Origin of the sequence: Variovorax defluvii (genome assembly GCF_039541515.1) — a bacterium.
GTDB lineage: Bacteria > Pseudomonadota > Gammaproteobacteria > Burkholderiales > Burkholderiaceae_C > Variovorax > Variovorax defluvii.
In genome coordinates this window covers 55,148-110,023 of record NZ_BAABGJ010000020.1, presented here as the reverse complement: position 1 = coordinate 110,023, position 54,876 = coordinate 55,148, and the positions used below count along the sequence as shown (strand labels likewise).

The 54,876-nt window shown below is 66.7% G+C and carries 60 protein-coding genes (2 of these 60 only partly in view); 24 read left to right on the top strand and 36 right to left on the bottom strand.

All coding sequences use genetic code 11. The features are described from left to right. From ABEA07_RS11650 to ABEA07_RS11620, 7 genes are all read right to left on the bottom strand, one after another. On the bottom strand, window positions 1-918 hold the 5' portion of the coding sequence (locus tag ABEA07_RS11650) for a serine hydrolase (protein ID WP_345538140.1). Its footprint begins 261 nt before the window's first position; the window shows 918 of its 1,179 coding nt (coding positions 1-918); it begins with the start codon at window positions 916-918; the stop codon falls past the left edge of the window. A 114-nt stretch (window positions 919-1,032) separates the two neighbouring features. Next, on the bottom strand, window positions 1,033-2,571 hold the full coding sequence (locus tag ABEA07_RS11645) for a 2-isopropylmalate synthase (RefSeq protein WP_345537968.1): 1,539 nt from the start codon (window positions 2,569-2,571) through the stop codon (window positions 1,033-1,035). 16 nt (window positions 2,572-2,587) lie between these two features. Further along, the gene (leuA, locus tag ABEA07_RS11640; RefSeq protein WP_345537966.1) at window positions 2,588-4,297 is read right to left on the bottom strand and encodes a 2-isopropylmalate synthase; all 1,710 of its coding nucleotides are present in this window, start codon (window positions 4,295-4,297) and stop codon (window positions 2,588-2,590) included. Window positions 4,298-4,479: 182 nt separating this feature from the next. Continuing rightward, window positions 4,480-5,304 carry a CDP-diacylglycerol--serine O-phosphatidyltransferase gene (gene pssA / locus ABEA07_RS11635; protein WP_345537965.1) on the bottom strand — a complete coding sequence of 275 codons (825 nt, stop codon included), beginning with the start codon at window positions 5,302-5,304 and terminating at the stop codon, window positions 4,480-4,482. 169 nt (window positions 5,305-5,473) lie between these two features. Further along, window positions 5,474-6,490: a ketol-acid reductoisomerase gene (gene ilvC, locus ABEA07_RS11630; RefSeq protein WP_345537963.1), complete on the bottom strand. Its 1,017-nt coding sequence runs from the start codon at window positions 6,488-6,490 to the stop codon at window positions 5,474-5,476. Window positions 6,491-6,597: 107 nt separating this feature from the next. Continuing rightward, window positions 6,598-7,089 carry an acetolactate synthase small subunit gene (gene ilvN, locus ABEA07_RS11625; RefSeq protein ID WP_345537962.1) on the bottom strand — a complete coding sequence of 164 codons (492 nt, stop codon included), beginning with the start codon at window positions 7,087-7,089 and terminating at the stop codon, window positions 6,598-6,600. Window positions 7,090-7,228: 139 nt separating this feature from the next. Continuing rightward, window positions 7,229-9,004, bottom strand: coding sequence for an acetolactate synthase 3 catalytic subunit (locus ABEA07_RS11620; protein ID WP_345537961.1), 1,776 nt, complete (start codon window positions 9,002-9,004; stop codon window positions 7,229-7,231). A gap of 285 nt (window positions 9,005-9,289) precedes the next feature. On the opposite strand from ABEA07_RS11620, the gene ABEA07_RS11615 reads away from it, so the two are divergent. The 6 genes from ABEA07_RS11615 (at window position 9,290) to ABEA07_RS11590 (ending at window position 12,691) form a co-directional block, all read left to right on the top strand. Continuing rightward, complete coding sequence (locus ABEA07_RS11615) at window positions 9,290-9,856, top strand: RNA polymerase sigma factor (RefSeq protein WP_345538139.1); 567 nt, start codon at window positions 9,290-9,292, stop codon at window positions 9,854-9,856. After that, window positions 9,853-10,275 carry a DUF3619 family protein gene (locus ABEA07_RS11610; protein ID WP_345537960.1) on the top strand — a complete coding sequence of 141 codons (423 nt, stop codon included), beginning with the start codon at window positions 9,853-9,855 and terminating at the stop codon, window positions 10,273-10,275. Before ABEA07_RS11615 ends, ABEA07_RS11610 begins: the two co-directional genes overlap by 4 nt. Before the next feature lie 98 nt (window positions 10,276-10,373). Further along, window positions 10,374-11,084, top strand: coding sequence for a DUF3106 domain-containing protein (locus ABEA07_RS11605; protein WP_345537959.1), 711 nt, complete (start codon window positions 10,374-10,376; stop codon window positions 11,082-11,084). Between the two features lie 120 nt (window positions 11,085-11,204). Next, on the top strand, window positions 11,205-11,666 hold the full coding sequence (locus ABEA07_RS11600) for an RDD family protein (RefSeq protein ID WP_425584125.1): 462 nt from the start codon (window positions 11,205-11,207) through the stop codon (window positions 11,664-11,666). Further along, window positions 11,663-12,058 (top strand): diacylglycerol kinase, encoded by a 396-nt coding sequence (locus ABEA07_RS11595; RefSeq protein WP_345537956.1) that lies wholly within the window; start codon window positions 11,663-11,665, stop codon window positions 12,056-12,058. The genes ABEA07_RS11600 and ABEA07_RS11595 overlap by 4 nt, the downstream gene beginning before the upstream one ends. A 42-nt stretch (window positions 12,059-12,100) precedes the next feature. Beyond that, a complete protein-coding gene (locus tag ABEA07_RS11590; protein WP_345537955.1) occupies window positions 12,101-12,691 on the top strand; it encodes an LOG family protein in 591 nt (196 codons plus the stop codon). A gap of 7 nt (window positions 12,692-12,698) precedes the next feature. Here the strand turns inward: ABEA07_RS11590 and ABEA07_RS11585 are convergent, their stop codons facing one another. Then, window positions 12,699-13,037 carry a P-II family nitrogen regulator gene (locus tag ABEA07_RS11585; protein ID WP_345537954.1) on the bottom strand — a complete coding sequence of 113 codons (339 nt, stop codon included), beginning with the start codon at window positions 13,035-13,037 and terminating at the stop codon, window positions 12,699-12,701. Window positions 13,038-13,324: 287 nt separating this feature from the next. Between ABEA07_RS11585 and ABEA07_RS11580 the strand changes: the two genes are divergently transcribed. Next, complete coding sequence (locus ABEA07_RS11580; protein WP_345537953.1) at window positions 13,325-14,194, top strand: DMT family transporter; 870 nt, start codon at window positions 13,325-13,327, stop codon at window positions 14,192-14,194. 4 nt (window positions 14,195-14,198) lie between these two features. Then, window positions 14,199-15,353 carry a GNAT family N-acetyltransferase gene (locus ABEA07_RS11575; RefSeq protein WP_425584124.1) on the top strand — a complete coding sequence of 385 codons (1,155 nt, stop codon included), beginning with the start codon at window positions 14,199-14,201 and terminating at the stop codon, window positions 15,351-15,353. 73 nt (window positions 15,354-15,426) lie between these two features. Here ABEA07_RS11575 and ABEA07_RS11570 read toward each other — a convergent pair whose 3' ends face one another. Next, window positions 15,427-15,942 carry an outer membrane protein assembly factor BamE gene (locus tag ABEA07_RS11570; RefSeq protein WP_345537950.1) on the bottom strand — a complete coding sequence of 172 codons (516 nt, stop codon included), beginning with the start codon at window positions 15,940-15,942 and terminating at the stop codon, window positions 15,427-15,429. Between the two features lie 41 nt (window positions 15,943-15,983). Next, window positions 15,984-16,652 carry a hypothetical protein gene (locus tag ABEA07_RS11565; protein WP_345538138.1) on the bottom strand — a complete coding sequence of 223 codons (669 nt, stop codon included), beginning with the start codon at window positions 16,650-16,652 and terminating at the stop codon, window positions 15,984-15,986. 136 nt (window positions 16,653-16,788) lie between these two features. Between ABEA07_RS11565 and ABEA07_RS11560 the strand changes: the two genes are divergently transcribed. The 6 genes from ABEA07_RS11560 (at window position 16,789) to panC (ending at window position 21,912) form a co-directional block, all read left to right on the top strand. After that, a complete protein-coding gene (locus ABEA07_RS11560) occupies window positions 16,789-16,995 on the top strand; it encodes a DUF3460 family protein (RefSeq protein WP_345537949.1) in 207 nt (68 codons plus the stop codon). 108 nt (window positions 16,996-17,103) lie between these two features. Next, window positions 17,104-17,901, top strand: a complete 798-nt coding sequence (locus tag ABEA07_RS11555) for a segregation and condensation protein A (protein WP_345538137.1) — start codon at window positions 17,104-17,106, stop codon at window positions 17,899-17,901. Window positions 17,902-17,932: 31 nt separating this feature from the next. Further along, the gene (gene nadB / locus ABEA07_RS11550) at window positions 17,933-19,516 is read left to right on the top strand and encodes an L-aspartate oxidase (RefSeq protein WP_345537948.1); all 1,584 of its coding nucleotides are present in this window, start codon (window positions 17,933-17,935) and stop codon (window positions 19,514-19,516) included. A 134-nt stretch (window positions 19,517-19,650) separates the two neighbouring features. Continuing rightward, window positions 19,651-20,052: an aspartate 1-decarboxylase gene (gene panD / locus ABEA07_RS11545; protein ID WP_345537946.1), complete on the top strand. Its 402-nt coding sequence runs from the start codon at window positions 19,651-19,653 to the stop codon at window positions 20,050-20,052. Window positions 20,053-20,171: 119 nt separating this feature from the next. Then, the gene (gene panB, locus ABEA07_RS11540) at window positions 20,172-21,056 is read left to right on the top strand and encodes a 3-methyl-2-oxobutanoate hydroxymethyltransferase (protein ID WP_345537945.1); all 885 of its coding nucleotides are present in this window, start codon (window positions 20,172-20,174) and stop codon (window positions 21,054-21,056) included. Window positions 21,057-21,063: 7 nt separating this feature from the next. Beyond that, window positions 21,064-21,912 carry a pantoate--beta-alanine ligase gene (gene panC, locus ABEA07_RS11535; protein ID WP_345537944.1) on the top strand — a complete coding sequence of 283 codons (849 nt, stop codon included), beginning with the start codon at window positions 21,064-21,066 and terminating at the stop codon, window positions 21,910-21,912. Window positions 21,913-21,941: 29 nt separating this feature from the next. Here panC and pabB read toward each other — a convergent pair whose 3' ends face one another. The 7 genes from pabB to ABEA07_RS11500 form a co-directional block, all read right to left on the bottom strand. Beyond that, a complete protein-coding gene (gene pabB / locus ABEA07_RS11530; RefSeq protein WP_345537942.1) occupies window positions 21,942-23,717 on the bottom strand; it encodes an aminodeoxychorismate synthase component I in 1,776 nt (591 codons plus the stop codon). Beyond that, window positions 23,717-24,838 (bottom strand): quinolinate synthase NadA, encoded by a 1,122-nt coding sequence (gene nadA / locus ABEA07_RS11525; protein ID WP_345537941.1) that lies wholly within the window; start codon window positions 24,836-24,838, stop codon window positions 23,717-23,719. Before nadA ends, pabB begins: the two co-directional genes overlap by 1 nt. 240 nt (window positions 24,839-25,078) lie before the next feature. Beyond that, window positions 25,079-25,957, bottom strand: coding sequence for a carboxylating nicotinate-nucleotide diphosphorylase (nadC, locus tag ABEA07_RS11520; RefSeq protein ID WP_345537940.1), 879 nt, complete (start codon window positions 25,955-25,957; stop codon window positions 25,079-25,081). 48 nt (window positions 25,958-26,005) lie between these two features. Continuing rightward, on the bottom strand, window positions 26,006-27,001 hold the full coding sequence (locus ABEA07_RS11515) for an NAD(P)H-dependent glycerol-3-phosphate dehydrogenase (RefSeq protein ID WP_345537939.1): 996 nt from the start codon (window positions 26,999-27,001) through the stop codon (window positions 26,006-26,008). 33 nt (window positions 27,002-27,034) lie between these two features. Next, window positions 27,035-27,499, bottom strand: coding sequence for a protein-export chaperone SecB (gene secB, locus ABEA07_RS11510; protein ID WP_345537938.1), 465 nt, complete (start codon window positions 27,497-27,499; stop codon window positions 27,035-27,037). A gap of 99 nt (window positions 27,500-27,598) precedes the next feature. After that, window positions 27,599-27,868, bottom strand: a complete 270-nt coding sequence (grxC, locus tag ABEA07_RS11505; protein ID WP_345537936.1) for a glutaredoxin 3 — start codon at window positions 27,866-27,868, stop codon at window positions 27,599-27,601. An 11-nt stretch (window positions 27,869-27,879) separates the two neighbouring features. Next, a complete protein-coding gene (locus ABEA07_RS11500; RefSeq protein WP_345537934.1) occupies window positions 27,880-28,287 on the bottom strand; it encodes a rhodanese-like domain-containing protein in 408 nt (135 codons plus the stop codon). Between the two features lie 74 nt (window positions 28,288-28,361). On the opposite strand from ABEA07_RS11500, the gene gpmA reads away from it, so the two are divergent. From gpmA to ABEA07_RS11485, 3 genes are all read left to right on the top strand, one after another. Continuing rightward, window positions 28,362-29,105 carry a 2,3-diphosphoglycerate-dependent phosphoglycerate mutase gene (gene gpmA, locus ABEA07_RS11495; protein ID WP_345537933.1) on the top strand — a complete coding sequence of 248 codons (744 nt, stop codon included), beginning with the start codon at window positions 28,362-28,364 and terminating at the stop codon, window positions 29,103-29,105. 102 nt (window positions 29,106-29,207) lie between these two features. Then, a complete protein-coding gene (locus ABEA07_RS11490) occupies window positions 29,208-30,650 on the top strand; it encodes a S41 family peptidase (protein ID WP_345537932.1) in 1,443 nt (480 codons plus the stop codon). A 46-nt stretch (window positions 30,651-30,696) separates the two neighbouring features. After that, window positions 30,697-31,458 (top strand): HesA/MoeB/ThiF family protein, encoded by a 762-nt coding sequence (locus ABEA07_RS11485; protein WP_345537930.1) that lies wholly within the window; start codon window positions 30,697-30,699, stop codon window positions 31,456-31,458. Between the two features lie 17 nt (window positions 31,459-31,475). Here the strand turns inward: ABEA07_RS11485 and ABEA07_RS11480 are convergent, their stop codons facing one another. Both ABEA07_RS11480 and ABEA07_RS11475 read right to left on the bottom strand, forming a co-directional pair. After that, window positions 31,476-33,485 (bottom strand): AsmA family protein, encoded by a 2,010-nt coding sequence (locus tag ABEA07_RS11480; RefSeq protein ID WP_345538136.1) that lies wholly within the window; start codon window positions 33,483-33,485, stop codon window positions 31,476-31,478. 5 nt (window positions 33,486-33,490) lie between these two features. Beyond that, on the bottom strand, window positions 33,491-33,697 hold the full coding sequence (locus ABEA07_RS11475; protein WP_345537929.1) for a hypothetical protein: 207 nt from the start codon (window positions 33,695-33,697) through the stop codon (window positions 33,491-33,493). Between the two features lie 298 nt (window positions 33,698-33,995). Here ABEA07_RS11475 and ABEA07_RS11470 point away from each other — a divergent pair, with 298 nt between their 5' ends. Then, window positions 33,996-34,400 carry a response regulator gene (locus ABEA07_RS11470; protein WP_345537928.1) on the top strand — a complete coding sequence of 135 codons (405 nt, stop codon included), beginning with the start codon at window positions 33,996-33,998 and terminating at the stop codon, window positions 34,398-34,400. Between the two features lie 79 nt (window positions 34,401-34,479). Here ABEA07_RS11470 and ABEA07_RS11465 read toward each other — a convergent pair whose 3' ends face one another. Then, on the bottom strand, window positions 34,480-35,112 hold the full coding sequence (locus ABEA07_RS11465; RefSeq protein ID WP_077001077.1) for a response regulator: 633 nt from the start codon (window positions 35,110-35,112) through the stop codon (window positions 34,480-34,482). Between the two features lie 107 nt (window positions 35,113-35,219). On the opposite strand from ABEA07_RS11465, the gene ABEA07_RS11460 reads away from it, so the two are divergent. From ABEA07_RS11460 to ABEA07_RS11435, 6 genes are all read left to right on the top strand, one after another. Continuing rightward, a complete protein-coding gene (locus ABEA07_RS11460; RefSeq protein ID WP_345537924.1) occupies window positions 35,220-36,590 on the top strand; it encodes a CHASE3 domain-containing protein in 1,371 nt (456 codons plus the stop codon). 212 nt (window positions 36,591-36,802) lie between these two features. Then, window positions 36,803-36,964: a DUF1328 domain-containing protein gene (locus ABEA07_RS11455; protein ID WP_345537923.1), complete on the top strand. Its 162-nt coding sequence runs from the start codon at window positions 36,803-36,805 to the stop codon at window positions 36,962-36,964. Window positions 36,965-37,019: 55 nt separating this feature from the next. After that, entirely contained in the window at window positions 37,020-37,394 is a 375-nt protein-coding gene (locus ABEA07_RS11450) for a hypothetical protein (RefSeq protein ID WP_345537922.1), read from the top strand. Window positions 37,395-37,432: 38 nt separating this feature from the next. Next, on the top strand, window positions 37,433-37,813 hold the full coding sequence (locus ABEA07_RS11445; protein WP_345537920.1) for a hypothetical protein: 381 nt from the start codon (window positions 37,433-37,435) through the stop codon (window positions 37,811-37,813). Next, window positions 37,803-38,255, top strand: coding sequence for a hypothetical protein (locus tag ABEA07_RS11440; RefSeq protein WP_345537918.1), 453 nt, complete (start codon window positions 37,803-37,805; stop codon window positions 38,253-38,255). The genes ABEA07_RS11445 and ABEA07_RS11440 overlap by 11 nt, the downstream gene beginning before the upstream one ends. Further along, window positions 38,252-38,806: a ferritin-like domain-containing protein gene (locus tag ABEA07_RS11435; protein ID WP_345537916.1), complete on the top strand. Its 555-nt coding sequence runs from the start codon at window positions 38,252-38,254 to the stop codon at window positions 38,804-38,806. Before ABEA07_RS11440 ends, ABEA07_RS11435 begins: the two co-directional genes overlap by 4 nt. Window positions 38,807-38,824: 18 nt before the next feature. Here ABEA07_RS11435 and ABEA07_RS11430 read toward each other — a convergent pair whose 3' ends face one another. The 16 genes from ABEA07_RS11430 to ABEA07_RS11355 form a co-directional block, all read right to left on the bottom strand. After that, complete coding sequence (locus ABEA07_RS11430) at window positions 38,825-39,646, bottom strand: DUF429 domain-containing protein (RefSeq protein WP_345538134.1); 822 nt, start codon at window positions 39,644-39,646, stop codon at window positions 38,825-38,827. Window positions 39,647-39,672: 26 nt separating this feature from the next. Beyond that, window positions 39,673-40,095 carry a BLUF domain-containing protein gene (locus ABEA07_RS11425; RefSeq protein WP_345537915.1) on the bottom strand — a complete coding sequence of 141 codons (423 nt, stop codon included), beginning with the start codon at window positions 40,093-40,095 and terminating at the stop codon, window positions 39,673-39,675. Window positions 40,096-40,098: 3 nt separating this feature from the next. Continuing rightward, entirely contained in the window at window positions 40,099-40,830 is a 732-nt protein-coding gene (gene folE / locus ABEA07_RS11420) for a GTP cyclohydrolase I (RefSeq protein WP_345537914.1), read from the bottom strand. A gap of 70 nt (window positions 40,831-40,900) precedes the next feature. After that, entirely contained in the window at window positions 40,901-41,659 is a 759-nt protein-coding gene (locus ABEA07_RS11415) for an endonuclease/exonuclease/phosphatase family protein (RefSeq protein ID WP_345537913.1), read from the bottom strand. Next, window positions 41,656-42,123, bottom strand: a complete 468-nt coding sequence (gene nudB / locus ABEA07_RS11410) for a dihydroneopterin triphosphate diphosphatase (RefSeq protein WP_345537912.1) — start codon at window positions 42,121-42,123, stop codon at window positions 41,656-41,658. Before nudB ends, ABEA07_RS11415 begins: the two co-directional genes overlap by 4 nt. Window positions 42,124-42,141: 18 nt before the next feature. Next, complete coding sequence (gene aspS / locus ABEA07_RS11405; RefSeq protein ID WP_345537910.1) at window positions 42,142-43,953, bottom strand: aspartate--tRNA ligase; 1,812 nt, start codon at window positions 43,951-43,953, stop codon at window positions 42,142-42,144. A 32-nt stretch (window positions 43,954-43,985) separates the two neighbouring features. Then, entirely contained in the window at window positions 43,986-44,606 is a 621-nt protein-coding gene (locus ABEA07_RS11400; protein WP_345537909.1) for a DUF502 domain-containing protein, read from the bottom strand. Window positions 44,607-44,618: 12 nt separating this feature from the next. Next, a complete protein-coding gene (locus ABEA07_RS11395; protein WP_345537908.1) occupies window positions 44,619-44,951 on the bottom strand; it encodes an FmdB family zinc ribbon protein in 333 nt (110 codons plus the stop codon). Between the two features lie 130 nt (window positions 44,952-45,081). Next, complete coding sequence (locus ABEA07_RS11390; protein ID WP_345537906.1) at window positions 45,082-46,530, bottom strand: high affinity choline transporter 1; 1,449 nt, start codon at window positions 46,528-46,530, stop codon at window positions 45,082-45,084. 19 nt (window positions 46,531-46,549) lie between these two features. Further along, complete coding sequence (gene ubiB, locus ABEA07_RS11385) at window positions 46,550-48,115, bottom strand: ubiquinone biosynthesis regulatory protein kinase UbiB (protein WP_345537905.1); 1,566 nt, start codon at window positions 48,113-48,115, stop codon at window positions 46,550-46,552. Continuing rightward, on the bottom strand, window positions 48,112-48,666 hold the full coding sequence (locus ABEA07_RS11380) for a ubiquinone biosynthesis accessory factor UbiJ (RefSeq protein ID WP_345537903.1): 555 nt from the start codon (window positions 48,664-48,666) through the stop codon (window positions 48,112-48,114). The genes ubiB and ABEA07_RS11380 overlap by 4 nt, the downstream gene beginning before the upstream one ends. A gap of 47 nt (window positions 48,667-48,713) precedes the next feature. Next, window positions 48,714-49,766 carry a Tim44 domain-containing protein gene (locus tag ABEA07_RS11375; protein WP_345537902.1) on the bottom strand — a complete coding sequence of 351 codons (1,053 nt, stop codon included), beginning with the start codon at window positions 49,764-49,766 and terminating at the stop codon, window positions 48,714-48,716. Window positions 49,767-49,807: 41 nt separating this feature from the next. Beyond that, window positions 49,808-50,539: a bifunctional demethylmenaquinone methyltransferase/2-methoxy-6-polyprenyl-1,4-benzoquinol methylase UbiE gene (ubiE, locus tag ABEA07_RS11370; protein WP_345537901.1), complete on the bottom strand. Its 732-nt coding sequence runs from the start codon at window positions 50,537-50,539 to the stop codon at window positions 49,808-49,810. Window positions 50,540-50,693: 154 nt separating this feature from the next. Beyond that, window positions 50,694-51,107 (bottom strand): gamma-butyrobetaine hydroxylase family protein, encoded by a 414-nt coding sequence (locus tag ABEA07_RS11365; protein WP_345537900.1) that lies wholly within the window; start codon window positions 51,105-51,107, stop codon window positions 50,694-50,696. Further along, the gene (locus tag ABEA07_RS11360) at window positions 51,107-51,598 is read right to left on the bottom strand and encodes an HIT family protein (RefSeq protein WP_345537899.1); all 492 of its coding nucleotides are present in this window, start codon (window positions 51,596-51,598) and stop codon (window positions 51,107-51,109) included. Before ABEA07_RS11360 ends, ABEA07_RS11365 begins: the two co-directional genes overlap by 1 nt. Continuing rightward, window positions 51,595-54,876, bottom strand: partial view of a DUF3683 domain-containing protein gene (locus ABEA07_RS11355; RefSeq protein ID WP_345537897.1) — the 3' portion only. 597 nt of this gene lie beyond the right edge of the window; the window shows 3,282 of its 3,879 coding nt (coding positions 598-3,879); its start codon lies off the right edge, out of view — the gene reads right to left on this strand; it ends in the stop codon at window positions 51,595-51,597. Before ABEA07_RS11355 ends, ABEA07_RS11360 begins: the two co-directional genes overlap by 4 nt.

Here is a 54,876-nt window from a genome sequence, read left to right as displayed (position 1 = left end):
GTATTGCAGCACGCGGTTGCCGACCTCGACCTGGTGCTCCGGCGAAGTGGAGAGTTGGCGCACGGTGGCGTCGGCATAGGCGGCGTTGACCAGCAGCGCCAGGTCCTGCGCGCTCGACTGGTTGCGGCTGGACAGGCCGGTAGGTTCGACGTAGCGCGTGTCCTTCATGCCCAGCATCTTGGCCTTGGCGTTCATCACGCTCACGAAGGTATCGAGGCCGCCCGGATAGGTGCGACCGAGCGCATGCGCGGCGCGGTTCTCGCTGGACATCAGCGCCAGGTGCAGCAGTTCGCCGCGCGACAACGTGGATCCGACAGTCAATCGGGAACGGCTGCCCTTCTCGGTGTCGACGTCATCCTGGGTGATGGTGATGAGCTCGTCGGTGGGCAGACGGGCCTCGCTGATGAGCAGCCCAGTCATGAGTTTGGTGAGAGAGGCGATCGGGAGAACGACGTTGTCGTTCTTGCTGAAGAGGACTTCGCGCGTGTCCTGATCGATCACGAGCGCCACGCTGGACTTGAGGTCCAGGGCATCTTCGGTGTTGTGTAGGCCTGCGAGCTGGCCGAAGGACTGCCGGGCCGGCACCTCGGGCACGCGCACGACGGAACGACGCTGCACGGCCACGACCGTCTTGCCGCCGCGCTTGCGGATCGAAGCCACCACATTGCGCCCGCCGCTCACCACCTTGTCCGCCTGCTCGGACTTGCCGCGGCGCTTGGAAGCAATGGAGGTGGCCTTGGCCCCAAGCTTGCTCTCGGCGCTGACCTGCTGCGCCTTTATGTTCGACGCACCCTTTTCCTTCTTCGCGGCTTCTGCCGCTGGCAACAAAAACGCCGTGGCACAAAGGGCGACGGCGATGAGGCGAAGAGCGGGTAGGAGCCGCTGACTGGATACTCGATAAGAGCAGAGGTCGGGCATCAAAAATCTCCAGCGGCAACTATCAGGACCGCAGTGTATCGAAATCAAAAAAGGCACGCAATAACAGTTACTTGCATCCTTTTCTTCATTCGATTCAAAGGACTTCCGCTGCAACTACCCTTGCGCTGCCACTCTCTCAGCTTGGCTCTGTAACTTGTTGAGTGCACTCAGATAAGCCTTGGCAGAAGCCACCACGATGTCCGGATCGGCACCGATCCCGTTGACGACCCGGCCGGCGTTCTGCAACCGGACCGTGACCTCGCCCTGGCTCTCGGTCGACCCGCTGATCGCGTTCACGGAATAAAGGACCATTTCCGCTCCGCTCTTCACGTGGGCTTCGATGGCCTTCAGCGACGCATCGACCGGGCCGTTGCCTTCGGACTCGCTCGTGACTTCCTTTCCATGCACCGTGAAAACGATCCGCGCCTGGGGCCGCTCGCCGGTCTCGCTGTGCTGCGACAAGGATACAAAACCAAACTGTTCGGCAACGTGCGAATGCTCTTCGTCGCTTACAAGTGCAAGGATGTCTTCGTCAAATATTTCGCTTTTTCGGTCGGCAAGCTCTTTGAAGCGGGAGAAGGCGGCGTTGATGTCGGCTTCGCTCTCCATTGCGACGCCCAGTTCCTGCAGGCGTTGCTTGAAGGCGTTTCGGCCGCTGAGCTTGCCCAGGACGATCTTGTTGGCGGTCCAGCCCACGTCCTCGGCCCGCATGATCTCGTAGGTGTCGCGCGCCTTGAGCACGCCGTCCTGGTGAATGCCCGAGGCATGGGCAAACGCATTGGCGCCCACCACCGCCTTGTTGGGCTGAACCACGAAGCCCGTTGTCTGGCTGACCATGCGGCTGGCGGCGACGATGTGGCGGGTGTCGATACCGAGGTCCAGACCGAAGTAATCCTTTCGTGTCTTCACGGCCATCACGATCTCTTCCAGCGAACAGTTGCCGGCACGCTCGCCCAAGCCGTTGATCGTGCATTCCACCTGCCGGGCGCCGCCGATCTTCACGCCGGCCAGGGAGTTGGCGACCGCCATGCCCAGGTCGTTGTGGCAGTGGACGGACCAGATGGCCTTGTCACTGTTGGGAATGCGTTCGCGCAGCGTCTTGATGAAGTTGCCGTAGAGTTCGGGAACCGCGTAACCCACCGTGTCGGGCACATTGATGGTGGTGGCGCCCTCCTGGATGACGGCTTCCAGCACCCGGCACAGGAAGTCGACGTCGCTGCGATAGCCGTCTTCCGGACTGAACTCGACGTCGCCGACCAGGTTGCGCCCGAAGCGCACCGCCAGCTTGGCTTGCTCGAAGACCTCGTCAGGCGTCATTCGCAGCTTCTTTTCCATATGCAGCGGCGACGTCGCGATGAAGGTGTGGATGCGGCTGCGGGCCGCCCCTTTCAGCGCCTCGGCGGCGCGGGAGATGTCGCGGTCGTTGGCCCGCGAGAGGCCGCAGACCGTCGACTCCTTGATGGCGCCGGCGATCGCCGCGACGGCGTCGAAATCCCCGTTCGAGCTGGCCGGGAAGCCCGCCTCGATCACATCGACCCGCAGGCGCTCCAGTTGCCGCGCGATGCGCAGCTTTTCATCCTTGGTCATGGAAGCACCGGGCGATTGCTCGCCGTCACGCAGGGTGGTGTCGAAGATGATGAGTTTTTCGGCCATCGTGGTTCTCCTGGATTCAAGCGGCTTCGGCAGCCTCCGATTGTGCGCTGGTCGCAACCTGCGCCCGCGCCCGCACCAGCCCCGAGACGATCGCTTTGAGCGAGGCCGAGACGATGTTGGCGTCCCGGCCGACACCGAACAGGGTCTGGCTCTCGTCCACGCGCAGTTCGAGATAAGCCACGGCCTGGGCGTCGGCGCCCGCACCGATGGCGTGCTGGTGATAGTCGATCACACGGATCTCGTGACCGGTCGCGTCCGCCAGCGCATGGATGAAGGCGTCGATTGGGCCATTTCCCTGGCCCTCGATGCGGCGCACCTCGCCTTCCCAGGGCAGGTCGGCGTGCAAGACCACCCATGCATCGGCGCCCTCCCCTCGCTCCTCCAGCACGCGGTGCTGAGGGACCATCCGGGGGTCGCCGATCCGATACTCCTGCTCGAAGATCTGCCAGAGGTCGGCGGCGGTGAACTCCTTGCCGGCCACGTCCATCACCCGCTGCACCACCTGGCTGAATTCGATCTGCAGGCGCCGCGGCAATTCGAGGCCGTACTCGCTTTCGAGCAGGTAGGAGATGCCGCCCTTGCCGGACTGGCTGTTGACGCGGATCACCGCCTCGTAGCTGCGCCCCACGTCCTTTGGGTCGATCGGGAGATAGGGCATCTCCCACATGTCGCCATCCTTGCGTGCCGCGAAGGCCTTCTTGATCGCGTCCTGGTGCGAGCCGGAGAAGGAGGTGTAGACCAGGTCCCCGACGTAGGGATGGCGCGGGTGCACCGGCAACTGGTTGCAGTGCTCGACGGTGGCCCGGATCTCGTCGATGTTCGAGAAGTCCAGCCCTGGCGAGACGCCTTGCGTGTACAGGTTGAGTGCGACGTTGACCAGGTCCAGGTTGCCGGTACGCTCCCCGTTGCCGAACAGGCAGCCCTCGATGCGTTCGGCCCCCGCCATCAGGGCGAACTCACCGGCGGCCGTGCCGGTGCCGCGGTCGTTGTGGGGATGCACGCACAGCACGATCGAATCGCGGCGGGCGAGGTGGCGGTGCATCCACTCGATCATGTCGGCGAAGATGTTGGGCGTGGAATGCTCGACGGTCGAGGGCAGGTTCACGATGCACTTGCGCTCGGGCGTGGGGGCCCAGACCTCGGTCACCGCGTCGACGACCCGCTTGGAGAAGGTCAGTTCCGTGCCGGAGAACATCTCGGGCGAATACTGGAAGGTCCACTGCGTCGCCGGCTGCTTTGCGGCGAGTTCGTTGAACAGGCGGGCATGCGAGGCCGCGAGCTCGACGATCTGGTCCTCGTCCATGCCGAGCACGACCCGGCGCATGATGGGCGCGACAGCGTTGTACAGGTGCACGATCACCCGTGGAGCGCCCCGGACGGACTCGAAGGTGCGTTCGATCAGGTGATCGCGCGCTTGCGTCAGCACCTGAATCGTCACGTCGTCGGGAATGCGGTCTTCCTCGATCAGCTTGCGGACGAAGTCGAACTCGATCTGCGAGGCCGAGGGAAAGCCGACTTCGATCTCCTTGAAACCGATCGCCACCAGGGTCTCGAACATGCGCATCTTGCGGGCGATGTCCATCGGCTCCACCAGCGCCTGATTGCCGTCGCGCAGGTCGGTCGACAGCCAGATCGGGGCCCGGGTCAGAACGGCATCGGGCCAGGTCCGGTCCTTGAGGCCGATCGGTGCGGAGGCGCGGTACTTGCAGTCGGGGTGCTTCAACATCTGGTAGTTCTCGCTGTGGTGGGAGGGACAACCAGCAACCCCAAAACAAACGGCCCGTTGCTGGTGCGAACGGGCCGTTGGATGGATTCGCTTGCGCGCGCTACCTTCTCCGCCCGTAGGGGAGAACTAGTAGGGCCAGCGAAATCTTCTTCATGGGAGCGGCAAATGTAGCACAGGCCGAATCACTTGTGCAGGCCGCGCTCGTCGGGCTCCTCGGTCGAGATGCTGATCACGCTCACGTGCTGGCCCTTGGCCTTGCGCCAGATATAGACCACGTAACCGCTCAACCCATAGGCGACGAACACGCCGAACAGCACCGTCGGCGGATGGATGTTGATCACCGCGATGGCCAGAGCGATCAGCACGATCACAGCGAAGGGCACGCTCTTCTTCACTTGCACGTCCTTGAAGCTGTAAAACGGCGCGTTGGTCACCATCGTCAGGCCCGCGTACAGCGTGAAGCCGAAAGTGATCCAGGTGATCTGGTGCCACGAGAGGTAGAGCACCTCACCGCCGCGCTTGCCCCACTCCGTCATGAGCCAGACGAAGCCCGCCACCAGCGCCGCCGCTGCAGGCGAAGGCAGGCCCTGGAACCAGCGCTTGTCGACCACGCCGGTATTGACGTTGAAGCGCGCCAGACGCAGCGCCGCACAGGCGCAGTAGACGAAGGCCGCGATCCAGCCCCAGCGGCCCAGCCCCTTGAGCGACCATTCGTAGGCGATCAGCGCCGGCGCCGCGCCGAAGGACACCATGTCGGACAGTGAATCCATCTGCTCGCCGAAGGCACTCTGCGTGTTGGTCAGGCGCGCCACGCGCCCGTCCAGGCTGTCGAGGATCATGGCCGCGAAGACACCCAGCGCTGCCAGATCAAAACGCCCGTTCATGGCCATCACGACCGAGTAGAAACCGCCGAACAGCGCGGCTAACGTGAACAGGTTGGGCAGGATATAGATGCCCTTTCGGCGCTTTCGCGGCGCCGCATCGTCGGGGAGCGTGTCGTCATGCATGGATCGGCGCAGTGTATTCCAGCCGCCTGGGCAGCCTTACATGAAAAAGGGCCACCGTTTCGATGGCCCTCTGCAAGGGAGTGGCGGCCCCCGTCGAGCCACCCCAGGCAAGCCGCGCCTCCCCCTGGAGAGCTACACGCAGCGAAGCGAAGTGAAAAGCCGGAAGGCTTCAGTTCCGGGTCTGGTCGACCAGCTTGTTCTTCTTGATCCAGGGCATCATCGCGCGCAGCTTCTCGCCCACCACCTCGATCTGGTGCTCGGCGGTGAGGCGCCTGCGGCTCAGCAGCGTGGGTGCGCCGGCGGCGTTCTCCAGCACGAAGCGCTTGGCGTATTCACCGGTCTGGATGTCTTCGAGCACCTGCTTCATGATCTTCTTCGACTCGGCATTGACGATACGCGGGCCGCTCACGTACTCACCGAACTCCGCATTGTTGGAGATCGAGTAGTTCATGTTGGCGATGCCGCCTTCATAGATCAGGTCGACGATCAGCTTGAGCTCATGCAGACACTCGAAATACGCCATTTCGGGCGCATAGCCGGCTTCCACCAGCGTCTCGAAGCCTGCCTTGATCAGTTCCACGGTGCCGCCGCACAGCACGGCCTGCTCGCCGAACAGATCGGTCTCCGTCTCTTCGCGGAAGTTGGTCTCGATGATGCCGGCCTTGCCGCCCCCGTTGGCGGCCGCGTAGGACAGTGCCAGATCACGCGCCTTGCCGCTCTTGTCGGCATGCACCGCGATCAGGTGAGGCACGCCGCCACCCTGGGTGTAGGTGCTGCGAACGGTGTGGCCGGGCGCCTTGGGCGCCACCATCCACACGTCGAGGTCGGCGCGCGGCTGCACGAAGCCATAGTGCACGTTGAAGCCGTGCGCGAACGCGAGCGAGGCGCCTTCCTTGATATTCGGGGCCACGTCGTTCTTGTAGACGTTGGCGATCTGCTCGTCGGGCAACAGGATCATGACGACGTCAGCCGCCTTCACGGCTTCGGCCACTTCGGCGACCTTGAGCCCGGCCTTCTCGACCTTGGGCCAGGACGCGCCGCCCTTGCGCAGCCCGACGACGACCTTCACGCCGCTGTCGTTGAGGTTCTGCGCGTGCGCATGGCCCTGGCTGCCGTAGCCGATGATTGCCACGGTCTTGCCTTTGATCAGGCTCAGATCGGCGTCCTTGTCGTAGTAGACCTTCATGGTGCTTGCTCCTTCGTAGATTCGGTGATGTGTGATGGGTAGTGAGACACTCTAGCGACCTGCCTGACCGACGCGGGGGCCGGTCGCGCAGTCAGGCAGCCAAACGGTCAGACGCGCAGAATGCGCTCGCCGCGGCCGATGCCGCTGGCGCCGGTGCGCACGGTCTCCATGATGGCGCCGCGGTCGATGGCCTCGAGAAAGGCATCGTTCTTGCCGTGGTCACCGGTGAGTTCGATCGTGTAGCTCTTGTCGGTTACGTCGATGATGCGGCCGCGGAAGATCTCGGCCATGCGCATCATCTCCTCGCGCTCCTTGCCGACCGCGCGCACCTTCACCATCATGAGCTCGCGCTCGGTGTAGGCGCCCTCGGTCAGGTCGACGACCTTGACGACCTCGATCAGGCGGTTGAGGTGCTTCGTGATCTGCTCGATCACGTCGTCCGAGCCGGCCGTGACGATGGTCATGCGCGAGAGGCTGGGATCCTCCGTGGGCGCCACGGTAAGGGATTCGATGTTGTAGCCGCGGGCGGAAAAGAGGCCCACGACGCGGGAGAGTGCACCGGGCTCGTTCTCGAGCAGCACGGCAATGATGTGTTTCATGTCTGCGAGGGATTCCTCTTTTCGCCGCCCTCCCCCGTGCACGGTAATGCACGGGCTCGGCGGACGATAGATTCATCCGCGGTATGAGTTGATCGAATCGAGCCCTCCCGCGGGTGCGGGCCGGCTCCGCCGTTTCCTTTTACAGATCCTCGGAACCGAGAAGCATCTCGGTGATGCCCATGCCCGCCTTGACCATCGGGAACACGTTCTCGGTGGGATCGGTGCGGAAATCCATGAACACGGTACGGTCCTTCAGCTTGCGAGCCTCGCGCAACGCGGGCTCCACATCCTGCGGGCGCTCGATCAGCATGCCGACGTGGCCATAGGCCTCGGCAAGCTTCACGAAGTTGGGCAACGCATCCATGTAGCTGTGGCTGTAGCGGCCGGAGTACTCGATCTCCTGCCACTGTCGCACCATGCCGAGATAGCGGTTGTTCAGCGAGATGATCTTGATCGGCGTGTTGTACTGCAGGCAGGTGGACAGCTCCTGGATGCACATCTGCACGGAACCCTCGCCCGTGACACAGAAGACCTCCGACTCGGGCTTCGCCAGCTTGATGCCCATCGCATACGGGATGCCCACGCCCATGGTGCCCAGTCCGCCGGAGTTGATCCAGCGCCGCGGCTCGTCAAAGCGGTAGTACTGCGCAGCCCACATCTGGTGCTGGCCCACATCCGAGGTGATGTAGGTATCTGTGCCCTTGGTCATGTTCCACAGGGTCTCGACGACGAACTGCGGCTTGATCACATCCTTGTTGCCGCGGTCGTAATGGAGGCAGTCTTTGGAACGCCAGCCCTCGATGGTGTCCCACCAGCTGCCGAGCGCAGCTGCATCGGGACGCAACGGGCTTTCCTTGATCATCGAGATCAACTCGGCCAGCACTTCCTTGACGTCACCGACGATCGGGATGTCGACCTTCACCCGCTTCGAGATGCTCGAGGGGTCGATGTCGATGTGGATGATCTTGCGTTCGTTCTGCGCGAAATGCTTAGGGTTGCCGATCACGCGGTCGTCGAAGCGCGCGCCTACCGCCAGCAGCACGTCGCAGCTCTGCATCGCGTTGTTGGCCTCGATCGTGCCGTGCATGCCCAGCATGCCCAAGAATTTGCGATCGGTGGCCGGGTAGGCGCCCAAGCCCATCAGGGTGTTCGTGACCGGATAGCCGAGCATGTCCACCAGCGTGCGCAGTTCGTTCGTCGCGTTGCCGAGCAGCACGCCGCCGCCGGTGTAGATGTAAGGGCGCTTGGCCGACAGCAGCAGTTGCAGCGCCTTGCGGATCTGCCCGCCATGACCCTTGCGTACCGGGTTGTACGAGCGCATCTCGACCTTGTCGGGGTAGCCGCTGTAAGTAACCTTCTTGAACGACACGTCCTTGGGCACATCCACCACCACCGGGCCGGGCCGGCCGCTGCGCGCGACGTGGAAGGCCTTCTTCATCGTCATGGCGAGATCCTTGGGATCCTTGACGAGGAAGTTGTGCTTGACGATGGGCCGGGTGATGCCCACGGTGTCGCATTCCTGGAAGGCATCGAGCCCGATGGCGGCCGTCGGGACCTGGCCCGAGATGATCACCATCGGGATGCTGTCCATGTAAGCGGTCGCAATACCTGTGACGGCGTTGGTCAGGCCCGGGCCGGAGGTGACCAGCGCCACACCGACCTCGCCCGTGGCGCGCGCATAGCCGTCGGCAGCATGCACGGCAGCCTGTTCGTGGCGCACCAGCACGTGCTGAATTGTGTCCTGCTTGTAGAACGCGTCGTAAATATAGAGAACCGCGCCGCCGGGGTAACCCCAGACGTACTGGACGCCTTCTGCCTGCAGTGCCTTGACCAGCACCTCGGCGCCCATGAGTTCCTGTGTTTGACTGCCAGTGACGGCTGCTGCGGAAGCAAGTTCCGCCTTGGACATTTCCATGATCAACCTTTGCGTTTTTTCGGGAACGAAAAACCTTCGGTGCTTCTTCGCCAGCTCTTGTGAAGCCGCGTCGAAACTTGAGGCCAAAGCCATGGGCGGACTTGTCGAACCGCCGGACCGTGACCCGTTTGCCTTTTGACTTGCAGGGCGGATTATGACATCGGAAGCGCGCCGCGCCGCCATCGAAGGCACTTGAAACGGGCGGCAGGCATAATCCGCGGCGAAAAAATCAGCCCGTCCCCGAGACACTTTTCCACACGGCGCGCCGCTTGCGCCGGATCCCGCTTGGCCACTGAACAAGAACTTTCCGACTTCCTGAAGGGCGCCGAGCGGCGGGCTTTCAAGCGCACGGTCTACCACGTGCGGGACGAGGAGGCGGCCCTCGACATCGTGCAGGACAGCATGATGAAGCTGGCCGAACACTACGGCGACAAGCCGCCCAACGAACTACCGCTGCTGTTCCAGCGCATCCTCTCGAACTGCACCCTGGACTGGTTCCGCCGGCAGAAGACCCGTCGGGCGCTTTTTTCCAACATGAGCGACATCGAGGCGTCCGGGGAAGACGGCGAATTCGACCTGCTCGAGCATTTCACGGCCGAGTCCGATACCCGCGAAAGCGAAAGCGCCGAAGACAGCACACGGCGCACCCAGATTTTTCACGAGATCGAGGAACAAATCGCCGCCCTTCCGACTCGTCAACGCGAGGCGTTTTTGCTGCGTTACTGGGAAGAAATGGACGTCGCCGAGACGGCTGCCGCAATGGGCTGTTCCGAGGGCAGCGTCAAGACCCACTGTTCGCGCGCCGTGCATGCCCTGAGCAAGGCACTCAAGGCCAAGGGAATTTCGCTATGAACTCAACGCTTTCGACCACCTCCGCCGCGATCGAGGAGCGGTTCGCCCGCCGGGCGGCTGCGCGGCTGACGCAGGGCACCCAGGACCTGCCGCATGACATCGCCGAGCGCCTTCGCGCTGCCCGTGAACAGGCGCTGGCGCGCCGCAAGGTGGTGCGGGTGCTGCAGAGCGCACCCGCCGTGCTGCAAAACGGCAACACAGCGGCGCTGAGCGGCTGGTGGACCCGCATCGGCTCCGTGATCCCCCTGATCGCGCTGGTGGCGGGCCTGCTGGTGATCAGCGCTCTGCAGGAAGACAACCGGGCCACCGAGCTGGCGGAAGTCGACGCCGCGCTGCTCACCGACGACCTTCCGCCTGCGGCCTACACGGATCCGGGCTTCGTCCAGTTTCTGAAGGCCGAGAGCGCTTCACAACGCTGATCTTCCGTCCGCTCCGCATGCCGCCACCTTTCCAATTCAGCGCCAACGCGCCGCCCTCCTACGTGCTGCGCCTCCGTCCGGCAGTGACAGGCGTGGGCGTGGCCGTGGTGTTGGCGCTGGCAGCAGCGACGTCCATGCCGGCGGACGCGCAGACCCGCAGCGCAGACCCGGCCGCATCGAGGCCGGTGGCGAAGCCGGTCGCCTCCAGACCGCTATGGCGCGACCTGAGTGCCCGGCAGCAACGTGCCCTCCTGCCGCTCGCCCCCCATTGGGATGCACTGACCGAACCTCACAAGCGCAAGTGGCTGGCGCTGTCGCGCAACTTTGCCTCGATGTCCCCGGACGAGCAGCAAGTCCTTCACAGCCGCATGACGGAGTGGGCCCAACTGAGCAATCAGGAGCGAAGCCGGGCCCGATTGAACTTCGCCGAGGTCAAGCAGGTGCCGGCCGACGAGCGGAAGGCGAAATGGGAGGCTTACCAGGCCCTCAGCGAGGAAGAAAAGCGCGAGCTGGCTGCGCGCGCGAAGCCCCGGCCCGGCGCTGCCGCAACGATTCGCCCGGTCCCGGCGCAGAAACTCGTCCCGCTGCCGGCTCTGACAGCGGATGGGGGCCACACCCCGCGGATCCAATTGGCGCCACCCACACCCACCCCGGCGGTCATCCGCCTGCCGGCGGCGGTTCCCGTCGCAGCACCGGCCGCGCCCGCCCCCTCCGCAGCCCCCGTCACGGCAGAGGCCCAGGTTCCTGCACCCTCTGCTGCCGCCGACCCCTCCGTACGCAGTTCCGACCAGCCCAGCGTCGCACCGTGATACAAGCTGCCGATGGCATCCCGTTCCCCCGACAGCGCCGGCGCCCGCGCCACCGTGCTGCCTGACTCCTCTGTCCCTGCCGCTCCCATCACCCTCGTCGCACCCGGCCTGTGGCGGCGCATGGCCTGCTGGCTCTACGAAGGCATGCTGCTGTTCGCGGTGGTCTTCGTGGCAGGCTGGCTATTCAGCACCTTGGGCCAGATGCGCGACGCGATGGATTCCCGCCGGCACTTGCTGCAGGCTTTTCTCTTCGTTGTGTTCGGCGTCTATTTCGTCTGGTTCTGGTCGAAGGGGCAGACCCTGGCCATGAAGACCTGGGGCCTGCGGGTGGTCGACCGCTTCGGCCGGCCGGTGAGCCAGGGCCGCGCGCTGCTGCGTTACCTGCTGTCCTGGATCTGGTTCCTGCCGCCGCTGGCCGGCATCGCGCCCTTCAAGCTCGCCGGCGGCGAATCCGCGGTGCTCATCATCGGCTGGGTGATCGTCTGGGCGCTGCTGTCGCGCTTCCATCCCGAGCGCCAGTTCTGGCACGACGCCTGGGCGGGCACCCGCCTGATCGCCTCCAAGCCACTCAGCCGTCGATGAGTACCGTCCACGACCCCGTCAACCCCCAGAAGGCCCGGCGCGGCCTGGCCCGCGTCTGGCATGCAGCCCTGATCTCCCTGGATGGCTTCCGCGCCGCCTGGCGCGAGACCGCGTTCCGCCAGGAGGCGCTATGCGCCATCGTCATGCTACCGGCCTCCCTCTGGGTGGGGCGCAGCTGGGTCGAGGTGGCATTCTTGATGGCGATGGTCGTGCTGGTGATGATCGTCGAGCTCATCAACACCGCCATCGAGGCCACCATCAACCGGATTGGCCCGGAATGGCATCCCCTTTCCAAGAGCGCCAAGGACCTGGGCAGCGCCGCCGTGCTGAGCTCTCTGCTCCTGTGCTGCGGCGTCTGGACCGCTGCCCTGTGGCACCGCTTCGCCGGATGAGCATGCCAGCCGCCTGTCATTCGATGGCGGCATGATCGCGGTATGACTCCAACTTTTTCGATTTGCGTTTATTGCGGCTCCCGCACGGGCGAGCGGCCCGAATTCTCCGCCGCCGCCCAGGGGGTGGGCCGATGGATCGGCGAGCGCGGCGGCCAGCTCGTCTACGGTGGCGGCCGCACCGGCCTCATGGGCACGGTCGCCGAGGCCACCCGCCTGTCAGGCGGGCGCGTGGTCGGCATCATTCCGAAGGCCCTGGTCGACAAGGAGCTGGCCAATCCGCTGTGCGACGAGCTGCACGTGGTCGACACCATGCACGAGCGCAAGGCCATGATGGGCGAACGCGCCGACGCCTTCGTCGCCTTGCCGGGCGGCATCGGCACCTTCGAGGAGCTCTTCGAGATCTGGACCTGGCGCCAGCTCGGCTACCACGACAAGCCCGTAGGCATACTCGACACGGGGGGCTACTACGCGGGACTGCTGGACTTCCTCGCCCACAGCGTGCGCGAGGGCTTCATGGGAGAGTGGCAGATGGGCCTGATCCGCGCGGGGAAAGACGTGGAGCCCCTGCTGGCTTCGCTGATGGAGGAAGCCGGCCGCCACCCACGCGGCGACATGCTCGCCGAAGTGCTCTGAGCCGGCCTCAGACGGCCTGTTCGTCTTCTTCGCCGGTGCGAATGCGCACCACGCGTTCGACGTTGGTCACGAAGATCTTGCCGTCGCCAATCTTGCCGGTACGCGCGGCACCGACGATGGCGTCAACGCAGCGATCGACGTCGGCCTCGTTGACGACCACCTCGACTTTCATCTTTGGCAGGAAATCGACCACGTATTCGGCGCCGCGGTAGAGCTCCGTATGCCCCTTCTGCCGGCCGAAGCCCTTGACCTCCGTGACGGTAAGCCCGGTGACGCCAACCTCGGCCAGCGCTTCGCGCACGTCGTCGAGCTTGAACGGTTTGACGATGGCGGTGATTTGCTTCATACGGTCTTTCTTCCGGCGGTGTCGTTGAACTGGCTGATAGGGTAGCGCGAACCGGCAGACGCAGAGCCGGTGCACCCGAAGTCCACGATGTGAATCCCGTCCAGCATGTTGCGTGCCAGGCTCGCGGCGGGAACGATTATGTCATTCGCCTTGCCAGACAATGGCTTGGCCGACCCGTCCCGGCGCACCAGCGCGAGGGCTGATACCCTCGGCGCTCCATGCGCTCAGGCTCCTCCTCTCCCGGGCTCTTCGCCTCCTTCCTGCCTTGGCTTCATAACCAAGCCTACGTGCTGCTCGTATTCACCACGCTGATCTGGGGCGCGAACGCGGTGGCGGCCCGGCTCGCGGTGGGCGAGGTGTCGCCCATGATGCTGACCTTCGCACGCTGGGGCGTCTGCTGTCTTGCCCTGGGTCTGTGCGCGCGCCAGCAGATCGCCCTCCATTGGCGCACCCTGCTTCCCGCCTGGCGCTTCATCGCGCTGATGGGGATGCTGGGCTTCACCGGCTTCAACGCCCTGTTCTACGCTGCGGCGCATCACACGACGGCCATCAACATCGCGATCATCCAGGGCACCATTCCGGTGCTGGTGCTGGTGGGCAGCGTGTTCTTCTTTCGCACCCGCGTCGGCGGGCTGCAACTGGTCGGCGTGGCGCTGACGCTGGCCGGCATCGTGGTGGTGGCGTCGGGCGGCCATCCGGAGCGGCTGGCGCAGTTGGCCTTCAACGTCGGTGACGTCTGGATGATCGTCGCGTCCCTGCTCTATGCCGCCTACGCGCTGGGCCTGCGCCGCCGGCCCGAGGTGCCGGCCATCGTCTTCTTCGCGGCGACCGCGGCTATCGCCTGCCTGACTTCGGCACCGCTTCTGATGGCGGAGATCGCCATGGGCGACTTCTTCATGCCCAGCGCGAAGGGCTGGGCGCTGGTCCTGTTCGTCGGGCTGCTGCCCTCCTTCGTTTCGCAGATCACCTTCATCCACGCGGTCGGCCTGATCGGGCCGGCGCGCGCCGGCGTCTTCCTCAACCTGGTGCCGATTTTCGGCCCGTTGCTGGCGGTGCTGGTGCTCGGCGAGGCGCTGTCGCTATACCACGCGGTGGCCCTGGCTCTGGTGCTGGGCGGGATCTACATCGCCGAAACCATGGCCCCGCGCGGCCGCTGAAGAGATCTTCTTGAGCGCCTCCGTCATCCGCATCCACGGCAGCATTTCCGAGATCGACGCGGCCGCTTGGGACGGCCTGCTGGCCGTCCAGTCCGCGCCGTCCCCCTTCATGCGCCACGCCTATCTGCAGGCGCTCGAACAAAGCGACAGTGCCGCGCCCGACACCGGCTGGGGGCCGCGCTTCCTGACGCTGTGGGGCGGGCAAGCCTTGCTCGCCGCCTGTCCGGTGTACCTCAAAGCCCATTCCTACGGCGAGTACGTGTTCGATTGGGCCTGGGCCAATGCCTACCAGCAGCACGGGCTGACCTACTACCCGAAGGCCGTGGTGGCCGTGCCTTTCACCCCGGTGCCAGGCACCCGCCTGCTCGCACGCGACGCCGACAGCCGCTCGCTGCTCCTGCAGGCGCTGATCGCCTGGTGCAAGGAAGAGGCGCTCTCGTCGCTGCACCTGCTGTTCGGCGCCGACGAGGACATCGCCGCCTGCGCGGATGCCGGCCTGATGCTTCGGCACACCGTGCAGTTCCACTGGCAGAACGCGCAATGGAAGGACTTCGACGCCTTCCTCGCCAGCCTCTCCCACGACAAGCGCAAGAAGATCCGCCAGGAACGCCGCAAGGTGCATTACGCAGGTGTGCGCTTCCGCTGGTCTCGCGGCGCCGACATCGCCGAGGTCGACTGGGATTTCTTCTACCGCTGTTACGCCCGCACCTACCGTGAGCACGGCAACCCGCCCTACCTCAGGCCCGAGTTCTTCAGCCGCATGGCGCATGACATGCCCGAGGCCTGGCTGCTCTTCGTGGCGGAGCGCGGTGGCAAGCCCATGGCCAGCAGCCTGATCGCCTTGTCCGCCGATGCCTCGGTCGCCTACGGCCGCTACTGGGGCGCGCTGGAGCGCGTGGACTGCCTGCACTTCGAGGCCTGTTACTACCAGCCCCTGGCCTGGTGCATAGAGCAAGGCGTGCAGCGCTTCGAAGGCGGCGCCCAGGGCGAACACAAGATGGCCCGGGCCCTGATGCCGGTCAGGACGACCAGCGCTCACTGGATGGCCCATCCCGCCTTTGCCGACGCGGTGGAGCGCTTTCTCGAGCGCGAGGACGAGGGCATCGACAGTTACCTCGACCACCTGGAGGGGCGCAGCCCCTTCCGTCATCCCGGCTGAATGTTCAACTGCACGCCACAGGTCCGCCGCTCTTTGAGATGCAGCGTGGACCCGGTCGCGCGCGCGGCTTAGTTCAATTCGCGTTCGCCTCCGCCCGCCGATCCGCCATCGAGGCCGCATTCACCACGCGCTGGTCGTCGTTGAGGGTGACCACGAACACCATCGCCGAATTGGGCGGCTGAACCCAGCGCCACTCCCATTCGGTCTGGTTCTTCAACGGATAGGGCGTGCGCCGCGCCGGCTTGCCCAGCAGTTTGCGCAGATCTTCCATGGCCATGCCGGGCCGGACCTTCGCGAAGTTCTCCGGCGTGAGCACCTGGCGCAGCGCGGCCATCTTGCCGTCGGGGCCGATGGTGATCATGTAGTTCTTCTGGCCCTCCGGCTGACGGTTGTACTCGAACACCTGGCCGGCGGGCGAGTCCCAGACGTTTTCCGGCTCGCCGAATCGCGCGCGCACATCGGCCTCGGTGGAGACGCCCTCCTCCAGTTCGCCGATGCGCTTCGGATCACACGCGGACAGCGCGAGCGCCGCGGCCAGTGCTGCCGCGGCAGTGCGGCGCCAGACTCCTGCTTTTCTTCCGGATTTCAATGGCCCCCCTGGGTGTCAATTCAAGGCCCCAGTCTATGCGCTCAGTTCTGAGCGAAACAGTACAGGAGGCCACCGCCGCCCGTGGTCTTGAGCGCGTCGAGCCCGCATCCCCGCGTGGCATGGGAAGAATTCCATGACTTCGCCGGCGCGCTGTCGTCGAGTCCCGTGCGGTCGTGGTGGCCCACGATGGCCGAGCCCTCGCCGCTCTTGGTCCAGTTGCCGCACGTGTTGTCCTTGCCGTCGCTGATGGCGCGGCCGTCCGGCGTGGAGCCTGTCAGGACGTCGTGAAGGTTCACCGGGTCGCCACGGCCGCTGATGATCGTGCCCTTCTCGGTCAGCGCGGTCTGCTTGGTCAGCTTGTTGTTGGCGCTGTGCAAGTCGTCGACGCTGCCGGCGACCTGCTCGCCCTTGGCGTTGACCCAGGGCCCCTTGCCGATGCGGTCACGCGCATTCACCGCGGGGCTGCCGGCCACGGCGCTGCTGCTGAGGTAGGCGCGCCAGGTCTTGCCACCGGCGCCGACGTTCGAGGCCAGCGTCTGGCAATAGCGGTCAGCGCCGGCGAGCCCGCCGAAATCGGCTCCCTTCCCCGGGTTCGTGCTGGTCAGGAAGAAACTCATCTTGTTCTGCGACGAACCGGTCATGCTGCCGCAGGCGGCCAGAGCGGCCACGGCTGCAGCGGCGGAGACGAGATACAACGAATAACGGCGCATGGGCATGTCCTTTCTTGTCTGTTTCGTGGGCCCCTACGCTAGCGCGGCGGAGCTTCACCAACAAGAAGGAATCCACGGGTGCCAGGATGCAGAATGCGGCGCCGGTAAAATTCCGCCCCAAAAGGTCCCAGCAGCCATGTCCCTCTTCGCCCGCCCCCACTACACCTCCGAAATCACCAACTTCATCGAAGAGATGAAACAGAAGAAGCCGACGCTCGAAGCCGAGCAGCGCGCCGGCCGCGGCCTGCTGTGGGACAAGCACCTGGACCGCAGCGCCCAGGAAGAGTACCGCCAGGCACGGGTGCAGCAGCAAGCCTACGTCTACCAGACCAAAGTGAAATAAGTGCCGATCCGGCCCGTCACGAGCCATCGGGACACCGCCAAGGTCGAAGCGGCCGGCACCGCCGATCCCGACATCGTCGTGGACGAGGACGCGCCGCCGATCGGGCCCATGCCCGAGGTGATCGACCAGGTCGCCCTCGCCCGGCTCTACGGCGAGCCGCTGTTCGCGCTGCCGAACGACCTGTACATCCCGCCCGAGGCGCTGCAGGTCTTCCTGGAGGCCTTCGAAGGGCCGCTGGACCTGCTGCTTTACCTGATCCGCAAGCAGAACTTCAACATCCTGGACATCCCGATGGCGGGCTTGACGCGGCAGTACCTCGCCTATGTCGACCAGGTGCGCCAGACCAACCTCGAGCTCGCGGCGGAATACCTGCTCATGGCCGCGATGCTGATCGAGATCAAGTCGCGCATGTTGCTGCCGCCCAAGAAGTCGGCCGACGGCGAGGAGGTCGAGGACCCGCGCGCCGAGCTGGTGCGCCGCCTGCTCGAGTACGAGCAGGCCAAGCTGCAGGCCGCGGCCCTCAGCAACCTGCCGCAGGCCGGGCGTGACTTTCACAAGGCGCAGGTCTACATCGAGCAGTCCCTCAAGCCACGCTTCCCCGACGTGAACGTGGTCGACCTGCGCGAAGCCTGGGCCGACATCCTCAAGCGCGCCAAGCTCGTGCAGCACCACAAGATCTCGCGCGAGGAGCTCAGCGTGCGCGAACATATGAGCATCGTGCTGCGCCAGTTGCAGGGCCGGCAGTTCGTCGAATTCGAGAAGCTGTTCGATATCGGCCGCGGCGCGCCTGTGATGGTGGTCACCTTCATCGCCATGCTGGAGCTGGCGAAGGAAACGCTGATCGAGATCACGCAGGCCGAAGCCTTCGCGCCTATTTACGTGCGGCTGGCGTACTCACCCACCTGAACTCGACCCTCCGAGCCCGTTCATTCCTTCCATGGCATTTCTCGATTTCGACGTTCTCATCGTCGGGAGCGGGCTGGCCGGCCTCAGCGCCGCGCTGCACCTGGCACCCACCCACCGCGTGGCGGTGATCACGAAGCGCTCACTGTCCGACGGCGCGAGCCAATGGGCGCAGGGCGGCATCGCCGCGGTGCTCGGCGAGGAGGACAGTCTCGAATCCCATGTGGACGACACCCTGGTCGCCGGCGCCGGCCTGTGCGACCTCGCGGCCACCCGCTTCGTGGTGGAGCACGCACCCGGCGCCATCGCCTGGCTTCGCGAGCTGGGGGTGCCCTTCTCGCTGGAGAACGGCGAGCTGCACCTCACGCGCGAGGGCGGCCACAGCCAGCGCCGCATCGTGCATGCCACCGACGCCACCGGCGCTGCCGTGCAGCACACGCTGATCGACACGGTACGCGGCACGCCGAACATCACGTTGTTCGAACAGCACACGCTGGTGGACCTGATCACCGGCCGCAAGCGGGGCCTGAAGGACCCCGCCTGCCAGGGTCTCTATGCGCTGGACGAGCTGACCGACGAGGTACTGACTTTCCGCGCGCCCCACACCATCCTGGCCACCGGCGGTGCGGGCAAGGTGTACCTCTACACCACCAACCCCGACACGGCCACCGGCGACGGCATCGCCGCGGCCTGGCGCGCCGGCTGCCGGGTGGCGAACATGGAGTTCATCCAGTTCCACCCGACCTGCTTGTACCACCCGCACGCCAAGTCCTTCCTGATCAGCGAGGCGGTGCGGGGCGAAGGCGGCCTGCTCAAGCTCCCCGCCGCCGCCGGCGGCATCCGCTTCATGCCGTCGCACGACGCGCGCGCCGAGCTGGCGCCGCGCGACGTGGTGGCCCGCGCCATCGATTTCGAGATGAAGCGCCATGGCCTGGACTGCGTGCACCTCGACATCTCGCACCAGAGCCCGGAGTTCCTGCGCGAGCACTTTCCCAACATCCTGGCGCGCTGCGCCGAGCTGGGCATCGACATCACGCGCGAGCCGATCCCGGTGGTGCCGGCTGCGCACTACACCTGCGGCGGCGTGCTCACCGACCTGGCCGGACGCACCGACGTGCCGGGCCTCTATGCGATCGGCGAAACCGCCTGCACGGGCCTGCACGGCGCGAACCGCCTGGCCAGCAATTCGCTGCTCGAGTGCATGGTGTTCGCGCGCGCCGCCGCCCGGTCTATCGCGCAGGCGCCGCGCGGCGATCTCATCGACCTGCCGGCCTGGGACGACAGCCGTGTCACCGATGCCGACGAGACGGTGGTCATCTCGCACAACTGGGACGAGCTGCGCCGCTTCATGTGGGACTACGTGGGCATCGTGCGCACCAACAAGCGCCTGGAGCGCGCGGCGCATCGCATTGCGTTGCTGGAGCGCGAGATCCACGAGTTCTACGCGCACTTCCACGTGAGCCGAGACCTGCTGGAACTGCGCAACCTGGTGCAGGTGGCCGATCTGATCGTGCGCTCGGCCCAGGCCCGGCGCGAGAGCCGAGGCCTGCATTTCAGCCGCGACTACCCGGCCCTGGCGGCGCCGGCGGCACCGACGATCCTGGTACCGCCCGTCTGAAACCGGGTACAAAGTTCCGGCCCGAGATTTTTCTTCCGCGGGTTCTCCACTAGCATCCGGCGGTCTTTCGTGGCCTGCGCCGCGCCAGCGGTGCAGCGCAGCCTTGTCTTCCCCACAGATTGCCGCCTGCCCCCATGTTCCGAACCCTGCTCAAGTCCAAGATCCACCGCGCCGTCGTTACCGATTGCGAGCTGCACTATGAAGGCTCCTGCGCGATCGACGAAGACCTGCTGGAGGCCGCCAACCTGGCGGAGAACGAGCAGATCCACGTCTGGAACATCAACAACGGCGAGCGCTTCGTGACCTACGCGATCCGCGGCCAGCGCGGCAGCGGCATCATCTCGCTCAACGGCTCGGCCGCCCGACGCGCCTGCGTCGGAGACCTGGTCATCATCGCCGCCTTCGGCCTGGTGGCCGAGGATCAGGTCCGCGGCTACGAGCCGAAGCTGGTGTTCGTCGACGACGCCAACCGCATCAGGGAAGAGCGCGCACATATCCCGGTGCAGGCCGCCGAGCGCGAATCCGCGCTGGCCTGAAGAACTGAACGAACCCGCCGCGCCCGGATTTTCTTCACAGCGCCTGAGCCAAGCGCCGCGCGGCGCCCGACGGTCATCGGCGGCACGCAGCCGCCCCCTCCCCTGGAGAAAGCCACACCATGTCCCCTTCACTGGCCGCCAGCGCGGCCACGCCTTACGGCACCCTGCCGCCAGCCTCGACGCCCGCGCAGCGCAAGCCTCTGAGCCTGCCGCGCCTGGCCGACATGCATGCGCGCGGCGAGAAAATCACCATGCTCACCGCCTACGACGCCACTTTTGCTGCCATGGCCGATGCGGCCGGCGTCGAATGCCTGCTCGTCGGCGACTCGGTGGGCATGGTCTGCCAAGGCCTGCACAGCACCGTGGGCGTGACGCTGGAAACCATGCGCTACCACACCGAGAGCGTGTTCCGCGGACTGCGCCGCGTGCAGGGCACGGCCTGGCTGATCGCCGACCTGCCCTTCGGCAGCTACCAGGAATCGCGCGAGCAGGCGCTGCGCAGCGCCTCGGTGCTGATGCAGGCCGGCGCCCACATGGTCAAGCTGGAAGGCGGCGGGTGGACCACCGAAACCGTGCGCTTCCTGGTGGAGCGCGGCATCCCGGTGTGCGCCCACCTGGGCCTGACGCCGCAGACCGTGCATGCGTTGGGCGGCTATCGCATCCAGGGCAAGGGAGATGCCGCCGCAGCGCTGCTGCGCGAACAGGCGCTGGCACTGCAGGATGCCGGCGCTGCGATGATGGTGCTCGAGATGGTGCCGGCCGCCCTCGCGCACGCACTCACGGGCGAGCTGGCGCGCTGCGCCACCATCGGCATCGGCGCAGGCCGCGGGACCGCCGGCCAGGTGCTGGTGCTGCATGACATGCTGGGCGTGAACCTCGGACGCATGCCCAAGTTCGTTCGCAACTTCATGGAGGATGCCGGCGGCATCGCACAGGCCATGGCGGCCTACGTGCGCGCCGTGAAGGGCGGCAACTTCCCCGACGACTCGCTGCACGCCTGGTAAGGACCCCATGCACACCGCCCGCACCATCCCCGAACTGCGCGACATTCTCGGCCAGCACCACCGCCCGGCCTTCGTGCCCACCATGGGCAACCTGCACGACGGCCACCTGGCGCTGCTTCGCGAAGCCAAGCCCCTGGGCGACGTCACGGTCGCCAGCATCTTCGTCAACCGCCTCCAGTTCCTGCCGCACGAGGACTTCGACACCTACCCGCGCACCTGGGACAGCGACTGCGAGAAGCTGCGCTCGGTCGGCTGCGACGTGCTGTTCGCACCCGACGAGAAGGCGCTTTATCCCGAGCCGCAGACCTGCAAGGTGCACCCGGACCCGACGCTGGCCGACATTCTCGAAGGCCACTTCCGCCCCGGCTTCTTCGTCGGCGTCTGCACGGTCGTGATGAAACTCTTCAACTGCGTGCAGCCCCGGTTCGCGGTGTTCGGCATGAAGGACTACCAGCAACTCCTGATGATCCGCCACATGGTGCGCCAGTTCGCGCTGCCGATCGAGGTGGTGGGCGGCAAGACTCGGCGTGCGCCGGATGGCCTGGCGCTGTCCTCCCGCAACGGCTACCTCGGCGAGACCGAGCGTGCGGAAGCGGTGCAGTTGTCCAAGACGCTGCAGGCCATGGCCCAGGCGGTGCGCGAGGGAGAGCGCGATCTGGCTGCCATCGAGTCGCGCGCCATGCGCGTGCTGAGGGCGCGCGGCTGGCACCCGGACTACCTGGTGCTGCGCCGGCGCAGCGACCTGCAGCCGCCGGCGCCCGGAGACGCGCTGGTGGCGCTGGGAGCGGCACGCCTGGGCGCCACTCGGCTCATCGACAACCTGGAGATCGATCCGCCGCCCGGCGCCCAGCCCTGACGCAGGCGTGGCGCCGTCCGCTTGGCCATTCAGGGCGCGCGACCGTCAAGCTCCGCGTCGACCCAGCCACGCAGGCTGTTGACAAAGGCCAGCGCCTCGACGCGCGGCAGCTCCTCCACGCGCACCACGGACTCGGCCAGCCGGCCTTCGCGCAGGAAGCGTTCGCGCCCGATGCCGGCCAGCAGACCGCAGGCGGGCGGCGGGGTCAGCCAACGTCCGCCGATGCGAAAGGCGATATTGCCGCGCGTGCATTCGGTGAATTCGCCGCGCGCGTTCCACAGCAGCGTGTCGAAGATGCCCTCGCGCGTGGGCGCGAAGGCGTCATAGTGCGCGCGCCGCGTCGTCTTGAAGCGGACGAACTCGCTGTCGCTGGCGTCGAATGCGCGATCGGCCAGTTGCAGGCGCACCCGCGGCGGGGCGGCGGCGTGAGGGAAAGCCTCGGCCTGCACGCCGCCGTGGGCATCGAGCAGGAGGCGGACGCGCCAAAGGCCGCTCGGATGGTCGAGGCGCAGGCGCCTCAGGCGGCGTGCCACGGTCTCCACGGGAAAAGGATGGCCGAAGTGCGCCGCGGCCGCCGACAGGCGCGCCAGGTGCCCCGCCGAATCGCGAAAGAAGCCGTCTTCCATCGCCATCGTCTCCAGCAGCGCGAAGGGTGCGCTGGCACGCTCGAGAAAGGTGCGCTTGTGGCGCCATTCCTGCCATTCCGCCTCCGCCTGCGAGCCGGACGTGATGCCACTGCCGATGCCGCAGGTGGCCCGCCCGTCCCGCAGCGTGACACTGCGGATCGGCACGTTGAAGACCGCATCGCCGCCGGGGCGAACCACGCCCGCGGCCCCGCAGTAGATGCCACGCGGCGCGGCCTCCAGCGCACGGATCATGCGCATGGCACTGACCTTCGGCGCCCCGGTCACCGAACCGCAGGGAAAGAGCGCTGCGAACACGTCGGCCAATGTGCAGCCGGCCCGCGTGCGCGCCGTGACGTCGGAACTCATCTGCCACACGGTCGGCAGGGCCTGCGCATGGAACAGGCGCGGCACCGCCACCGAAAAAGGCTCGGCAATGCGCGACAGGTCGTTGCGCAGCAGGTCGACGATCATGACGTTCTCGGCCCGTTCCTTGGCCGAGCCGCGCAGATGCGCCGCGGCCTCGGCATCCTCCTGCGGCGTGGCGCCGCGTGCGGCGGTGCCCTTCATCGGCCGCGCCAGCAAGCGGCCGTCCTGCCATTCGAAGAAGAGTTCGGGCGACACCGACAGCAGCTGCGTCGCCCCGTCGTCGATGAAGGCCGAATAGCCGCCAGGCTGGGCGCGCCTCAACGCGGCGAACAGGGCCAGCGCCTGCGCGCGCGGATCGGCGCCCGGCGCGGCTTCGATGCGGCCGTGCAGCAGCGAGGTGTAGTTGACCTGGTAGAACTCGCCGGCGGCGATGGCCTCCTGGAGGCGGGCGAGCACGCCATCGAAGTCCGCGCGCGCCAGCGCCGGCCCCCAGGCCAGCGTGGGCTCAGCCACCTCGCCGATTTCTTCCGGCCAGGGCAAAGCCTGGTCATGGACGCCGAACCACGCCAGCGCCCCGTCGGCTTCGTGCACGGCAAGGGCTGGATCGAACGCGCAGGCAGCCTCGTAGCGCAGGTAGCCGACGCACCAGCGTCCCTGCCGGGCTTGTGACTGCACGGCGTCCAGTACCGGCCGCACCTGCTCCGGCGTGTGTGCCACCAGCGTCTCGCGCGGCACGCCGAAGGCTTGCCGCAGACGCGGGCCGCCCGCCTCGGCTCGCGATGAAAAGTCGATGAGCGCCGAGATGGCGGTCATCAGGCCGCGCCGATGCCTGCCACCAGGCTGCCAGCCGGCAGGCCCTTTTTGAGCCCCGCGGTGAAGTCCAGCATGCGGTCGATGGGCAGACGGGCGCGCAGGCCCAGCGCGGGGTCGACATGGACCTCGCCGGCCCCTGTCTCCAGCGCATGCGCCAAGCCCGCCAGCCCGTTCATCGCCATCCAGGGGCAATGCGCGCAGCTCTTGCAGGTCGCGCCGTTGCCAGCCGTGGGCGCCTCGATGAAGGTCTTGCCGGGGTTGAGGGTGCGAAGCTTGTGCAGCAGACCTGTGTCGGTGGCGACGATGAACTCGCGTGCCTCCATGCGCTGCGCAGCGGCGAGGATGCCGGAGGTGGAGCCCACCGCATCGGCCAGCGCAATCACCGAAGCCGGCGATTCGGGGTGCACCAGCACCTTGGCGCCCGGGTGGGATTCGATCAGCAGCTCCAGCTCGAGCGACTTGAACTCGTCATGCACGATGCACGCACCTTCCCAGCTCAGCATGTCGGCGCCGGTCTCGCGCCGGATGTAGTCGCCCAGGTGCCGGTCGGGCGCCCAGAGGATCTTGCGGCCCTGGGCCTGGAGTGCGCGCACCACGTCGAGCGCGCAGCTGGAGGTGACGAGCCAGTCGGCGCGGGCCTTCACCGCGGCGCTGGTGTTGGCATAGACGACCACCGTGCGGTCGGAATGCTGGTCACAGAAGGCCCTGAACTCGTCAGCCGGGCAGCCCAGGTCCAGCGAGCAGGTGGCGTCCAGGTCGGGCATCAGCACGCGCTTGTCCGGCGAGAGGATCTTGGCCGTCTCGCCCATGAAGCGCACGCCCGAGACCACCAGCGTGCGGGCCGGGTGGTCGCGGCCGAAGCGCGCCATCTCCAGCGAGTCGCTGACCAGGCCGCCGGTTTGCTCCGCCAGGTCCTGCAGGTCGGGGTGGACGTAGTAGTGCGACACCATCACGGCATCTCGCTCGCGCAGCAGGCGGCGGATGCGCTCCTTCAGCGCCTCGCGCTCGGCGGCGGAAGGCTCGGCCGGCACGCGGGCCCAGGCATGGCGCGTGTCGCACGCGCTGCCCGAGACCGGCGGGAGCACCGGTTGTTCGTAATCGACGCTAATCACGGTTGTCATGTCAATTCCTCCACTGCGCTTCACGTGTTACGCGACGCATGAAATGGCGCACGCCAGTCCGGGAACACCGCGGAACCGGCTTTGCCGGGCCGCTGGTGTTGCCCCCGGAAGGGGGGTTGGCGGACCCCACGAAGTGGGGAAGCCTGGGGGAGAGCCATGCCCTCCGGGCCGCTGGTGTTGCCCCCGGAGAGGGGGTTGGCGGACCCCACGAAGTGGGGAGCCTGGGGGGAGAGCTTCACTTCAGGCTTCCTGGAATCGCATGGAGTAGTCGATCGCCTTGACGTCCTTGGTGAGGGCACCGACCGAGATGCGGTCCACCCCCGTCTCGGCCAAGGCGCGGAGGCTTTCCAGCGTGACGCCGCCGGAGATCTCGAGGATGGCGCGGCCTTCGCCTGCGCCTTCGTTGAGGCGCACGGCCTCGCGCAGCGTGGGCAGGTCCATGTTGTCCAGCAGGATCATGCGCGCGCCGTGGGCCAGCGCTTCGTCGAGCTGGGCCAGTGTCTCGACCTCGATCTCGATGAACTTCGCGCCGGGCGCCGCGCGTCCGGCGGCCTGCAACGCGGCACCGACGCCGCCGGCCGCGGCGATGTGGTTCTCCTTGATCAGGATGGCGTCGTAGAGGCCGATGCGGTGGTTGGTGCCGCCGCCGGTGCGGACCGCGTACTTCTGCGCCAGCCGCAAACCGGGCAGCGTCTTTCGCGTGTCGACGATCGCAGCCCGCGTGCCGCGCACCGCATCGACGTAGCGGGCCGTCTTGGTGGCCACCGCGCTGAGCAGTTGCAGAAAGTTGAGCGCGGTGCGCTCGGCGGTCAGCAGGGCCCGCGCGTCGCCGGCAATCTCGAGAACGACCTGGTCGGCGGCGCAGCGAGCGCCTTCAGCCCCATGCCACGTGATGACGGCCTGGGGGTCCATCCGGCGCACCACGGCTTCCGCCCAGGGGGCGCCGCAGAGCACGGCCTCTTCACGCAGCAGAACCCGCGCCGTGGCCCGGCGGCCGGCTGGCACGAGGGCGGCAGTCAAGTCGCCGTCGCCGGCATCTTCGCTCAGCGCTCGCTGCGCATCGGCAGCGGCCAGCTCGGCCAGTCGGGATGGGGAGAAGTCGAAGAAGTCGTCGTCCATGGGAATTGTTGTGTCTGATCTTCGAGAAGCTCGAGGCCGCCCAGGGGGTCAGGGCCTTTCGACCCCAGGCTCGCGGCCCATCAGTTCGGCCACCGCCTCGGCCGGCCGCACGCGGCCATCGAGCAGGGCCACCACACTCTCGGCAATGGGCATCTCCACGCCAAGGTGGCGCGCGCGCTGCACCACGGCGCGCGCACAGTACACGCCCTCAGCCACGTGGCCGAGCGAGTCCACCGCCTGCTCCAGGGTCTTCCCCGCGGCCAGCAGCAGCCCCACCTTTCGGTTGCGCGACAGATCGCCGGTGGCGGTGAGCACCAGGTCGCCCAGGCCCGAGAGGCCCATGAAGGTATCGGCCCGCGCACCCAGGGCCACGCCCAGGCGCGTCATTTCGGCCAGGCCGCGCGTGATGAGCGCAGCCCGCGCATTGAGGCCGAGGGCCAGGCCGTCGGCCAGCCCGGTGGCAATCGCGAGCACGTTCTTGACGGCGCCGCCGACCTCGACGCCGACGATGTCCTCGTTGGCATAGACACGCAGGCTGGGACCGTGGAAGGCATCCACCAGCGCCTCGCGCAAGCCGGCATGGACGCTGGCGGCGACCAGGGCGGTGGGCCGACCCTGGGCGACCTCCTGCGCGAAGCTGGGGCCGCTGAGCACGCCGGCCACAAGACCGGGCGCCACCTGCGCCTGGATCTCGTGCGCCAGAAGCCCCTCGGCACCGCCGTGGGCGTGTTCGAAGCCCTTGCAGAGCCACGCGACCGGGCAAGACGAGCCGCGCAGCGCCAGCAGCATGTCGCGCAGACCGGCCATGGGCGTGGCGATGATCGCCAGGTCGGCGCCGGCCACCGCGTCAGGCACCACGCCTGAGCACATCTGCACCGAAGCGGGCAGCGGGATGCCGGGCAGGTAGCGCGTGTTCTCGCGCGCCAGCGCCATGGCTTGGGACTGGGCCTCGTCCCGGGCCCAGAGGCTGACCGCGTGGCGGCCGGCCGCATTGATCGCCAGCGCCGTGCCCCAGGCGCCGGCACCGAGCACGCAGATCTTCATCGGCGGCGGATGCGCAGAGTGCGCGCAGCGTGCCTACTGGGTGACGATCGGCGAGGCTTGGCCGGCCGCCTGGGCCTGCTGCTGCTCGAACATGGCCTGGAAGTTGATCTCGGCCAGGTGCACCGGCGGGAAGCCGCCGCGCTGGATCACGTCGGCCACGTTGCCGCGCAGGTACGGGTAGACGATCTGCGGGCAGGCGATGCCGAGGATGGGGCCCATCTGCTCTTCCGGCAAGTTGCGGATCTCGAAGATGCCGGCCTGCTTGGCCTCGACCAGGAACACCGTGCGCTCCTGGATCTTGGTCTGCACCGTCGCGGAGACGGTGATCTCGAAGATGCCGTCAGCCACCGGCTGGGCGTCGACACCGAGCTGGATGTCGACGGTGGGCTGCTCCTGCTCGAGCAGGATGGCCGGCGAGTTCGGCTGTTCGAGCGACAGATCCTTCAGATAGACGCGCTGGATCTGAAAGACGGGATCTTGGGCTTGCTGGTCGGCCATGGCTGGACTTTCTGGTCAAAACAATGCCCACCGGGGAAGGAGTGTCCCGACGGCGGGCTATGGGATTTCGGGTGAGCGGGCGATTATCGCCCGGCGGATTCAGGCGCCCTGCAGAAGCGGCTCCAGGCCGCCGCGCCCGTCGAGGGCGATCAGGTCGTCGCAGCCGCCGACGTGGGTGTCACCGATGAAGATCTGCGGAACGGTGCGGCGCTGGGTGATGTTCATCATGGCGATCCTGGCCTGGGGGTCGGTGTCGACGCGGATCTCTTCGATCTGCTCCACGCCCTTGGCTTTGAGGATCTGCTTCGCGCGAATGCAGTAAGGGCAGACCGCGGTGGTGTACATCTTGACGGGTTGTTGCTTGCTCATGAGTCCGGGAGTTAGGCCTTTTCAACGGGGAGGTTAGCCTCTTTCCAGGATTTGAGCCCGCCGGCCACCGCTTGGGCCTTGTCGTAGCCGAGTTTCTTGGCCGTGGCCACGGCACGCTGCGCGCGTGCACCGCTGGCACACACCATCAGCAGCGGCACCGTCTTGTTCTTGACCGTGGCGGTGAGCTTCTCCTCGAGCTGGGCGAGCGGCACGTTCTTGGCGCCGGTCACATGGCCCGCGGCGAATTCCTCCGGCTCGCGCACGTCAACCACCACGGCGCGCTCCCGGTTGATCAACTGAACTGCGCCTTGCGCCGTCAGCGATCCGGTGTTGGCGCCACGAACCAGCGGCCAGGCCAGCATGGCACCGGAGCTGAGCGCAATCAGGATCAGCATCCAGTTGTCGACGATGAATTTCACGATGTTCCTCGGTTGGGCAAACGCGGGATTTTAGAATGTCGCGTTTTGGCAAGCGTTCCCAAAGGCCCTCCCCCATGCACAAACTGGTACTGATCCGCCATGGCGAATCAACCTGGAACCTCGAAAACCGTTTCACCGGCTGGACCGACGTCGACTTGACGGCCACCGGCATCGAGCAGGCCAAGCAGGCCGGCCGGCTGCTGAAGGCCGAAGGCTACGACTTCGACGTGGCCTACACCAGCGTTCTCAAGCGCGCCACGCGGACGCTGTGGCACACGCTCGACGAGCTGGACCGCACCTGGCTTCCGGTGGTGCATTCCTGGCGCCTCAACGAGCGCCACTACGGCGGTCTCCAGGGCCTCAACAAGGCCGAGACGGCCAAGAAGTACGGGGACGAGCAGGTGCTGATCTGGCGCCGCAGCTACAGCGTGCCGCCACCGCCCCTGGAGCCGAACGACCCGCGCTGCGAACGGAGCGACCCTCGCTACGCCAAGCTGGCGCCCGAGCAGGTACCGCTGACCGAATGCCTCAAGGACACGGTGGCGCGCGTGCTGCCCTTCTGGAACGAGTCCATGGCGCCGGCCATCCGCGCCGGGCGCCGCCTCGTGGTGGCGGCGCACGGCAACTCGATCCGCGCGCTGGTCAAGTACCTCGACGGCATCTCCGACGACGACATCGTCGGCCTCAACATTCCGAACGGTATCCCGCTGGTCTACGAACTCGACGACGAACTCAAGCCGCTGCGCCACTACTATCTCGGCGACGCGGCCGCTGCCGAGAAGGCTGCGGCCGCGGTGGCGGCCCAGGGCAAGGGCTGAGCGCAAGCCAAATCGCAGCGAGGCCCTCGGATACGAGGAACCACAGCAGACAACTTGCTTCCAAGCTGTGTATATTTGCTTGACAGGCGACAAGGACATTACATGGGCCAGAAACTCAAGATCACCGGCTGGGTCGCAGCCGGCGCCGTTGCCGGTGCGTTGACCACGGTCTCGTTGCAAACAGTTGCAAGAGGTTCACTGGCCCCCCTTCCGCTCGAAGAGCTGCAGCAGCTTGCCGCCGTGTTCGGAATGGTGAAGAGCGATTACGTCGAGCCGGTGGACGAGAAGAAGCTCATCTCCGATGCCATCTCCGGCATGGTCGCCGGGCTCGACCCGCATTCCCAGTATTTCGACAAGAAGTCCTTCAAGGAATTTCGCGAGGGCACGACCGGCCGCTTCGTCGGCGTCGGCATCGAGATCTCGCAGGAGGACGGGCTGATCAAGGTGGTGTCGCCGATCGAAGGCTCGCCCGCCTTCCGCGCCGGCCTCAAACCGAACGACATGATCACGCGCATCGACGACACCGCGGTGCGCGGGCTCTCGCTGAACGAAGCAGTCAAGCGCATGCGCGGCGAGGCCAACACCAAGGTGCTGCTGACGATCTTCCGCAAGGACGAGAACCGTACCTTCCCTGTGACCATCACGCGCGAGGAGATCCGCACGCAATCGGTCCGCGGCAAGATGATCGAACCGGGCTACGGCTGGATCCGCCTGTCGCAGTTCCAGGAGCGCACGGTCGAGGACTTCGTCAAGAAGGTCGACGAGATCTACAAGCAGGATCCCAACCTCAAGGGCCTGGTGCTGGACCTTCGCAACGACCCCGGTGGCCTGCTCGACGCGGCGGTCGCCATCTCCGCGGCCTTCCTGCCCGAGAACGTCACGGTCGTGTCCACCGATGGGCAACTGGCCGAGAGCAAGTCGGTCTACAAGGCCGCGCCGGAGTACTACCAGCGCCGCGCCGGCAGCGACCCGCTGCGCAACCTGCCGGCCGCGCTCAAGACGGTGCCGCTGGTGGTGCTGGTGAACGAAGGCTCCGCCTCCGCCAGCGAGATCGTGGCTGGGGCCCTGCAGGACCACAAGCGCGCCACGATCATGGGCAGCCAGACCTTCGGCAAGGGCTCGGTGCAGACGGTGCGCCCGCTCGGCCCCGACACCGGGCTGAAGATCACCACCGCGCGTTACTACACGCCTAGCGGCACCTCGATCCAGGCCAAGGGCATCGTGCCCAACGTGCTGGTCGACGAAAGCGCCGAGGGCAGCCCTTTTGCCGCCCTGCGCATGCGCGAGGCCGACCTCGAGAAGCACCTGGCGAGCGGCCAGGGCCCCGAGGCCAAGGATCCGGAGCGCGAGAGGGCGCGCGACGAAGCCCGCAAGCGCCTGGAAGAAGAAGCCAAGAAGCCCCCGCAGGACCGCAAGGTGCCCGAGTTCGGCTCCGACAAGGACTTCCCGTTGGTGCAGGCGCTGAACCGGCTCAAGGGCCAGCCCGTGCTGGTGAGCAAGACGCAGGTGATCGTCGAGAACAAGGAAGAAAAGAAGGAAAACTGATCCTGCGCTCCCGCCACGGGAGCGCCGGTCTCAGCCCGCGCAGCGCATGGAAGACCAGGACCTGCTGCGCTACTCGCGCCACATCCTCCTCGAAGAATTCGGCATCGACGGCCAGGCGCGCGTGAGCGCCGGCCACGCCGTGCTGATCGGTGCCGGCGGCCTGGGCTCGCCGGTTGCGCTCTACCTGGCCGCGGCCGGAGTCGGCCGGATCACGCTGGTCGACGACGACGAGGTCGACCTCACCAACCTGCAGCGCCAGATCGCGCACAGCACCGCGCGCGTGGGGCACGCCAAGGTCGAATCAGCAGCGGCGGCGATGCGCGACATCAACCCGGAGATCCGCATCGACACCTGGGTCCAGCGCGCCGACGAGGCCTTGCTGAGCCGCCTGGTGCCGACGGCCGATGTGGTCGTGGATTGCAGCGACAACTTTGCCACGCGCCATGCCGTGAACCGCGCGTGCGTGGCCCATGGCAAGCCGCTGGTGGCCGGCGCGGCCATCCGCTTCGACGGCCAGTTGAGCGTGTACGACACACGCGACGCGGCCTCCCCCTGCTACGCCTGCATCTTTCCCCCCGACGCCGACTTCGAGGAGACGCGCTGCGCCGTGCTGGGCGTTTTCGCGCCCGTGGTCGGCGCCATCGGCGTGCTGGAGGCCGGCGAGGCCTTGAAGCTGCTCGCCGGCATCGGCCCCTCGCTGGCGGGCAGCCTCCTGATGTTCGATGGCCGCCGCAGTGCCTTCGACACGCTGCGCGTGGCGCGCGACCCGGGTTGCAGGGTCTGCGGCCATCGGCCGCCTGCCGGCTGAGAAATCGGCCGCCTCCCCTACTGCTTTTTGGCCTTCGCCGCACCCGAAGCCGCCTCGCGCGACGCCGGCCGCTTCGCCGTGGCCATCACCTCTTGGCAGTCGGCGTCGGTGCCCGGCCCGGTCTCGACGGTCGCCGCCAGCGCCAGCAGCGGGTTGATCGCCCCCAACACGACCGCCAGCGCTCCCCGGGTGGCGAGCGGGCCGGCTTCCACGCCCGCCGAGGGCGAGCCCAGCGTACCGCCGATGTGCAGCGGCGTCCGCAGGGAGAGGATGCTCATGTCCTTGGGTTGTGCCCGCACCACGAAGTCGAGCGTCTCTTTCGAGAGGTCGGCCTGCCCGGTCGCGTTGAAGACCGTGTCCTCGGTGTCCATCATCACGCTGCGGCTGTGCATGGTGCCCTTGTCGACGTCGAAGGCCAGCGCGGCACAGCGCAGCGTCACGTTCCTGTCGCCACCCAGCAGGAACTTGATGATTTCGCCGCCGTCCAGGCCCATGAACTCGAGCAGCAGATTGCTGAACTGTCCGCGCCCGGTGAGCGCCGCCACGTCGCCCGAGGCGCTGCCCATCCAACTCGCCACCGAGTTGCCCTGGCCGGCCAGGTTCACCCGCCCGTCCAGCTTGCCGAAGCTGGTGCGCATGGTCTCGACCTTGGGGATCAGGCGGTTGAGCTGCATCGCGCGCACGTCCAGCGCAGCCCGGATGTCAGCCGGATTGCGGGTGCCGTCGATGCGGATGGCGCCGGCCAGCGAACCACCGGCCACGCCGAGCTTGAGCGGATCCAGGGTCAGGACCCCGTCCTTCAGCTTGACCTGCACGGCGCCCTGGTCCAGGGGTAGCTCGCGCACGTTGCGGATCCGGTCCGCCGTGTATTTGACGTCGGCATTCATGGCCCGCAAGCGCTCGAAATCCAGCGTGGCGGTCGGCAGCACCTTGCGCCCGGGATCACGCCGCGCCCGCTTGACTTCGGTGATGGTGGGTGGCGGAGCGACACCGTCGACAGCATTGGCCGAGCGTTCGGTCGGCGGCAGGCCGATCAGCGGGCCGAGGTCGTCCATGTCCATGACGCTCGAGCGCAGTTGGCCCGAAAGGTAGGGCAGCTTCGCGGACTGGTCGAAGCGCATGTCGCCGCCAATGTCGGACAGCCCCAGCTTGCCCTTGATGCCGATGGCGTTCCATTGCTTCGCCTGCTTGCGCAACTCGCCGCTCAGCGCGTAGGGCGAGGTCTGCGGCAGCGCGATGCCCAGCAGGGGATAGAGATCGCCGAGGTTCTGACCCCTGAGGTCGAAACGCGCGTCCACGCCGTCCAGCGTGGAGAGTTCCGCAACCGTACCCTGAGCCTTCAGGCGCGTGCGGCCGGCCGTGGCGTCGATCTCGATGGGAAACGGCGGGGCCCCCGCAGACTCGATCTGCAGCACGTTGCCCGTGCGGCCCTGCGCCGTGAGGGCTTGGCGCTGATAACGGCCCTTGATGCGGTAGGTCAGCGGCATGTCCCCTTGGGCACTGTCGAAGCTGAAGTCCGCGTGCAGATCCACGCCCCGGAAGCCCGCGAGAAAGTCGAGCGATCCGTTATCGACTTCCAGCAAGCCGATGACGGGTGCCGTCCCGCTGTCCGCGGTGTTCTTGCCCAGCGCCCAGGTGCGGCGGCCGTCCTCCTCCATCTGAAGGCCCAGCACAGGCGACACCAGTGCGATGCGAGGAATCACGACGCGCCGGGACAGCAGCGGCCACAGGCGCAGTTCGAACTCGGCGCGTTCCGCTTTGACTAGATAGGGGTCGCGGGCCCAGGCCGGATTGGCGAACTCGACGCCGTCGAGCTTGATCGTGGCCCCGCGCCAGCCCAGGTCGACGTCGAGCCGGCGGGTGATCTCGAATTTGCGCCCGGTGCGCTCGCTGACGTATCGATTGACCGGCTCCCGCAGCATGTTCCACGGGAAAAACACCAGCACCAGCAGCAGCGTCAGCAGCAGTCCCAGCAGGACCGCGCCGATCCGCAGCAGGATCGGCAGGCGCAGCTGGGGGGCGCGCACGTCGGTCACGGCACCGTCGTCTTTCGTTCCGGCGTCACGGAGATGGAGGCGGGCGAGGCCAGGAAGCAGATGGCGGTGGTGCCGACTGCGGACGCCGTGGTGGCCGCCTCGGCCAGCCTCAATTCGGCATTCGCCGGCTCTCCCATGACCACGACCGTCGCGGCGGCCAGGGTCAGCAGACCGATGGCCCCATAGTTCCAGATGATCTTCATCGAGGCACCTTCCGTGATGGCGTATGGCAAGGCCGGGGCGGAGCGCCGAGCGGCCACGGGATGCGCAAAGCTTAGATGGGACGGCGCTTTACAGGGGTCGGCGCCACACCGCAGCCCGTGTCGGGCGCCGCCTACGGGCAGTCAGACCACGCACGCGTAAGAACAAGCCTACATCCCGGGGCCGCGGAACGTTGCATCATTCGTGCCTGCATCTTGCGCATCAACCATCGCCTTCATGCCGGCCATTCACTGTGGTGAGCGAAGTTTTTCATCGCTCGCCATCGACCCGCGGTTCTCCATGGACCCCAGATTGAAAACCTACATCGTCGAAGACAACGTCACGATCCGCGAGAACCTTGTCGGCACTCTGGAAGAACTCACGTGCATTTGCGCCGTCGGTTATGCGGAGACGGAGTCGGACGCCGTTCGGTGGCTGGCGCAGCACGGCGACGAATGGGACCTGGCCATCGTCGACCTGTTCCTGAAGCAAGGCAGCGGGCTCGGCGTGCTGCAGGCACTCTCCGAGCGCCGGCCCGAGCAGAAGATCGTGGTGCTGAGCAATTACGCCACGCCGGACATCCGCAAGCGCTGTGCGCAGTTCGGCGTCGACGCGGTCTTCGACAAATCCAACGAGATCGAGGCGCTGATCGACTTCTGCATCCGGCAATCCTCGGTCGTGCAGCAGGCCTCCGGCCCGGGCTGACGTCGGACACGCGAATGCGCCGATGGTCGCAGCCTCCATCCGGCGTCGTGCCCCGCAGCGGCGCAACGCCGCCCCCCACTCAATCGATCAGCTTGTTCTTCAGTGCGTAGTATGTGAGGTCGCTGTTCGAGGACAGATTCATCTTCTCCATCAGCCGCGTGCGGTAGGTGCTCACGGTCTTGACCGACAACGACAACGTCTTGGCGATATCGCCCGCCGTCTCCCCCTTGGCAAGCTTGAGGAACACCTGGAACTCGCGCTCGGACAGCTGCTCATGAGGTGCCGCGTCGTCCTTGCGGTCGAGCTGGCGGGCCAGCAGTTCGGCCACGGCCGGGGTGATGTAGCGCCGGCCCAGCGAGATGGTGCGGATCGCGTTGACGATCTCCATCGGCTCGCATTCCTTGTTGAGGTAGCCGCTCGCGCCCTGTCGGATGAGGTTCATCGCGTAGTGCTCTTCGGGGTAGCCGCTGAGGATCAGGATGCCAACGTCCGGCGCCTTGGCGCGGATCATCGCCAGGGCATCGATGCCGCTCTGCCCGGGCATCGAGAGGTCCATCACCAGCACATCCAGCTCCGTGGTACGGACCAATTCGATGGCCTCGCGCCCACTGGCCGCCTCCCCCACCACCCGCAGGTCGACGTGCTCCGAGAAGAACTGGCGCAATCCGGACCGCACGATGGCATGGTCGTCCACAATTCCGATTTTGATCATCTGGTACCTTCTTTGTCCTGTCGCGGCCTTTTGCGTCGCAGCACACCTCTCCCTGGTTCACAACGATTATTCCCCAATTCGATCAGCTCGCATCTCGCGGAGACCCCATGCGCTGGTTAGCTTTCCCGAAGATGGCCGCCGGCCTCGCCCTCGCGATGCTCGCCGCGCTCACGCTCGTGGGCATCAACGAAGCCGGCTACCGGCAGTCGTCCGAGGCGCTGACGGAGGTTGCCGAGGCGCAGCGCGTTCGGCTCGCGCTCAACATGCTGGTGCAGAACATCGTCGACGCGGAAACGGGGCAGCGTGGCTATCTGTTGACAGGAGAAGCCCGCTATCGCGAACCCTATGACGTCGCCGTCAAGCAGGTGGACGGTCAGCTCGCCGCGCTGCAAGCGCTCTACGCGAATCGCCCGGCGGAGTCATCCCGGCTGGCGGAGTTGGCCAAGCACGTCTCGCGCAAGCTCGCGGAGATCGACATGAGCGTGCGGCTGCGCCAGGAGGGCAACGACGACGCCTGGAAGTTCGTGATCACGACCGACGTCGGCCGCGAGGAAATGGAGGCCATCCGGCAGCAAGCCGGCGAACTCATCGCGATGAGCAACGAGGCCCTGATGCGGGGCCAGGCGCAGATCGCGAAGTCGCTGCAATTCGCCCGCATCGGGATCGCGCTGGTCGCGCTGGCCGGCCTGGTGGCCTTCTACCTGTACCTGCGCCAGACCCATGCGCTGCGCTCCGTCGGCGAGCGGCAGCAGCAGGCGCTGCAACGCGAGCGCAACGCCCTCGAAGACGAAGTGCGCGAGCGCACCGCCACGCTGGCGGAGCTGGCCACCCACCTGCAGGACGTGCGGGAAAGCGAGCGCGGCTTCCTGGCGCGCGAGTTGCACGACGAACTGGGCTCGCTCCTCACCGCGGCCAAGCTCGACGTGGCTCGTCTCAAGTCTCGCCTGGCCGACTCGCCGGATGCGATCTCGCGGCTGCAGCACTTGAACGACCTGCTCAACAGCGGCATCGCGCTGAAGCGCCGCATCATCGAGGACCTGCGGCCTTCGTCGCTGGCCAATCTCGGCCTGATCGCGTCGCTGGAGATTCTCGGCCGTGAGTTCGCCGAGCGCTCCGGCGTAGAGATCGAGATGCTGCTCGAGCAGGTCGAACTCGACGAGGCCAACCAGCTGACTGTCTACCGCATGGTGCAGGAGAGCCTGACCAACATCGGCAAGTACGCGCAGGCGACCGAGGCCAGCATCGTGATGAAGAACTACGGCAATCACGCGGTGGTCGAAGTGAGCGACAACGGCAAGGGCTTCGAAGCCCGCGCCGCGCGCGTGGCCTCGCACGGCTTGGCCGGCATGCGTCATCGCGTGGAGGCGGCCGGCGGCAAGCTGAGCATTTCATCCGCCCCGGGCAAAGGCACGCGGCTGAGCGCCACCCTGCCTGCCGCCGCGAACAACAGCGCTGCCCTCGCGAACCAGTCGGTCTGAGCGGCTCCATTGCAAGGAGCCGGCGCGATTCGGCCATCTCCTACGCCCCCAGCCCTCGGCTGCTGACAGGGTACTGCAGAGGACTGATTTAATTTTCAGTCCATGCTCCACTCGCATCGCGAACATGCCCGCCAAGCGCACATGCCGAAGAGCAAGGTTCGACCACAACGAAACGTACGAGACGTACGAGGCCTGCCCGAAAGGAGTTCCACATGTTGTACTACGCGGTCGTCTTCCTTGTCATTGCCCTGATCGCCGCCTTGTTCGGCTTTGGCGGCATCGCGGCCGGTGCCGTCGGCATCGCCAAGATTCTTTTCATCGTCTTCATCGTGCTGGCGCTCGCGAGCTTCATCGCGGGCTTGATGCGACGATGACAGCGTCGTTACGATGAGCAGGCTCTCGCCACAAATTACTCCGGAAGGAACTTTCATGAGCACGACCAAGACCCCCTCTCAACTGGCCGAAGAAGCGCGCCAGACCGCCAACGACGCCATCGACACCACGCGTGCCTATGCACAGAACGCGGTCAATGCGGCTGGTGAAAAGGTGAGAGACCTGCGCCGCGATGCGGAACCCACTGTGGAGCAGCTGGCAGCCCGCGTACAGCAAGCCGTCCAACGCGGACTCGATGCGGCCTCGACCACCAGTGCGCGCGCGCAGCGCCGCCTGGAACAGGCCGCCGACGTCACCGGCCGTTACATCGCCGACCAGCCGGTACGTTCGGTGCTCATCGCTGCCGCCGCGGGCGCAGCCATCACGGCGTTGATCGTGCTCGCCAGCCGCCGCAGCCGGGACGACTATTGATCTGAGTCCGCCTCGCTGACCGCGCCGCCTGCAGCACAATGCTCCATCCCATCTTCTCCACGGTACTCAGGCATCCGGAACTCATCGCAGACCATGCCAGCAATTACGCGGCGCTTCTGCGGCTGGAAACTGCAGAGGCTGGCAAGGGCCTGATCTCCCGCCTGGTGGCCGGCGTGCTCGCCGCGGTGAGTGCGATGCTGGCGCTGGGCCTGGCGGGCACGGCAGCGATGCTGGGGCTGCTTCAAGGCAGCTTTCATTGGGTGCTGGTGGCCGTGCCCGGGATCTCGCTCCTCATCGCCCTCCTGGCCGGCTACTTCGCGGCGAGGCCTATGCAGTTCCATGGTTTCGATGACCTGAAGATGCAAGTCGACGCCGACATCCAGGCCCTTCGGGCAGCAGGAGATGCCCATGGCCGTTGACCGCAACGTCCTCACGCCCCAGGAGCGCCTTGCCATCTCCCGGCGCGCCCTGGTCGAGCAATTGCAGGGTCATGAAGCCCGGCCTGCCGACGAAGCGGACTTTTCGCCCCGCACGGTGTCCCCCCGCCGCGAGACCTTGTTCGATCGGATCGCCTGGGTTCGGATGGGCCGTCAGATCGTGGCGCGCTGGTGGCGCCGGCATCCCGCGAACGCGGCCACGCAGCTCGCACGCCCCCTGCTGGAGCGTTACGCACGCGAGAAGCCTGCCAAGCTGGTCGCCGCCGCCGCCGGAACAGGCGCGTTGCTGGTGCTGATCAGACCTTGGCGCCTGCTGTCGGTCACGGCGGTGGTCGCTGCCCTGCTCAAGACTTCTGATATCGCCGATCTGGTGACCACGCTGTTGCACAAGACGTCCCATGCCCCACGAAAGGATCCTCCATGACCAATGAAGTTGCCCAAGACAAATCCCGTCAGCGCCTGGTGCTGGACCAGGCAGCCATCGAAAAGGCGGCGTCCCAAAGCCTTGACGATGGCGCTGTCACCCCCGGCTATGGGCCGTGGCGCGACGACATCGTGCAGTTGCTCAACGGCGCCTTGGCGACCGAGCTGGTCTGCGTGCTGCGCTACAAGCGCCACTACTACACCGCCCATGGCGTCTCCTCCCCCGCCATCGCGGACGAGTTCCTGGTGCATGCCAACGAGGAGTCGGCCCATGCGGACCGGATTGCCGAGCGCATTGTGCAACTGGGCGGCGACCCGGATTTCAATCCCAGGACACTTCAGGATCGCAGCCATGCCGGCTACGACGATTCCACGGAACTGCAGGCGATGGTGCGCGCCAACCTGATTGCCGAACGGATCGCCATCGAGTCCTATCGCCAGATGATCAACCTCATCGGCGACAAGGACCCGACCACCCGGCGGATGCTGGAGGAAATCCTCTCCGACGAGGAAGAGCATGCGGACGAGCTGAAGGATTGGCTCGGCAATTGACGCCCGGCCCTCGCACCCTCAAGCGCTGACGATCCAGCCTTCCAACGGATCGATCTCCGCCGGCAAGCCCCAGCCGTGCCGCCCGATGTCCCGGCGGGCGGCCGCCCACGCCGCCTGCACAAGACAGAGCGTGGCATCCAACGCGTCCGCTCGTGCATCCGCCACCAGGAGCGTGCGCTGCGCCTCGGTCAGGACGAGTCGCAGACCCAGCCGCGCCGAGCCTCGCTCGAGCGCATCCAGCAGGTCGGCGCGGGCTCTGCGGCGTTCATCGGTCTGTCGGGCCGCATCGTCGCTCTTGTAGCTGCGCCGGCCGATCAGCTCCCTCGCCAGCAGGCCTGGATAGCCCTCCAACGCAATGCGGGTGACGGTGCCCGCAGGCGTGTACAGCCCCGGCAGGGCTGCCCCGGCCGCCACCAGGCGCGGCACGCCGGCATGCAGCATCAACGCGACGGGCGGATTGACCCATTTCATCGAGGGGCTGGAACCCGCCGGTCCGTCCGTGGCGCGGTGGGCGAATTTGGCCCCCGCCGGCCGGGCCATGCAGAAGGCGGCAAAGGCCTCCCGGATGTGACGCCGGTCAAGGGTGGCGTAGTGCGCGAGCAGCGCACGCCATTCGGTCGGCCAGCCCAGTCGCTCGACCAGTTCACGCGGCAAGCCGAAGGGGAGGTCGAAGGCACCCACCCATGCCGGCGTATCGGCCAGCCATCGGCACCAGGCTTCCAGCGTGGTGAAGCTTTCGAGACCCTGGAGGGCCACCCCGCCCTCGACCGCCTGCCCCCGTGCCAGCCTGATGGGCTTGCGCGCCGTGGGCGCACTGGAGAAGTCACAGCCCAGCAGCAGCGCGTGCACCGCGGCAGGCGCCGGCTTCAGTGCCGGCCGACGATGGCGGCGGTGGCCATCAGCTCTTCCAGCAACGCGAGTGACACCTTGCCGGAGACCGAATAGGGGTCCAGTTCGGGCTTCTCGGAGTACTTGAGCAGGGTCGAGACGTTCAGCTTGGAGAGGTTGACCTGGCCCATCGTCCAGCCACCGAATCGGCGCTCGGAGATTTCTTCGTAGTGCAGCAGCACCACGTCCTTGTGGCGCGGGTCGCGCTGGATGTGGCCGTAGAGTTCGCTGATCGCCGTCCGCCCGCCCTCGATCGCCTGCAGGAACACGCCGCCGCCGTAGCAGAGGATGCCGGTGATGCCGCACGCGATGTTGTGCGTGCGGGATTGGGCCAGGATGGATTCGATGGCGTCGGCGCTGGTGTCGACAGCGCGGCTGGCATAAAGCAGGCGTACGAGCATGGCTCAGTTCCGGCGGGGAATGAGGGCGAGAAATTCGCGCCGCAGGTTGGAGTCCTTGAGGAAGACGCCACGCATCACGGAATTGATCATCTTGCTGTCCATCTCCTTGACGCCGCGCCACTGCATGCAGAAGTGCTCGGCCTCCACCACCAGCGCCAGGCCATCGGGCTGCGTGCGCTCCTGGATCAGGTCGGCCAGTTGCACCACGGCCTCCTCCTGGATCTGGGGCCGGCTCATGACCCATTCGGCCAGGCGCGCGTACTTGGACAAGCCGATCACGTTGGTCTTCTCGTTCGGCATGACACCGATCCACAGCTTGCCGATGATCGGGCAGAAGTGGTGCGAGCAGGCGCTGCGCACCGTGATCGGGCCCACGATCATGAGCTCGTTCAGGTGCTCGGCGTTCGGGAATTCGGTGAGCGAGGGCGCCGTCACGTAGCGGCCCTTGAACACCTCGTTCACATACATTTTGGCCACGCGGCGCGCGGTGTTCTCGGTGTTGTGGTCGTTTTCGAGATCGATCACCAGGCTCTCGAGGACGTCCTTCATCTTGTCCTCGACCTCGTCGAGCAATAGCTCGAGCTCGCCGGGCCGGATGAACTCCGCGATGTTGTCGTTCGCGTTGAAGCGGCGGCGGGCGGCGACCAAACGCTCCCGGATCTTCAGGGAGACGGGCGTGCCCTCGTCCCCGGCGTCAGGCTCGGGACGCTCGGCGGTGTCGATTTTTCTCAGCATCCGCGCATCCTAACAGTGAATGACGAGCGGGCGAATGACCCTGCAGCGCGCGTCCCGCTTCGGCTCGAAGCTATTTTTTTGATAGCACAAAGTCCGCGACCAGCGGCAGGTGGTCGGACATGCGGGCCCAGATGCGCCCCCGCGGAACGCTGCTGGCGACGACCTCGACCTGACGCGCGTAGATGAAATCGAGCTGAGTCACCGGCAGACGCGAGGGGTAGGTCAGCGTCCGCGCGCCGCGCAGGTCGCTGGTGTCGCGCAGGCCCATGGCGTTCATTGCGTGGCGCATGCGGGCGCCCCAGTCGTTGAAGTCGCCGGCCACCACCAGCACCTCGCCGGGCGGGATCTCGCGCTCGATGAATTCTCTCAGCGCCGCCACCTGGCGCACCCGGCTGCCGCGGATCAGCCCCAGATGCACCACGATGGCATGCACCGGCTGGCCCTCCACCTCGATCACCACATGCAGCAGGCCGCGCTGCTCGAAACGATGGTCGGAGATGTCCTGGTGCGTCTTGCGGAGCACCGGCCAGCGAGTCAGCAGCGCATTGCCGTGCTCGCCGTGCTTGGTGATGGCGTTGGTCTCGTAGACGGCCGTGTAGCCTTCCGGCGCCAGGAAGTCGGCCTGCGGCAACTCGGGCCAGTGCTGGAAGCGGGCCGCCGCCTGACGGTTGATCTTGCGCACTTCCTGCAGGCAGACGATGTCGGCATCGAGTTGCTCGATGGCGTGGCCCAGGTTGTGGATCTCGAGCCGCCGGGCCGGGCCGATCCCCTGCACACCCTTGTGGATGTTGTAGGTCGCGACGCGGAGTTGGCTTGTCGACGGATTCATTGCGCAAATTTTGGCAGGAGCAGGATCGCTTCCGCGTTCGAGGGGGAAAAGCAGGCGTCGGCTGCCTCCTGGTAGGGCAGCCAGCGCCAGGCGGTGTGTTCGCGCGGGTCCAGCGTCGGCGTCAGGCGCTCGGGTACGCACAGACCGAACAGGTGCTCGGTGTTGTGGGTGATGCCAGGCGCGTAGCGCGAGCGCCAGCGCGGATAGATTTCGTAGACGTTCTGCAAGCCCCAGCTACGCAAGCCCTGGGCCAGCGGGCTGCCTTCCCCGCAGCGGATGCCCGTCTCCTCGGCCACTTCGCGCGCCGCGGTGAGCGCCAGCGGCTCGTCCGGATGATCCTTGCTGCCGGTGACGGACTGCCAGAAGTCCTCGGCATCGGCGCGCCGGATGAGCAGTACCTCCAGTGCCGGCGTGTGGATCACGACCAGTACCGATTCAGGGATTTTCCAGGGCGGCCCGCTCATGCTCGCGCCCCGGGAAGATCAGGCGGCCTGCTGCGGCTGCGGGTTGCGCAGCCGGATGTGGAGTTCGCGCAGTTGCTTCTCGTCGACCGGGCTCGGCGCCTGCGTCAGGAGGTCCTGCGCGCGCTGGGTCTTGGGGAAGGCGATCACGTCGCGGATCGATTCGGCGCCGGTCATCAGCATGACAAGACGATCGAGGCCGATGGCGATGCCGCCGTGCGGCGGCGCGCCGTACTGCAACGCGTCCAGAAGAAAGCCGAACTTGTTCTGCGCATCTTCCGGGCTGATCTTGAGCGCGCGGAACACCTTGCTCTGCACTTCCTCGCGATGGATACGCACCGAGCCGCCGCCCATCTCGATGCCGTTGAGCACCATGTCGTAGGCCTTGGCGATGCACTTCTCGGGCGCGGTGTCCATGAGGTCCTCGTGGCCGTCCTTCGGCGAGGTGAACGGGTGGTGCACAGCGGACCAGCGCTGGCCTTCCTCGTCGAACTCGAACATCGGGAAGTCCACCACCCACAGTGGCGCCCAGCGGTCCTCGAACAGGCCGTTCTTGCGGCCGAAGGCGCTGTGGCCGATCTTCACTCGCAGCGCGCCGATGGCGTCGTTGACGATCTTTTCCTTGTCGGCGCCGAAGAACAGGATGTCGCCGTCGCGCGCCCCGGTGCGGGCCAGGATCTCGGCCAGCGCGCCATCGCTGAGGTTCTTGACGATCGGGCTCTGCAGGCCCTCGCGGCCCTGGGCCGCATCGTTCACCTTGATGTAAGCCAGACCCTTGGCACCGTAGATCTTGACGAACTCGGTATAGGCATCGATGTCGCCGCGCGAGAGCCCGCCCTCGGCGCCGCCGCCGGGCACGCGCAGCGCAGCCACGCGCCCACCCTTCATGCTCGCGGCCTGCGCGAAGACCTTGAACTCGACGTTTCGCATCACGTCCGTGAGTTCGGTGAACTCGAGCTTCACGCGCAGGTCGGGCTTGTCGGAGCCGTACTTGTGCATCGCATCGGCGTAGCTCATCACCGGGAACGGCGGCAGTTCCACCTGCGCGGCGGCGCGAAAGACCTTGCGGATCATGCCCTCGAACATCTCTCGGATCTCCTCCTCGGCCATGAAGGAGGTTTCGATGTCGATCTGCGTGAACTCGGGCTGGCGGTCGGCGCGCAGGTCCTCGTCGCGGAAGCACTTGACGATCTGGTAGTAGCGGTCGTAGCCGGCCACCATCAGCAGCTGCTTGAAGAGCTGCGGCGACTGCGGCAGCGCGAAGAAGCTGCCGTCGTGCACGCGGCTGGGAACCAGGTAGTCGCGCGCGCCCTCGGGCGTGGACTTGCCCAGCATCGGCGTCTCGATGTCGATGAAGCCGTTGTCGTCGAGGAACTTGCGCGCCTCCATCGTGACCTTGTAGCGCAGCATCATGTTGCGCTGCATGGCAGGGCGGCGCAGGTCCAGCACGCGGTGCGTCAGGCGGGTGGTCTCGGACAGGTTGTCGTCGTCCAGCTGGAAGGGCGGGGTCACGGAGGGGTTGATCACCTTCAGCACGTGGCTGAGCACCTCGATCTTGCCGCTCTTGAGGTTCTCGTTGACGGTGCCCTCGGGGCGCGCGCGCACCAGGCCCGTGACTTGCACGCAGTATTCGTTGCGCAGGCCTTCGGCGGTGGCGAAGGTGTCCGCGCGGTCAGGGTCGCACACCACCTGTACATAACCCTCGCGGTCGCGCAGGTCGATGAAGATCACGCCGCCGTGGTCGCGCCGGCGGTTGACCCACCCGCAAAGGGTGACGGTTTGCCCCAGCAGGGCTTCGGTCACGAGACCGCAATAGTGAGAACGCATGGCCATAATATTTTTCCAGCGCCTTCGAGGGCGCGTGTTTATCTGGTTGCGATGGCTGCGGGGCCGCCGGGAACGACCACGCCCATCGACACGATGTACTTGAGCGCGTCGTCCACGCTCATCCTGAGTTCGATGCAATCGCTGCGCCTGAGCATCACGAAGTAGCCGCCCGTGGGGTTGGGCGTCGTGGGCACGTAGACGCTGAGGTAGTCGCCACCGCCCAACTGCGACAGCACCTCGCCGCCGGGGGCACCGGTGACGAAGGCGATGGTCCAGACGCCATCACGCGGCCACTGGACCAGCACCGCGGTGCGAAAGGCGTTGCCGTTCTCGGAGAACAGCGTGTCAGAGACCTGCTTGACGCTCGAGTAGATCGAGCGCACCACGGGAATGCGGCGCACCACGGCATCGCCCCAGCCCAGCAGGCGCTTGCCGATGAAGTTGCTGGCGACGGCGCCGACCACCAGCAGGATGGCCAGCGTCAGCAACACGCCCAGGCCGCGCACGCGGTGCTGCGAGAGCCACTGCTGCCAGTCCTCGGGCAGCAGCCACAGCGTCTGGTCCAGCGTGCCGATGATCCAGTTCAGCACGCCGAGCGTGATGACCAGCGGCACGATGACCAGGAGGCCGGACAGCAACCATTTGCGCAGCGCGTGCATGGGGGATCGGGCTCAGTCGCCCTTGGCGGCGGGCGCCGGCGCCGGCGCAGGGGCCGGCGCGGGGGATGCGGCAGGCGCCGGCGCGGCGGACGTGTCGGCGCTGCCGCCCTCGCCCGAGGTGCTCGTGCTGCCGGCCGCCTTGTCCGCGTCCTTCTTGCCGCCGCCGTCCCGGAAGTCGGTCACGTACCAGCCGGACCCTTTGAGCTGGAAGCCGGCCGCGGTGACCTGCTTGCTGAACGCACTCGCGCCGCACTCCGGGCAATCGGTCAGCGGCGCATCGGACAGTTTCTGCAGCACATCCTTGGCAAAGCCGCAGGCGCTGCACTTATAGGCGTAGATTGGCATGTGAAGGGGGAGGAAAAGCCACGCGGCCGACGGGGCTGGCGGCCGCTCGCAAAGCTCTCGATTATAGGGCTGCCCCCCCGGGGACCTGCCCTCCCCTCCCGGCCACTCAGGAGGCGTAGTTCACGCCTTCTCAGGCGAGGTCCACCGCCAGCGGGCGGTGCGGCGTCCGACGGTTCTGCACCCACTGCGGCGCCAGCGAGCCGGCGATCATGCCGACGAAGGAGGCCAGCACGCCGGCGAGCTGGGCCGGGAACGCCTCGCCCCAGGGCATGGCCATGAACAGCAGCCACACGCCGATGCCTAGCACCACCGAGGCCACCGCGCCCTGGGTGCTGGCGCGTTGCCAGTAAAGCCCGCAGACCAGCGGCACGAAGGCGCCCACCAGCGGCACCTGGTACGCACCCGAGACCAGTTCGTAGATCGAGGTGCCCTGCATGCGGATCGCGTAGGCCAGCACGGCGACGCTGAACAGCAGCACCGTGATGCGCATCGTCAGCAGGTTCTCGCGGTCGCTGCCGGCCGGGCGAAACTGGCGCCAGATGTTCTCGGTGAAGGTCACGCTGGGGGCGAGCAACGTGGCCGACGCGGTGGACTTGATGGCCGACAGCAGAGCGCCGAAGAAGAACACCTGCATCACGAAGGGCATCTTCTCGAGCACCAGGGTGGGCATGACCTTCTGGGGATCGTCCTTGAGCAGGGCCTCGGTCTGCTCCGGCATGATGATCAGCGCGCTGGCCACCAGGAACATGGGCACGAAGGCGAACAGGATGTAGCAGATGCCGCCGATCACCGGCCCGCGGGTGGAGGCCTTCACGCTGTTGGCCGACATCACGCGCTGGAACACGTCCTGCTGGGGAATGGAGCCCAGCATCATGGTGATGGCCGCGGCGAAGAAGAAGATGATCTCCTTCCAGCTCGGCTCGGGCCAGAAGCGGAACAGATCCTTGCTGGCCGCCAGGGCGAGCACCTTGTCGGCGCCGCCAGCCATGTTGCCGGCGAACATCGCGATGGCGGCCAGGCCCAGCACCAGGATGATCATCTGGATGAAGTCGGTCACCGCCACCGACCACATGCCACCGAACAGGGTGTAGGCCAGGATCGAGACCACGCCGATCGCCATCCCGACCGGGATGCTGATCATGCCGCCCGACAGCAGGTTGAACACCAGCCCCAGGGCCGTGACCTGCGCCGACACCCAGCCCAGGTAACTCAGCATGATGATCAGCGAACAGGCCACTTCGACGGTGCGGCCGTAGCGCTCGCGGTAGTAGTCGCTGATGGTCAGCAGCGTCATCCGGTACAGCTTGCCGGCGAAGAACAGACCGACCAGGATCAGGCACATGCCGGCGCCGAAGGGGTCCTCGACCACGCCATGGAGGCCGCCGTCGATGAACTTGGCCGGGATGCCCAGCACGGTCTCGGAGCCGAACCAGGTGGCGAAGGTGGTGGTCACGATCATGTAGAGCGGGAGGTGCCGCCCGGCGATCGCGAAATCGGTGGTGTTCCTGACGCGCCTGGCCGCATAGAGACCGATGGCAATGGTGATCAACAGGTAGACGATGACCAGGGTCAACAGCACGGCGAAATCTCCTTCGTCTTCAGAACAGACGCACGCGCACCAGCACCTGCATCGCGATCAAGCCCAATACAAAACCCATGCCACCGTAGATGATGGCCTGCAGCAGCCGGTTGGTGCGCTTTTGAGCCGCCAGCAGCTCCATCAGTTCGCGGCGGTGGTCGGCGGGTCGATTCTCCAGGAAATCGTGCAGCAGCCGGGGCAGCTGCGGCAGCAGCTTGGCATAGCGCGGCGCCTCGGCCCGGAGTTGCTCGAGCAGCTTGCGCGGGCCGATCTGGTCGCTCATCCATTTCTCGAGGAAGGGCTTGGCGGTGTGCCAGAGGTCCAGCTCCGGGTCGAGCTGGCGGCCCAGGCCCTCGATGTTGAGCAGGGTCTTCTGCAGCAGCACCAGTTGCGGCTGAATCTCGACGTGGAAGCGGCGAGAGGTCTGGAACAGGCGCATCAGCACCATGCCGAGCGAGATTTCCTTGAGCGGGCGGTCGAAGTAGGGCTCGCAGACGGTGCGGATGGCCGCTTCGAGTTCGTCGACGCGGGTGCCGCCGGGCACCCAGCCGCTTTCGAGGTGCAGCTCGGCGACCCGCTTGTAGTCGCGCCGGAAGAAGGCGGCGAAGTTCTGCGCCAGGTACTCCTTGTCCGACTCGGTGAGCGTGCCGATGATGCCGAAGTCCAGCGAGATGTAGCGCCCGAAAGTGGCCGGCTCCAGGCTGATCTGGATGTTGCCCGGGTGCATGTCGGCATGGAAGAAGCCGTCGCGGAATACCTGGGTGAAGAAGATGGTCACGCCGTCGCGCGCCAGCTTGGGGATGTCCACCCCGGCGGCGCGCAGGCGGTCCAACTGGGCGATCGGCACGCCCTTCATGCGCTCCATCACGATCACTTCGGGGTGGCACAGGTCCCAGAACATTTCGGGGATCAGAACGAGCTCGAGCTGGCTCATGTTGCGCCGCAACTGGGCGGCGTTGGCCGCCTCGCGCACCAGGTCGAGCTCGTCGTGCAGGTACTTGTCGAACTCTGCCACCACCTCGCGCGGCTTGAGGCGCTTGGCATCGGTCGACAACCCCTCGACCCATCGCGCCATCATGGCCATGAGCTCGAGGTCCTTCTCGATCACGCCGCGCATGCCGGGGCGCAGCACCTTGACCGCGACTTCGCGCAGCGTGCCGCCGTCGTGGCGGATGGTCGCGAAGTGCACCTGGGCGATCGAGGCGCTGGCCACGGGCGTCTCGTCGAACTCGACGAAGACTTCGCCCACCGGCCGTCGAAAGGCGCGCTCGATGGTCGCGATGGCCACCCTGGAGTCGAAAGGCGGCACGCGGTCCTGCAGCCAGGCCAGTTCATCGGCGATGTCGGCGGGCAGCAGGTCGCGCCGCGTCGACAGCACCTGGCCGAACTTCACGAAGATCGGGCCCAGCCTTTCCAGCGCTTCGCGCAGGCGCTGGCCGCGCGGGGCTTCCAGTTTCCGGCCGAAGGAGACGATGCGGGCCAGCGCCCGCAGCCAGGGCTTCTGGAAGCTGGTGAGCACGAGCTCGTCGAGCCCGTACCGCAACGCGATCAGGACGATGAAGACGCCGCGGTAGAGGCGCCTCATTCGGCGCTCGCGGAGCCGGCAGGCCTGCCGCCCCGCTCACCCACGAACTTCCGCAGCGCCTCCACCACGCGCCCGGCGCCGGTGGCGATGGAATGGGCCGGCACGTCGCCGATCAGGCGCGCCAGGTCGTCCTCCACATCCCAGCGCACGTGGTCGACCAGCCAGTTGACCTCGGCCGCCAACTGCACGTCGCCCTCGATGCGCACGGCCGGCTTGTCGCCGCGGAAGGCGGCTCGCGCCAGGCCGAGAGGCGAGGTCTCGGTCACGGCCAGCAGCAGTTCGGGCACCGCACCCTCCGGCGCCAGGTCGAGCAGGCCGGCGGGCGTGGCGACCACCTTCATGGTCACGAAGCGCCATTCGAATTGCACCACCCTGCCCTGCTGGCGCGCCAGGCGCTGCTGCGCCTCGGGCTCCTGCTGCAGCACATGATTGAGGAAGAGGACGGCGCGGTGCTGAACCTCGTGGATCACCCAGTCGGGCGGCTGCAGCCGGGCGCCGACACGGTTGACGAAGTCATCGAGAAAAGAAAAAGGGGACGATGGCGTGACCATGTCCCCATTATCCCGGTCCTTTGGACCGGATCGAAGCATTGCGAGACTTACTGGAGGGCCTGCACGCCCGCCACGAGCCAGCCGCTGCCGCCGCTCACGGGCCGGGTCATGTTCCAGACTTCGCGGAAGGGGCTGGGGCCGGAGGACATGTCCTCGCGGATCATCCCCGAAAACTCCACGCTGGCCATGTAGGCGTCCGGCATTTCCTCGATGCCCAGCAGCTTGGCGTCCAGCATCACGACCTCGGTCTTGTTGGGCTGCCCGCCGGTGTGGCCTTCGCGCTCGGCCAACTGCTGCTGGATCTCGCCGACCATGCCGTCGGTCATCATCGAACGCAGGGTACCGATGTCGGCGCGGTCCCAGGCGTCCTGCAAAGTCACGAAGTTGCGCTTGGCGGCCGCCAGGAAGCCGTCGGCATCGAAGCCGGGCGGGATGCCCCAGGATTGCGAGCCGGCCAGTGCGGAGCCGATCAAGCCGCCACCCGCCGCGCCCGCGGCGCCAGCCATCGACGAGCCGCCGGTCGCATGCTCCGCCTGTGCCGGGGTGGCATCGAACGCGGCCGTGTTGTGCTCCCACGGACGGGCCGAGGCATCGTTGCCGACATTCTTCGGGCTGTACTGCGCAGGCGATGTCGCCTGCGCCGGGCTGCTGCCGGCGCCCTGGAAAGCCAGGCCGCCATTGCGCTGCGCCATGCCGTTGTTGCCCCGAGAGCGCGCGGCGATGAGCCGCCACACGACCACCGCAGCCATCACCAGCAGGAGGATCAGCAACACGTTGCCGAAAGCCTCGCCCAGGCCGAGCGAATGGGCCAGCCAGGCCAGCCCCAGGCCCGCCGCCAGGCCGCCGAGCATGGCGCCCCACGGACGCTTGGGCGCCGCCTGCGCGGCCGGGGCCGGTGTCGCGGGCTTGGCCGCGGCATTGTTCACGTTGCTCTGGGCCGGCGCGCCGGGCGTCGCCGGCGGCGTTGAGGCGGCTTCACGCTGGGTGACGTTGCTCGACTGCTTGCCGATCGACTTGCCGCCACCCAAGCGGCGCGCGTCGGCATCCATGCTCGCGACGGCCAAGGCGCACACCAGCAAAACGGACCACAAACTCTTCATGACGTCTCCTGCGGCAAAAAAACCTGATTTCGTGTTCATCGTCAGCACTTGATTCCAACATGCAGGGCGACGACACCCCCGGTCAAGTTGTGATAGTCCACGTGGCCGAAACCGCCCTCTTTCATGAGGGTCTTGAGCTCCTCCTGGGAGGGATGCATGCGGATCGATTCGGCCAGGTAGCGATAGCTCGCGTCGTCGCCGGCCACCACCTTGCCCAGGCGCGGCAGCACGTTGAAGGAGTACCAGTCGTAGATCTTCGACAGCGGCTTGGCAACCCGGGAGAACTCCAGCACCAGCAGCTTGCCGCGCGGCTTGAGCACGCGGTTCATCTCCTCGAGCGCCCGGTCCTTGTGCGTCATGTTGCGAAGGCCGAAGGCGACGCTCACCACGTCGAAGTGGTTGTCGGGAAAAGGCAGTTGCTCCGCGTCGCAGACCAGCGTGGGCAGGGCGACCCCGGCGTCGAGCAGGCGGTCGCGGCCAGTGCGCAGCATGGCCTCGTTGATGTCGGTGTGGACCACTTCGCCGCTCTCGCCCACCTTCTTCGCGAAGGCCAGGGCCAGGTCGCCGGTGCCGCCCGCGATGTCGAGCACCTTCGAGCCTTCGTCGAGATTGGCGACCATGACGGTATAGGCCTTCCAGGCACGATGGAGGCCGCCCGACATCAGGTCGTTCATGAGGTCGTAGCGGCTGGCGACCGAATCGAACACGCCGCGCACGCGCCGTGCCTTGTCGCCTTCCTCGACCGTCTCGAAACCGAAATGGGTGCTGCTCACTGAAATTTGATCTCCGCGCGATGCCTGCGCTCCGATGCCAGCCTTGGGAACATTCCCGCGGCGCTTCCGACCGATGTTAGGCCGGAAGCGTTCGTCTCAAGCCGACGACCCCGCAACTACGGCGGGCATTCGTTGCTTCGCTGCGGTGGCGGATTCAGTGGCTGCCGCAGGCGTGGCCGCCCTTGTCGGCCATCGGCGCATCGCGATCGACGCCGGCGGCGGCGAGGCGCCGCTCGTACTCGGCCCAGAGCGCCTGCTGCTTCGAACCGAGCTCGTACAGCAGGTCCCACGAATAGATGCCGCTGTCGTGCCCGTCGGAGAAGCTGGGCTGCACCGCGTAGTTGCCCACGGGCTGGAGGTCCACCAGGTCGACGTTGCGCTTGCCGGTCTGCAGCACTTCCTGGCCCGGCCCGTGGCCCTGGACCTCGGCCGAGGGCGAGTAGATGCGCATCAGCTCGAAAGGAATGCGGTAGCTCGCGCCATCGGAAAAGCTCACCTCCAACACGCGCGACTGCCCGTGCACGGTGATCGACTGGGGCGTGGGCGCGCCCGCCTGCAAACCTGCCATTACGAACTCCTCGTCGCCGGTGGCGCCGATGGCGCCGATGGCACCAACTGCGCCAATTGCAATTGCCGGATCATCTGCTGCTCGACGGCCGGCAACAGCTTCTCGACCGCCGCCTCTCGCGCCGGATCGCGCTGGCGCTGGACCTCTGCCCACACCGAGCCGGGAAAGCGCGAATCCCGATCGAAACGCGCGATCACGTGCCAATGCAGATGCGGCACCGCGTTGCCGAGCGCCGCGATGTTGATCTTGGTCGGGGCCAGCCCGTCGCGCAGGCTGCGCTCCACCGCCACCACCGCCTCCATGCACGCGGCCCGGTCCTCCGGCGCAAGGTCGGACCACTCGGCGACATGGTCTTTCCACACCACACGGTAGAAGGCCGGGAAACCCGCTTCGTCCGCATGGATCACGCGGAGCTTCGCCGTGTCGAACACCCGCCGGCCGCCGGGCTGGTCGCACAAGAGGCACCCCGCCACGCGATGCGCCGCCGTCATACCAGCACTCGCTCGATGCCACCCTGGTTGGCGGCGGCCACGTAATCGGGCATCCAGTCCTCGCCCAGGATCTTGCGGGCCATCTCGACCACGATGTAGTCGGCCTCCAGCAGGCCGTTCTGCAGGTCGCCGCCGTAGCGGCTCAGGCCCTGCAGGCAGCTCGGGCAGCTGGTGAGGATCTTGACGTTGCCCTTCGCGCCCACGGCGCTCTTCGCGCGCAGCGCGGCTTCGCCCTTGCGCAGTTCCTCCTCCTTGCGGAAGCGGACCTGCGTGGAGATGTCGGGCCGGGTCACGCCCAGGGTGCCGGACTCGCCGCAGCAGCGGTCGTTCTTGAGCACGCCCTCGCCCACCAGCGCCTTCACCGTCTTCATCGGCTCCTGCAGCTTCATCGGGCTGTGGCAGGGGTCGTGGTACAGATAGGCGCCTCCGCCCGCCTCGCCGAGGGTGATGCCTTTCTCCAGCAGGTATTCGTGGATGTCGACGATCCGGCATCCGGGAAAGATCTTCTCGAACTGGTAGCCCTGCAGCTGGTCGTAGCAGGTGCCGCAGCTCACCACCACGGTCTTGATGTCCAGGTAGTTGAGCGTGTTGGCGACGCGATGGAAGAGCACGCGGTTGTCGGTGATCATCTTCTCGGCGCGGTCGAACTGGCCGCTGCCGCGCTGCGGATAACCGCAGCACAGGTAGCCCGGCGGCAGCACCGTCTGCACGCCCGCGTGCCAGAGCATCGCCTGCGTGGCCAGGCCCACCTGCGAGAACAGGCGCTCCGAGCCGCAGCCCGGGAAATAGAAGACAGCCTCGGTCTCGGACGTGGTGGCCCTGGGGTCGCGGATGATCGGCACGTAGTCGGCATCCTCGATGTCCAGCAGCGCACGGGCCGTCTTGTTGGGCAGGCCGCCGGGCATCTTCTTGTTGACGAAGTGGATCACCTGCTCCTTGATCGGCGCGGGGCCCAGCGTCGCGGGAGGTGCGGCCGTCTGCTTCTTCGCCAGGCCGCGCAGCAGGTCGTTGGCCAGGCGCTGGGCCTTGAAGCCGATGTCCACCATGCCGGTGCGCATGGCCTTGATGGTCTGCGGATTGGTGGCATTGAGGAACAGCATCGCCGCCGCATTGCCCGGCCGGAAAGACTTCTGGCCCATCTTGCGCAGCAGGTTGCGCATGTTCATCGAAACGTCGCCGAAGTCGATGTTCACCGGGCAGGGTGTCACGCACTTGTGGCAGACCGTGCAGTGGTCCGCGACGTCTTCGAACTCCTCCCAGTGCTTGACGCTGACGCCACGCCGGGTCTGCTCCTCGTACAGGAAGGCCTCGACCAGCAACGAGGTCGCGAGGATCTTGTTGCGCGGCGAATAGAGCAGATTGGCGCGCGGCACATGGGTCGCGCACACCGGCTTGCACTTGCCGCAGCGCAGGCAGTCCTTCACGCTGTCGGCGATGGCGCCGATGTCGCTCTGCTGCATGATCAGCGACTCGTGCCCCATCAGCCCGAAGCTGGGCGTGTAGGCGTTGGTCAGGTCGGCATAGAGGCCGGGGCCGGCGTGCGTCGCGGGCCGCAGCAGCTTGCCCTTGTTGAAACGCCCCTGCGGATCGACGCGCTGCTTGTAGTCGGCGAAAGGCTGCAGCTCGTCATCGGACAGGAATTCCAGCTTGGTGATGCCGATGCCGTGCTCGCCCGAGATCACGCCGCCCAGGCTGCGCGCCAGCACCATGATGCGGGCCACCGCGGCATGGGCGGTCTGCAGCATCTCGTAGTTGTCGCTGTTGACGGGGATGTTGGTGTGCACGTTGCCGTCGCCGGCATGCATGTGCAGCGCCACCCAGACCCGGCCCTTGAGCACGCGCTTGTGGATCGCGTTGCACTCCGCCAGGATGGGCGCGAACTCGGCGCCCGGGAAGATGGCGGTCAGCGGCGCGCGGACCTGGCTCTTCCAGCTGGCGCGCAGGGAATGGTCCTGCAGTTGCGGGAACAGGGTGTCGACGCGGTCCAGCCAATCCTGCCACAGCGCGCGCACCTCGCGCACCAGCGCCAGCGCCTGAGCGACGCGGTCTTCCAGCAGTTCGGCCGAGGAGATGTCGCCGGCATCGTCGCTCTTGCCCAGCGGCAGGTGACCGCGCAGGAAGAAGGCCTCCAGCTCGTCGGCCAGCTGCAGCTTGTTCTGCAGCGACAGCTCGATGTTGATGCGCTCGATGCCGTCGGTGTAGTCGGCCATGCGCGGCAGCGGGATCACCACGTCTTCATTGATCTTGAAGGCGTTGGTGTGGCGGCTGATGGCGGCCGTGCGCTTGCGGTCGAGCCAGAATTTCTTGCGCGCCTCGGGGCTGATGGCGATGAAGCCTTCGCCGCTGCGCGAATTGGCGATGCGCACGACCTCGGAGGTCACGCGCGCCACTGCGTCCGCGTCGTCGCCGGCGATGTCGCCGACCAGCACCATCTTGGGCAGGCCGCCGTGCGTCTTGGACTTGGTGGCGTAGCCGACCGCCTTGAGGTAGCGGTCGTCGAGATGCTCGAGGCCGGCCAGCAGGACACCGGAACGCTTCTGCTCGGCGAACATGAAGTCCTTGATCTCGACGATGCTGGGGACCGCATCCTTGGCGTTGCCGAAGAACTCCAGGCAGACCGTGCGGGTATGGGCCGGCATGCGGTGCACCACCCAGCGGCAACTGGTGATCAGGCCGTCGCAGCCCTCCTTCTGGATGCCCGGCAGGCCGGAGAGGAACTTGTCGGTCACGTCCTTGCCGAGCCCCTCCTTGCGGAAGGTCCTGCCGGGGATCTCCATGCGCTCGCTGCGCAGCCTGGTGCGGCCGTCGGCGGCGAAGTACTGGAGTTCGAACACCGCGCTTTCGGCGTCGTGGATCTTGCCCAGGTTGTGGCCGATACGGGTGACTTCCAGCCACTCGGCCTCGGGCGTCACCATGCGCCAGGAGGCCAGGTTGTCCAGCGCCGTGCCCCACAGCACCGCCTTCTTGCCGCCGGCGTTCATGGCGACGTTGCCGCCGACGCAGGAGGCTTCGGCCGAGGTGGGATCGACGGCGAACACGAAGCCCGCACGCTCGGCCGCGTCGGCCACGCGCTGGGTCACGACGCCGGCCTCGGTCCAGACGGTGGGCACGGGATGGTCGACGCCGGGCAGCGAGACCATCTCGACCTCGGTCATCGCCTCGAGCTTCTCGGTGTTGATGACCGCGCTGTTCCAGGTCAGCGGAATCGCGCCGCCGGTGTAGCCGGTGCCACCGCCGCGCGGGATGATGGTGAGCCCGAGCTCGATGCAGCCCTTGAC

Bases quoted from the DNA above. Each gene is read 5' to 3' on its own strand.
- ABEA07_RS11645 (WP_345537968.1), bottom strand. From the start codon at position 2,571: ATGGCCGAAAAACTCATCATCTTCGACACCACCCTGCGTGACGGCGAG.
- leuA (WP_345537966.1), bottom strand. From the start codon at position 4,297: ATGTTGAAGCACCCCGACTGCAAGTACCGCGCCTCCGCACCGATCGGC.
- pssA (WP_345537965.1), bottom strand. From the start codon at position 5,304: ATGCATGACGACACGCTCCCCGACGATGCGGCGCCGCGAAAGCGCCGA.
- ilvC (WP_345537963.1), bottom strand. From the start codon at position 6,490: ATGAAGGTCTACTACGACAAGGACGCCGATCTGAGCCTGATCAAAGGC.
- ilvN (WP_345537962.1), bottom strand. From the start codon at position 7,089: ATGAAACACATCATTGCCGTGCTGCTCGAGAACGAGCCCGGTGCACTC.
- ABEA07_RS11620 (WP_345537961.1), bottom strand. From the start codon at position 9,004: ATGGAAATGTCCAAGGCGGAACTTGCTTCCGCAGCAGCCGTCACTGGC.
- ABEA07_RS11610 (WP_345537960.1), top strand. From the start codon at position 9,853: ATGAACTCAACGCTTTCGACCACCTCCGCCGCGATCGAGGAGCGGTTC.
- ABEA07_RS11600 (WP_425584125.1), top strand. From the start codon at position 11,205: ATGGCCTGCTGGCTCTACGAAGGCATGCTGCTGTTCGCGGTGGTCTTC.
- ABEA07_RS11595 (WP_345537956.1), top strand. From the start codon at position 11,663: ATGAGTACCGTCCACGACCCCGTCAACCCCCAGAAGGCCCGGCGCGGC.
- ABEA07_RS11590 (WP_345537955.1), top strand. From the start codon at position 12,101: ATGACTCCAACTTTTTCGATTTGCGTTTATTGCGGCTCCCGCACGGGC.
- ABEA07_RS11585 (WP_345537954.1), bottom strand. From the start codon at position 13,037: ATGAAGCAAATCACCGCCATCGTCAAACCGTTCAAGCTCGACGACGTG.
- ABEA07_RS11565 (WP_345538138.1), bottom strand. From the start codon at position 16,652: ATGCGCCGTTATTCGTTGTATCTCGTCTCCGCCGCTGCAGCCGTGGCC.
- ABEA07_RS11560 (WP_345537949.1), top strand. From the start codon at position 16,789: ATGTCCCTCTTCGCCCGCCCCCACTACACCTCCGAAATCACCAACTTC.
- ABEA07_RS11555 (WP_345538137.1), top strand. From the start codon at position 17,104: ATGCCCGAGGTGATCGACCAGGTCGCCCTCGCCCGGCTCTACGGCGAG.
- nadB (WP_345537948.1), top strand. From the start codon at position 17,933: ATGGCATTTCTCGATTTCGACGTTCTCATCGTCGGGAGCGGGCTGGCC.
- panD (WP_345537946.1), top strand. From the start codon at position 19,651: ATGTTCCGAACCCTGCTCAAGTCCAAGATCCACCGCGCCGTCGTTACC.
- panB (WP_345537945.1), top strand. From the start codon at position 20,172: ATGTCCCCTTCACTGGCCGCCAGCGCGGCCACGCCTTACGGCACCCTG.
- panC (WP_345537944.1), top strand. From the start codon at position 21,064: ATGCACACCGCCCGCACCATCCCCGAACTGCGCGACATTCTCGGCCAG.
- pabB (WP_345537942.1), bottom strand. From the start codon at position 23,717: ATGACCGCCATCTCGGCGCTCATCGACTTTTCATCGCGAGCCGAGGCG.
- nadA (WP_345537941.1), bottom strand. From the start codon at position 24,838: ATGACAACCGTGATTAGCGTCGATTACGAACAACCGGTGCTCCCGCCG.
- nadC (WP_345537940.1), bottom strand. From the start codon at position 25,957: ATGGACGACGACTTCTTCGACTTCTCCCCATCCCGACTGGCCGAGCTG.
- ABEA07_RS11515 (WP_345537939.1), bottom strand. From the start codon at position 27,001: ATGAAGATCTGCGTGCTCGGTGCCGGCGCCTGGGGCACGGCGCTGGCG.
- secB (WP_345537938.1), bottom strand. From the start codon at position 27,499: ATGGCCGACCAGCAAGCCCAAGATCCCGTCTTTCAGATCCAGCGCGTC.
- grxC (WP_345537936.1), bottom strand. From the start codon at position 27,868: ATGAGCAAGCAACAACCCGTCAAGATGTACACCACCGCGGTCTGCCCT.
- gpmA (WP_345537933.1), top strand. From the start codon at position 28,362: ATGCACAAACTGGTACTGATCCGCCATGGCGAATCAACCTGGAACCTC.
- ABEA07_RS11490 (WP_345537932.1), top strand. From the start codon at position 29,208: ATGGGCCAGAAACTCAAGATCACCGGCTGGGTCGCAGCCGGCGCCGTT.
- ABEA07_RS11485 (WP_345537930.1), top strand. From the start codon at position 30,697: ATGGAAGACCAGGACCTGCTGCGCTACTCGCGCCACATCCTCCTCGAA.
- ABEA07_RS11475 (WP_345537929.1), bottom strand. From the start codon at position 33,697: ATGAAGATCATCTGGAACTATGGGGCCATCGGTCTGCTGACCCTGGCC.
- ABEA07_RS11470 (WP_345537928.1), top strand. From the start codon at position 33,996: ATGGACCCCAGATTGAAAACCTACATCGTCGAAGACAACGTCACGATC.
- ABEA07_RS11465 (WP_077001077.1), bottom strand. From the start codon at position 35,112: ATGATCAAAATCGGAATTGTGGACGACCATGCCATCGTGCGGTCCGGA.
- ABEA07_RS11460 (WP_345537924.1), top strand. From the start codon at position 35,220: ATGCGCTGGTTAGCTTTCCCGAAGATGGCCGCCGGCCTCGCCCTCGCG.
- ABEA07_RS11455 (WP_345537923.1), top strand. From the start codon at position 36,803: ATGTTGTACTACGCGGTCGTCTTCCTTGTCATTGCCCTGATCGCCGCC.
- ABEA07_RS11450 (WP_345537922.1), top strand. From the start codon at position 37,020: ATGAGCACGACCAAGACCCCCTCTCAACTGGCCGAAGAAGCGCGCCAG.
- ABEA07_RS11445 (WP_345537920.1), top strand. From the start codon at position 37,433: ATGCTCCATCCCATCTTCTCCACGGTACTCAGGCATCCGGAACTCATC.
- ABEA07_RS11440 (WP_345537918.1), top strand. From the start codon at position 37,803: ATGGCCGTTGACCGCAACGTCCTCACGCCCCAGGAGCGCCTTGCCATC.
- ABEA07_RS11435 (WP_345537916.1), top strand. From the start codon at position 38,252: ATGACCAATGAAGTTGCCCAAGACAAATCCCGTCAGCGCCTGGTGCTG.
- ABEA07_RS11425 (WP_345537915.1), bottom strand. From the start codon at position 40,095: ATGCTCGTACGCCTGCTTTATGCCAGCCGCGCTGTCGACACCAGCGCC.
- folE (WP_345537914.1), bottom strand. From the start codon at position 40,830: ATGCTGAGAAAAATCGACACCGCCGAGCGTCCCGAGCCTGACGCCGGG.
- ABEA07_RS11415 (WP_345537913.1), bottom strand. From the start codon at position 41,659: ATGAATCCGTCGACAAGCCAACTCCGCGTCGCGACCTACAACATCCAC.
- nudB (WP_345537912.1), bottom strand. From the start codon at position 42,123: ATGAGCGGGCCGCCCTGGAAAATCCCTGAATCGGTACTGGTCGTGATC.
- aspS (WP_345537910.1), bottom strand. From the start codon at position 43,953: ATGGCCATGCGTTCTCACTATTGCGGTCTCGTGACCGAAGCCCTGCTG.
- ABEA07_RS11400 (WP_345537909.1), bottom strand. From the start codon at position 44,606: ATGCACGCGCTGCGCAAATGGTTGCTGTCCGGCCTCCTGGTCATCGTG.
- ABEA07_RS11395 (WP_345537908.1), bottom strand. From the start codon at position 44,951: ATGCCAATCTACGCCTATAAGTGCAGCGCCTGCGGCTTTGCCAAGGAT.
- ubiB (WP_345537905.1), bottom strand. From the start codon at position 48,115: ATGAGGCGCCTCTACCGCGGCGTCTTCATCGTCCTGATCGCGTTGCGG.
- ABEA07_RS11380 (WP_345537903.1), bottom strand. From the start codon at position 48,666: ATGGTCACGCCATCGTCCCCTTTTTCTTTTCTCGATGACTTCGTCAAC.
- ABEA07_RS11375 (WP_345537902.1), bottom strand. From the start codon at position 49,766: ATGAAGAGTTTGTGGTCCGTTTTGCTGGTGTGCGCCTTGGCCGTCGCG.
- ABEA07_RS11365 (WP_345537900.1), bottom strand. From the start codon at position 51,107: ATGGCAGGTTTGCAGGCGGGCGCGCCCACGCCCCAGTCGATCACCGTG.
- ABEA07_RS11360 (WP_345537899.1), bottom strand. From the start codon at position 51,598: ATGACGGCGGCGCATCGCGTGGCGGGGTGCCTCTTGTGCGACCAGCCC.